The following is a 54,398-nucleotide window of genomic DNA, read 5'->3' as shown; positions in this document are numbered from 1 at the left end:
ATCTCCTTGGGCCATCCCTCATTGTCGAATTCGACGACCTGACCTCGCAACGCAGCAGAGATCCCCGATGCCATGGTTTCGGCGGAATAGAGATCCCCTACCTTCGCTGAAACTTTCTCCGCTGGAACGGGATTGGAGACAAGATGCAAGAAGTAGTCTCGCAGCGCCGCAGCCAGCGACTCCTCGGTCGTCGGTGAGTAACTCTGCATAGGACCGACAGCAGCAAGTTCGATCTCGGGGGCGTGCGGGGCGTCCTCGGGGTACAGCATCGGGACTCCGAATCCCAAACTCTGAGTGACACTCAACCCGACGTATCCGGGAGAGATCGACATGATTGAGCGTGCGTAGATTTCAGCAAGTTCGATCGGACTTTCAATGCGTCCGTGTACCACAACGGACTCTTCCAGACCTAAATCGAGAATTTGCCGTTCTATCGTTTCCACCGCATTGCCGAAACCCACGATTTCCAACACGGCACCCTCGTCGACGAGGCCTGATTGGTGGAAAGCCGGAACCAATTGATCGACGTTCTTCTCGGCAACCAATCGGCCGACATAGACAATTGATTTACGCGATTCACCGGTGTTACCAGCGTTGATGTCAGCGCGTTTGTACAAAGAATTGGGTGCAACCCAAACTGGTTGGCCTGGAACCTCGAGCTTGGCTGGGACCACACTGGCGTACCCGTAAAGAATGGTCCCCTGAGACAAGCGGCGCATCGTTCTCCGAAGGAAAGCCGTCTTCGACGAAGAACCTTGCCTGGGATGCAAATGGCCCCAAAGAAGAGTACGGCGACGCGCTATTCGTCGAAGGACCAAAATACTCCACGATGTGAGACTACGGGGGTTCAAATCCAGGATAGTCACGGACGCTGAAAGCGGATTTTTCCAAGAACCCACCTGAAGAAGAACCTTGTCACCGAAGATTCCGATCCGTCGAACGCGGTCGTAGAAATCCGTGTCGATGCCAGTTCGTACCGTGGAATCCAACCCGTAGTCCGAAGCCAGAATATCGAGATTTCCTTCCTCCATCTCACGCAACACCTCGATGCACGGATTCCGATACGTTGGAATCACCGCCAAATACATCGAGTATTTTTTTGATGACATCGAGCCTGCTCCCCCAAAGTTCTCATCGAGCACCACCGATTGGCCAGTGTGCATTGCGCAGTTCCCTTACTTCGGATCCCAGGCAGGGTTCGCCGGGAATGGCGAATCGGATTCGCGATACGAATACGAATACGAAAGACTGACTGACTGACTGACTGAACGGATCAGTATGCGCCGTCACTAGCCATTACGGCTTTGAGCGTCTTCACGACGATCATCACGTCCCCGACCATCGACCAGTTGTCGACATAGGACAGATCCAGCCGAACGGTTTCTTCCCACGAAAGATCCGAGCGCCCGCTCACCTGCCACAAACCGGTGATACCCGGTTTGACCAGCAGTCGCCTTTTCACGGCCCCGTCGTATGCCTCTACCTCACGCCTCAACGGCGGTCTCGGACCAACTACGCTCATCTCGCGCCGGAGCACATTGACGAACTGAGGCAACTCGTCAATCGAAAACTTTCGAATGACGCGCCCCACCTTGGTAACCCGAGGATCGTCACGCATCTTGAACAGGACACCGGCGCCCTCGTTATCCGACAGCAGGCTGTCGACCTGCGTATCTGCGTTCTGAACCATCGATCGGAACTTCAGCATCGGAAAGGGAACCCCGTCCAATCCCATTCGCTCCGACCGATAGAGCACAGGACCCCGACTGGTGAACTTGACTGCCAACGCCGTCACGATCAAAACGGGACTGATCAAAATGAGAATTACAGATGCGAAAACGACGTCGAAGGCTGTCTTGGCGAACCGTTGAGCACCGTGGTATCGCGGACGTTCGACGTGAATCAGTGGAAGGCCCGCCACCGGCCGCATCGACAGTCGCGGACCGGAAACATCCAGGATTCCCGGTGCCACAACAAGATCGACGTCCTTACACTCCAGATCCCAGGCCAGTTTCCGCATACCGTCGTAGCCGAGGTGTTCCGTCGCCGTAACCGCCACCGCATCGGCTCCGACCAAGTCGAGTGCGTCGGTCACATCGTGCTCGTCCCCGAGGACCGGTATTTCGTTGCCGTCGACCACGATGACTCTGTCGCGACGACCTAGTTGACTGGGTTGGCAGACGCCCACGACCCGGTACCCGTCACCGGGAGCTCGTTCGAAGGTTTGGGCCATTTTCTTGACTGCAACCGGGCTTCCCACGACTAAGACGGACGTCTGGAAATCGCCGCGCGAGCGCTTCCTCGCAATCACCTTTCGCCAGATCCAGCGGCTCGCCATCAGCGCGGTCAGACCGACAGGAAATGCGAAGGCCAGATAGAGCCGCGCGATGTCCAACTGCAACAGCAAGCTGACAATCGCAATGAGTCCGAAGAGGCGAACTGTCGCGACGAAGATTCGCCTGTACTCTTCGGGTCCGCTGCCGATCACACGAATCGAGCGAGTGCGAAAGATCCCCAACGACGATAACCACATCGCCGCCAATGCAATTGACACACCGGTGTAGCTGAGTTGCCCGAGGATTCCGGGGCTCACTGCGCGGCTGTCTCCACCGAATCGCAGCCATTGAGCCAGGAAAACCGTCGCCACGATGATCACCGAATCGCCCAGGAACAGCCTTCTGCGGTACGCCGTTTCCCATTCCCTCCGAGAAGTCGATCCGCGGCGGAGGTCGGGCACTGCGCGGGGAAGCGTGTGCTTGGTCTTGCCCAGTGTGGACACGTCGAGCGCCGTCACGTGATCAGTCCCTTCCTCATTCGTGGAATCCGTGTGTCGTTGAATCCGTGTGTCGTTGACAGGTGTTGAGCGTGATTCACCAGATTTGAGCAATCCACTGGAACAGCAAATTGCTCGCTTCGATCCGAAGAGTGCAATTGTTCGAGAATCGGAACGCTCTCACGCTCCGAGTGGATTACATTTCAGCACTGTCCGCGCGCAGGATCAAACGCAAAGTCGCCCCAGTTCAGGCCTGTAGTCGCCCGCACCCCTACCTATTCCAATGTGGCCGCAACGCAAGCGCTTTGCCTCTCACCGTTCGGAGGCGGAGCGCCTGGAACAACAGAACGAAAGATCGATTCAGAGGCAACTATCGCGTTACTTCGACGAAAGTGCGGCAAAGCGAAGGACCTTACTCGTCAGTAGGCGGTTGCCACAGGGCAACGCATTACCGATACGGCCTGAATAGAGGATCATTTCCATTGGTAACCAACGCAATGACTTTCGCCGACATAAGGTGCCTGCGCCGTTGGGGACCTACGTCCCCGGCAGGGATCTTGGTCCCTATTGCCGATTCGATGTGCAATTCGAAGGCGAATAGCCCTACAGCCCTTGCTGATACAGGCTTCAACATCGAAACAAGATCAGGTCACTCGTCCAGTTCGCAACAAGCAAGCTCCGAAAAGAAAATTTTCCTTCGTCTCAATATGTGGGATTTCTGCCCCGCTTCGGCCGTTCCGCAGCGGCCGGTGCTCGGATTCGCACCTTGTGATCGATCACGTAAGGTCGACCAAAGTCGGGTTCGCTGACACAACCTCGCTGCAGCCGACACAGCCGGAGTGGACGACCAGTTCGAATAGGACTACATATCTTGAAGATTCGCGACCTACGCACGCAGTCGGGAATTATCCCCCGCCTCACAGTACGTTGGCTGATGATTGCAGCCGCGACAATCTTTGCTTTCTGGCCCACCTGGACCAATTTGTGGAGGAGCACCGCGAGCGGTACCGCCATCGGATACGTTTTTGTCCTCCCTTTGCTCTGCCTGATAGCCGCCGTCGGAACAGATTTGCGACGCGGCCCGGACCTTCCGATCCACGACCGTGAGACGGACAAGATTGTCGGTGGTATCGGCTTACTTGTTTCTCTGGGTTTACAGGCACTCCTCATGCCACGTTTTGCCGAGAACTATGAATTGATGCATATCGATGTAATCGCGGCATGGGTATTTGTCTGGAGCGCAGCGGTTCTCATGTTCGGGCTGCGTCCGGTGAACCGCTACTGGGCAATCTGGGTTGTTCCGATCGTCCTGGCGCCGCTCATCTACCGCACGCTGGCGACCGAACTCGGCGGCACGCGATTCGACTACAGCATCATCATGGTGCTGGTCGCCTCGGCCGCAACGACGATCGCCGTCAGTAGGACCTGGAGACGGGGATTCGCCGGGTTCGTCGCTTCGTCCGTCCTGGGTGCTGCCTTGGTCTACTACCTCTCGCGGCAGTACCCGACTGCACCCTTGTTCAGCGTCCAGCTGCTACCAGCAATAGGTAGTGCGTTACTGGTAGGCGGGTTCTTCTACCTGTACGAGCGACGTGGAAGGTCATGGAAGCCGTTCGACCGTCCGCTCCGGAATCCCTCGACGTCAACCAGCAACTGGACGATCCTGGTGGTGTTCGCCGCGGCAATCGTGATGTTTTTTACGCCAGTGCCCACCACTCAGAGCGTTCCGGTCTCAGTAGGTCCGCCGGCGACTGCTGATCCACGCCTCATCGTCCCCGCCGGTTGGCGTGAGATCTCAACCGACGAATACGATTGGCCGAGAAAATACTTCGGTTCCACCTCGGCACTCACTCGCCAGACAATTCGTGCTGACACACCCAACCCTGCCTGGGACACCCAGATGCGACCACGCACCGTCCAAATGGACGTTGTTCAAGTGCGTCGCCCGTCTACTCTGTCTGTCTATCCGAGCAATACAACCTATGATCTCCAGAACGCACGTGTCAGCCCCACCGTACGAGTTGAGTTGACTCGTGGAGTTGTCGCGGAAATGTACACAGTTGTCGACGACTCCCTCCTACTCACCTGGAGCAACCTCAATTTCGTGTGGACACGCGGCGACGGTGCCGCACAACGCGTCACACTCTTGACAGTGGACAATCATGAACCGAATGCCTTGTTCCCCGAACCGAAACCATCGATGGCTTCGAATGGAAGCAACACCTTGGCAGTTCTACTCAGAGGCAGGATATCTACTGTCGACAGCGAATCTCAGTACAAGGATCTAGGTATGCTCCAGTCCCTCGGAAGGCTTGTCGTGGAGGCACAGAAGTGGTAGATCCCGATCTCTCGGTTGAGGACGAAAGCTCGGAAGAATTCAAACGAGTTGCACTTCACGATGCTGTGAACGGACTGCGTGAACGTAAACCGATTTCGTCGGCATCAGTTGCGTTCTATCCGTGGCAGCGCAACATCCTGTTCCTGATTCTCGTGATCACCGTTGTGTGTCTGGTCTTCTTCCTTACTCCCACGCTCATCGTTCTCACATTGGCATGCACGCTCGGGTACGTATGGGCGATGGTGGATCGCCTAGTGCTGTTCACACGAGGTCTGGATGCCTCCTCGATCGTGACGATCAGCGATCAGGAGGCAAGCTCGCTTTCCGATGAAGAACTACCGCACTACACAATCCTTGTGCCGGCGTACAACGAGCCGGAAGTAGTCGGAGACCTGATTTCCGCTATGCGTGCGATCGACTACCCCTCGAACAAATTGCAGGTGCTGTTGCTCCTCGAAGAGGATGACACCGTCACCATCGACGCGGCGACTGCCGCCGGAGTCGATGCCGTGGTGAGTATCTTGAAGGTCCCTGCTGCAGATCCGCGCACCAAACCCAAAGCCTGCAACTACGGATTGCACTTCTCTACGGGCGAGATAATCACCATCTACGACGCCGAGGACTCACCGGATCCGCTCCAGTTACGCCGTGTGGTGGCAACCTTCGCGAAGCTTCCATCGAATACCGCGTGCGTTCAGGCGAAACTCGCATTTCACAACGGGACTCAGAATTTGTTGACCGCGTGGTTCACGGCCGACTACGCCCTCTGGTTCAATTTCATCCTCCCAGGACTGATGCGCAGTCAGTCACCGATTCCCTTGGGAGGCACGTCCAATCACCTTCGACGAAGTGTGCTCGACGAGATCGGCGCCTGGGACCCCTTCAACGTCACGGAGGACGCAGATCTCGGAGTTCGCATCGCGGAGAGCGGCTACCGGACCGCTGTTCTGAACTCGACGACGCTGGAGGAGGCCAACAGCGACACGATCAACTGGATCCGACAACGCTCACGCTGGTACAAGGGTTACCTGCAGACTTGGTTGGTTCACATGCGTCAACCTGTGAAACTGTGGCGCGGACTCGGCACAGTCGGATTTCTACGCTTCACCATCTTGATGGCGGGGACACCCATTGTGGCGACACTGAACATGGCGTTCTGGCTGATCAGTCTGGGTTGGATTCTCGGCCAGCCCGAGGTCATCCACGACGTGTTTCCCAACTACGTCTATTTTCCCGCCCTCGTGTCACTCGTATTCGGTAACGCCGCAGTCCTTTACATGAACCTGGTGGCATGCCGAGAGACGCGAAATCCTATGCTGCTGATAGCTTGCCTGACCGCTCCGCTTTACTGGGTCTTGATGAGCATCGCAGCCATCAAAGGCACATATCAGTTGATACGCAACCCGTCTTACTGGGAGAAGACCTTCCATGGCTTGAACACGTAAGCTCAATTCCCGATCAACTCTTGTTGCGCGGGTGAGCTTTGAAGCTTGCGGTCCGATCACTGCCGGCCGAAAGACATGCAAACGCGAGTACGACCGGTAGCCAGTAGTACGCCTGCTCGAAAAATGCCGAGGTCAGTGCGAATGTCATCATCGCGACCAGCACGCCGGCCGCGGCGGCGTTCTTGCCGGACTTCATCGATCTGAACGCAACCAATGCCGTCGCGCAGATGATGAGTCCCACAGCCAGGGCAAGCACCACCCCGCCTTGGTACCAAGACCGTAGAAACACATTGTGGACGACTGTGACGTTGTCGAACGAGGCCGCATTGGCAGCGTTCAGACCCACCCCGGACAGCGGATGCGCGCGAATAGCATCCCAAGCGAATCCGTAAGTGTCGTTACGGATCTCGAGTGTGCTGACGGCTTTGGTCTGCCCTGTGACCTGAAGGTATCGATCGGCCGGCGTCTCCAGGTGCTTTCCGAACTCGGTGTAGGTGATTGCGACCCAGAAGAGAACAGAGGCGCCGACAAAACTCTTGACGATGGTGGTGATCTTCACTCGCGAAGAAATCGCCACGACGATCAATCCGATCGCGCATGCCGACAACGAACTCAAACTACCGGTTGCCAGCAGTCCCACCGCGTTCACAATCGATATCAGCACCAGAACGACCCGATTTCCTACCTTTCGCACTGCAGCCCCCAGGCACAGAATCAGCGCAAGCGAGGACATGATGCCCAGAACGTTCGGGTGACCTGCCAGACCTGGAGCACGACCGTTCACAACACCGAAACCGAAGACGGATGAACCGGCCAATTGGATAGCGGCGGCCAGAGCAGAAACCGATTGGCTTGCTATGAACGCAATGCATACACGCCTGACAAAACCCGGATCACGCCGGACATTGGCGACCATCACAAATATTCCGAGCCCGAGAACTATGAAAAGTTGGATTCCAACATAAAGATTTCCGCCGATATCATTGCCACGCGTCGCTGTTACCGTTGCGACGAGAGCGGCGTAGCCGGCGGTCAACCAGACGCCGACAAACTGCGGCCGAGCAACTCGTCCCAGCGCTACTGACGCCACGATGACCGCAAGCACTGCCATCGCCCACAACTGCGTGACGGCGCCGGGCAACGAGCGGTATATCGGAACTGCGATCGCGATCGCCATCCACACAGCGGTAGTCGGCGACAAAGGAATTCTGCCTGTTCGCCCTGCCGTCGAAGCGGCATCATTCCGAAGACCTTGAGGTCTGACTTGACTCGGCGTTGTCATTGAGTTCCTGCTTCCGACAATCGAATTTTTTGCATTTCACCCTCGATTTCACCCTTCGCCGACGCCGGGCTGAATAATCCCCGCTCAGCGCAGAAGTCATCCTCTGTCGGCAACGTCGCGTAACTGCAAATAAGCGAATCGTCGACGCAAAACTTTGCCACGACATGGCAGATATCCAATTGTCCTCGACTCGTGGCCGAAAGGAAGTGGCATATACGTCTCGGCTCAGGCAATATGACCGCTATGAGTGGTTTCTCCGCATGGGTCGAGAATCAACTGGAACTTCGCTCGTTCGGCGACATCCAGGAAGCTGCGCGTGCGCTGAAGATTCGACCTTCCGAGCTGAGTCGATGGCTGTCGGCTAAACGCCCTCCCACGCAGGACACGATGCGGACGGCATGTCAGGTCTTCGACGCTCCGATCATGGAGGTCCTCGTAGCCGCCGGTTATCTGACCTCTGAGGAAGCGGAGCCGGGGATGACTCCACCGTCGATCGTCGCGACGATTTCGACTCAGTCCCTGGTGGACGAACTCACCCGACGCGGTATCGACCGACAAAGTGAATGAATCCGGGCTACCGACATTCACATACGCGCTAGCCGAACATGGTGCAGATTCTCGTGCACCAAAACATATTTCGACCTCAGCTGTCATGGACGGCATTATTCAGTACGTCAACTGCGGATCCGGCTGATCCAATCGTTCCTTGAGCCAGACTCGCAACTCCGGTCCGTACTCGGTGCGACTGAGCGCATGGTCGAGAGATGCTCGCAGAAAGCCTCCCGGGTTACCAAGATCGTGGCGGGTTCCGTGATGGACGACGACGTGAACCGGATGCCCCTCCGCGATCAACAGCGCTATCGCATCCGTCAGTTGTAGTTCGCCACCCTGCCCGGGTGAGATTCGTCTGAGCGCGTCGAACACGGCGCGATCGAGAAGGTATCGTCCGGCCGCGGCGAGAGTGGACGGAGCATCCTCAGGAGCCGGCTTCTCGACCATGCCGACGACGGCAAGTACATCGGGATCGCTGCCCTCCACAGGTGTTTGGACGTCGAATACTCCGTAGGCCCCAACACGATCGGGCGCGACGTCGAACGCGCACAGCACAGAACCACCACGCTCGACACGTACCTTCGCCATCGCGTCGAGAATGCCGCAGGGGTGGACCAGATCGTCGGGAAGCAGCACCGCGAACGAGTCCTCGTCCGCATCCAGCACCGATTCGACCAGACCGACAGCGTGTCCCAATCCCAGCGGAGACTCTTGCACAACCGGCTCCACCGAGATCAGGCCCGGGGCCCGACGCACACGCTCGAGTAGATGGTGCTTCCCGCTGGCGGCGAGCTTGCCCTCGAGCACCAGGTCCTCGACGAAATGCCCGACGACCGATGCCTTGCCCGGCGCAGTGACAATTACCAGACGTTCCGCGCCTGCTTGCGCCGCTTCGCTTGCGACCAGCTCGATCCCGGGTGTATCGACCACTGGGAGCAACTCTTTCGGAACCGTCTTGGTGGCCGGGAGGAAACGAGTCCCCATCCCGGCAGCCGGCACCACAGCAGTCTTGAAAGGCCGTTCAGCGCACCCAGTCATCGTTCACCTCTCCGCTCACACGATGCTCCACACACTTACCGTTACGCGCATGCAGCGGTCGTCCCCTCATTTCGACGACCGAAAGCTCACATCGCATGTACAGCCTGCGCACAAGGTCTACCGGGCGGCCGATGCCGCCGCAAGTTGACTCGAACTCGGAATTCGTTGCGCGCGAGAGCTACACACCACCCCTCGATGTCACTTCCACGAGGGGCACGCCGCACTCCGCGCACTACCCGTTACCGCGGCGAACGGTTGTGATCGTATTTCGACGTTGACCACGGCGGGACGTAGCAACTGGCCAAAGAGACAGGTACGACACAACTTCCGAACTCAGCACCTCAACCGGACCGTCCCCAGCCGACCCGGACGAAGGTCCTGGAAGCGTCGCATCGATGGTCCCGTGCGACTTCACCCGTCTTCAAGTTCGGTTATCCACAGGTGAATGCCACTGAATACCATTGAATACGAACGAAATACGGTCATCACGCCACAACACCAGATTCAGGTTGTTATCAAATCGTGACCATACTCCCACTGGATGGAACTCCCAGTGGACTACTAGCAGTGTCCTAACTTGCCAGTGAAGCAATCACGTCGAAGAGTGGATCGTCAGGCCCGATATCCATTGTGCATTCGTTCGGCCGTGGATCCGGCACGAATGCCCACAGGAGAGCTCCGGCCGTACCGGCCACCTTCTGCCCCGTCAGCTTCGTCTCGATATTCGTGGCTCTGGTCGCCAGTGATTCACAACTGCCTGCCAATTCGCCTGTCTCGGCGACCAACAACGGCTTCCCGACGTTCGCGGCCTGTTCGATGCGACGCGCCAGTCCGTTCCACTGGTCGCCCGGAAGCGGAACCCCGTCTGCTCCGTAGTCGTGATACTGCAGAACGTCGACGAAGTCGGACTCGCTCACGTACTGGTAGTCGTCACCCGCAGTGCCGCACTGACCGCCCCCGACGTATCCGGCCGTGATCAGGGTGTTCGGATCGATCGCCCGAAGTTCGGCGCCTGCCGTGTCGAAGAACTCCCGCAACACCTGCGCGGAATCAGACGGGCACGTTCTTGTCCACCAATTGCAGGCGGCATCGGTACACAGGCTCGGTTCCGGCTCCCCCACCAATTCCCACGCCGCGACGGAAGGCTCGTTCTTCCAACGGTCGACGGCGGTGTGCATCCAGTCCTGGAAGCTCATGGTGGCTCGACCTGGGATCAGGTTCGCGACCTTCCACTCGTCGGTGTACCAGTCCCTGGATTTGAACAGCCCGTCATCACACCCGCTGTCCTGGGGTGAGAGCACCGGAATCGTGAACTGATTGTGTCGCGCCGCAGCGTCGAACACCGCGTCCATCGGGCCGAAATCCATCTCCCCGGACACCTTGTTCACCGCGAGCGCCTGGAACGCGTTGAAACGCGTGACGGAGTTCGGTGGCAGAGAACCGAAGTAGGCATCGAGATCGACCATGGCGCCACAGCCGAAGTTCACCGACCAATCAGTGGCCAGTTGATAAGCATTCAGCCCGGTAGGCCACCATGGCTGTCCGTCGAGCGTCAGTCCGCTCGACGACGCTCCCACCCGAACCGTCTTGGGCGAATCGGCAACCACCGGCGTCGTGAACATTCCTGTCACCACCGCGACGGTTGCAAAGCTGACTACAGCGGCAGCGATACGGCGACGCACTGTGCCAGGCACACGCGGACGCACTTCTTCAGAAGACATCTACAACCATCCACGTCATACGGACAATCCTCCCACACGAATTGCCTCATCGACCCGTTTGCCGTTCACCGGTGACGCGATACAAACGCCAGGCCGAAGGGTCCATGCCGCCGTCGTTGGGAACCTCGAGTACCAGCGCTCCCACACCGCCGGCCCCGGTGTCGTACATCGTCGGATAGCGCCGATTGACCGCGTCCGACACACCGCGACCGGTGTTCGGCACCGACAGGATGTATTCGACGTGATGTTCGGCGGGGTTGTTCAGTACGCGCACGAAGTCCGCATCGGAAGGCACGACGAATTGCCGAGGGTTGTTCGACGACGCCACGACGGCATAGCTCTGCACGGTGTCGAGCAGAACCGACCCCTCCGGCAGAGCCAAGTCGTCCAGGTATCTGGCGATGCGACGCTCGGCCGCAAACGTGCGCAGATTCGTCTGCTCCTCCAGGTTCTGCCGGCCCGGAATGATCGCACTGGCAATGGAATGCTCGAGCACTGCGATCCGCGCATTACCCATCGCGACAAACGTGACCAGCGTCGACCCGACCAGCAAGCACAGAGAGATCACAAGGGGCAGAGAGGGCCCCGACTGCTCGGGGTACGTCGATACCGAGCGTGACGCAGCAGCCCCCGGTCGACGCGTGACGACCGGCGCACCGCGAGGTGCGATCAGGACGACCAACACGAAACACAGCGGAATGATCGAAATGTAGAAGCGCAGAAGGGGAAACGTCGATCCCATCACGTAGAGCAAGGTTTGGGCACCGAGGATGGCGCCGAACAACACAAGAGGCACGACCACTTCGGTGTCGCGCCGCCGAAGTGCGTAGATGATTGCAAGGACCGCGAGCACCGGGAGCGCCGGGCCGAGTACGGCCATTTCGGTAATCGAGAACGCAAGACGGGCGATCGGTGAGTCGGTTCCGGCACCAGCCTGCTCCAGGATGGAACTGTTCCCGTAGACCGACGAGAACTGTTGGAACGCTTGACCTGTGATGAGCCAACTGGCAAACGACCACAAGGCGAAGGCAAGGAATCCCGGCATCAGCACTACGGCACCGTCGAGGGCTGCTGCCCAGAGCCGCAAGCCAGGCCCCGCGCCCTCGCCGCGCTCGTCAGCAGTCGGGCGGAAACGAAGCCAACTCACCACGGTCACCAGCACCACCGCGACGAACAGCGGGGCCAATGCGTCGTATCTGGTGAGGTACGCCAGAGCGAAAGCGAGGCCGGCACCGATGAGGTCGTGTACGTCGTCGCTTCGCATCCACCGAATCAACCGACGTGTCGCCCACAGAACGAAGAAGAGGAACGGAGCTTCGCTCATTCCGCTCGCCGCGTACATGACGATCATCGGGTTGACAGCGAACAGCACGGTCAGGACGACGGTGACCCATCGCGCACACCCACGGTCGCGGCTGATCCCACGTACCTGAATCACAGCACCAGCCATGAAGGCCGCGGACATCACGACCGCAGTGATGTTCCACCGCAGCAGATCCGGCCACCAATGACCCATCAGGCCCATCGGAATCTGGACTGCCGCCGTCAACGGGGTGAACACGAACCCGATCGCCGCGAAGTGCGGATCACGGCTGAGCAGCATCGCCGACACCGCGGCGACGCGGCTGAGCGAATCGGTGAAGATGAACCCGATACCCGCGTTCATCCACACGCCCAACGCGGTGTAGATCGCGAAGAGCGCGACGAACATCCGCCATGGCTTGCGGCCCGGTAGATCGTGGACCGCGACGGACAGGGCCGGGCGATCGGTGACGGTCACTGTCCGCGACGCCGAGCTACGAGCACACCACCGACGGCAACAGCGATCAGAACCACGGTCCCGAATCCGATCCAGCCGATCGTGACCGCGCTCAGTCCGGTCTCCTCTTCGGCCGAGGCCGCGGTGCCCAACGGGGCGACGTTGACTCCGACATCGAAGGGCTCACTTCCCCGAGGCGCGACCAGGAGATCGCCGGTCAGTTCTGCGAACCGGTCCTTCCCACTTTCCAACCAGTTGAGCAGACCGTCGGCATCGGCCGCATCACCCTCAGAGGTCAGCGCCACCACTTCGTTGTGCGAACCCGAAACCACCTGCAAGGCACCGTATTGTCCACCGAATTCAAGACCCTGCAAGCGCAGGAGCCCTTGATCTGCTGTGTCCATGGGTAGAGCCACCGGAGTGGGAAGCTTCCCGTCCGCCGCGATCAACAACGCCGGCAGCGAACTGGTCGCCGCGTCGCCGAAGGGGAGCACACGCGGTTGCAGCGGCAGATAGCTCAACCGCTGCATCGCGACAACGAGGCGCTGCGCGCGAACGAGATCTGCGAAATCACCGTGACTCAAACCGACATCGAGTGTGGGCAGCATCGACTGCGGTAATGCCTGGAATCCTCCAGGCGTCGGCGGGAATCCGGTAGTGGACGTGATGGTGCTTGCCGGATCGACAGTGAGCGAAGACGGGCTACTGGTGCCGCATTGGAAGTCGCCGGTCACATCCATCGAGACTTCGAAGGTCAGGTCGCGACGCAGGAGTTCGTTCGGAACATCGACGCCGATGTCGAAGCGCCCTGTCTCGTTCACCGTCTGCGAAGCAAGCCGTGAGTCCCCCAGCGAAATCGACAGTTCTCCGTTGCGTGAATTCGGCAGCGGTACATAGGAACCGATCATTCGGATCGACACGTCCTTCATCGGACGCCCCAGTTGCGACTGGCTGAACGGGACGTCGACCTCGATGTGATTGAGACCGGAAGCCGTCAACGTTCCGAGCTTCAGCTCACCGACGGTGATGGCGTCCTGGGAAATCTGGGCAACTGTGTTGTCCGGTGACGCGAGCGCCCTGCTCGCCGCCCAGTAGCCGTCGAAGTTCGCCGCCAACAGACTGACCTGAGGAACGAGGGTCTTGTCGTCCCCTGAAATTCGCAGCACTGGTGCACCATTCGGAGCAGCCGCGAGATCGATGCCGGCGTCCCCACTGTTGCCGAGTACTACAGCTCTCTCGAACAGTCCCGGCTCAGCGGACGGCAGACTCTGGCCGTTCGGCAGTTGTTCCACCACCACGGCGTCAGGCTGACTTCCGTACTTGTTGACAATCGCTGCACTCAGCTGCAGAGCCGCACTCTGCTGTGACCGTGACGAACCATCCGTGACGTAGATGGTTGCCTTCCTCAAAATCGGCGGAAAGAAGGTTGCAACAGTCGTGGGCTGCTGCTCGGCACCGTCGTAGGCGACAAAGGCATCCCGGAGCGCAAGGGGCTGGTATCTCGTTCGGTCGTAGCAGCGGTCGTCGACGGGAACGAGGTGAGCGATCATCGACACGGTCACGCTCCGGTCGACCACTTCGAGACCTTGCAACGGAACCGAAATCGGTAGGCCGGTTCCGGCCTGCCCGGCGTCGAAGTCGACGCGGCTCACCAATCTGCCGTCCGCAGTCACTTCGAGCCAACCCCTACTGAAGTCGGTCGGGGCGGTCAGGATTCCGGTCACGGCTGTTGCGGTGAGTCCGTCCGGCACCGGCACGGTCACCAAGACGGGTGCGTCATCGGAGGAGAACACGATGTCTGTTCCTCGTCCGAGTTCGGTGAAGGAGATCGGAGTTGTGGCTGCGGCGGCCACCGAAGTATCTGCGTCGTCCTCGAAATCCTGGGCGGAGGCGACACTGCCGAGCGGAAGCAACAAAGTGACCGCGACAGCCACCGGCATTGCCAGCGCGCGCGTCAGCCAGGTTCGAGAGTGGCCCATCAGCGTGTCTCCTCGACATTTCTTGTTTCCGCGCAATCACCAAACACAAATCACGAGTAGCAATCTCGCCAGTTCGCGACGGTCGCAGGTCCGATCGCACCGTTACGGACAAACAAACCATAACGACCAATTTATGCGTTTGGCTAATTATCCCGGCGGGCGAGACTTTTGTTACGGCATGTCACATGATTAGCAATCACCACCACTGGGAAGTCGAAAGACGCCACTGAAAAGCCCGTCAATACGCCTGAACGTCCGTCCAGTCCGGGCGCTTCACGGGCGGAGAATTCTCAGATAAAGGAAGCTGTGACGATCAATTCGATCATCCCCGCCGGCAGGAGTGCGATCGGGAAGCTGGTCGGTGCGCCGTTCCACTTCGCATCATCGCTGCGCATGGCCAGGGTTTTTCACCCTCACGGGATCGAACTGAAGGGAACATTGAAGCCGGCCACCCCATGGTGGCCGGTATCGGAGTCGTCGACGATTACCGTCACCGCTCGAATGTCGAAAGCCCTCGGAACACCCGGAGACCTACCCGACGTACTCGGCCTGGCGCTTCGGTTGCACGATGTCGGCGCAGATGAAAACCCGTGGGACATTCTTCTCGCAACATCAGGACTTTCTACCTTCTCGAAAATGTTTCCAGCTCCGGCTTTCTCGTGGAACGGCGCGAGATACAGCACACTGGTTCCTTACTCACGCGCGGGCGGTGCCGCGGCGTGGCTGATCGTGACACCGCGCGGTGTCCATCCGGCCGGCACTTCTTTGTCTGCATTGAAAGCTGCGGTCGATCATTCCCCGCTGCACTTCTCCGTGTACCTCGCGAGAATTCAACTTCAGTTGATACCGATCGGGCATCTCTGTCTCGACGAGGTCGAGGACCACCCGGATTGCCTCCAGCCGTCCTTCGATCCGATTCTGAACACACCGGCCCACATGCGCATGCTTCCGGAGTGGCTCGCAGAAACGCGCAAGTTCGCGTATCGCGGTAGCCGCAACGGCCGAGGAGGCACACAAAAGCGCGGTTGACCGGACGTGCCGATCAACCGCGCCGAAGCTCACTCAGCTTGTGAACTTGTCCTTGATATCCGAGACCTTGTCACTGACAGTGTCTCCGGCCTTCTTGACCTTCGCCTCGCCCTGATCGGCAACACCCTCGGCAGCCAGATCATCGTTGCCCGTGGCGTTTCCGAACTTTTCCTTCGCTTCGCCGATGAGATCCTCAGCGCGGTGCTTTGCCTTGTCGATGAAGTCAGACATGTATTTCTCCTTCTTGAATTCGGTGTGGATTCGGTCGTGCGTTCGGCCGTGGAATTCGGTCGTGGATTCAGTCGAACTCGAACTGCGTGGACAAATGCGTGTCAGCGTTTTCCGGTGACTGCCTTGACCAGGAACAGCAAGATGACAGCGCCGAGGAGGCAAGTGAGGAAGCTGAAGATCCAGCCCGCGCCCTCGACATCGACGCCGAAGACTCGAAGCAGGAAACCACCGATCAGACCGCCGATGACACCGACAACGATGTTGAGGAAGATCCCCTGCTGCGCATCGGTTTTCATGATCTTACTGCCGATCCAACCCGCCAGTCCACCGATGATGATCCAGGCGATGATACCGAGAGGAAGCATTTGGACTCCTTAGAGTAAAGAGGGGCGGCGCAATGAGAGACTGCCGGTAAAGGGAGAGTTCCGAGCGATCGGCCCGCGCAACTAGACCGTGATCGCGGGTAGTGTTTGTACACAACCGGACTCTCCGCCGCACGACGCGGGGGATCGCGCACTCAGTAGCAGCCACATTGTCTGCTTACCTTTCTATCAGGTGTTCACGACAGAACCAAAATGACTGGCGATTCACCACATACGAGAAACGACACTCACCGACGCGCACATGATCAGCGTCACTACGATCGCGATCGCCATCGAAGTGACGGTCGCCAGGAGCACCGTGACGCACAGTGCCACAGCAACATCCATGACTCTGTGCACGATCGGGAGGTCTACCAATACCCGGCCGTCGGGAGGCTCAAACCTCGATTGATCAGAGAGTTCTCGGCTCATCGTGTTTCGCGCTTTCCACGGCGATGTGAGTTCTGGTCGCGACGGATGGATCACCGACCACCGCAGCGACTTGATCCCCCGTGTCGGTGACGCGAGAAATCAGCTCGGACAACGTTTCCGATCCGGATACGACGCTACGTCTCAATGTCACTCGCAAATCGATCGTGCGAACTCCACGATCGAGCAACGCTTTTCCTCGGACACGCGACACTTCGTCGAAGCCCTCCAGTGATGCGCTCGCCCCTTCCGCCACCGCACCCAGATCCGCGGTGATGGAATTGTGTGAGTTCGACCCATGGACTGCGATCTCCTTCACCCGACGCAGCGGCACATGCGCGATCAACCACCGCAACGCGAGGAGGACTAGCAATACTCCCCCAGCTCCGACAGCCCATGGCCACCACGAGTGATCGACAAGATCTTCAGCCCACGGGATCTCGATACGCGCCGGGAAATCCTTGATCACGTCGCGATTCCACAGGATCGCTGCAACTCCCAGCGCTATCGCGAGCATCCCCACGACGCATGTCGCCACGCGATCCATCGCCGTCGCCGTCCGAGTCATGACAGCGATCCCGTCTGGATACGAACCTTGATTCGCGGCGATGGTGACAGCGACCCGGCCAAGTCCCCCAGCACCGCACGGATTTCAGATTCAGCGGTGGCGGCTCCATCGGGCGTGACCGAGGCCTTCACTTCCAGCTTGCGCCGGGTCGCGTGTGACGAAGCGGATCGAACCTGGGCCAGTGACTCGACGCGAACAGACGCTATCGCCGCTACATCGGCGGGATCGATCCACGTATTCGCGACTCCGACCAAGGCATTGGCAGTCTTTCGTCGCGGTTTGAGTCCGAGGATGACGAACCACAGGCCGAGAACGACGGCTGCGATCCCCGCCGGCAACATCCAACCCTCGTACGCGAGCCCGTCCACATATGCGGCAGCACTTGGTATCCACTGCGACCCGGTGATCACGCCGGTATCCACCAGCGCGTCGCGGACGCCGACCACGCCGAGCGCAAGTAGCGCCGCGGCGATGAGGAATCCCGTGACGGCCGATCCCGGCGCCGCAAGGGGAACAGGAGCAGCAGCCCTCGAGGCAGTGGGTGGTGCGACCTTGTCGGCGGTCATCGCACTTTCCTTCCCGCGTCACGCTTGGTCGATGCCGGGAGAACGCTCACGATCGCCACGTCCACGCCGTCTACGTCCAGGCCCGATACAGACTGCAACTGGGTTGTCACGTTCTCTCGCACCGCGGTACCGATGACCGACAAGGATCCGGGCCACTCGATCGCGATGTCCACCTTGGCCCGTACCCGCTTGCCGGATACCAGCACTCGCGCCCTCGGCAATTCGCGCCCGGTCAGTTTGTCCATGCCGCCGGCGTGATGACGCACCCCCGGGGTCCCGCGCGTCGCCTCGAGAACCAACTTCTGCGCGACTCTGTCTCGAATCGTCAGCGTTCCACGATCGCCCGGCTCGGCAAGCACAGACGACTCCGGTCGAGCTGTCTCAGCCACGTCCGCGACCCTTCAGCATCACACCGAGATCGAACTCGCCGTCACGCTGACCACCGACGAGGTATCCGATCACACCGAGAACCAGAGCGATGAGGAATCCGGTGAAACCGCCTGCAGCAGCTGCGACTCCGAGAAGTAGTCCTGCCAGTAGGCCGACAGTCGAGGTGGTCATGTGAATCCTCCGTTGTGGATGATGTTCGTTGGTGCGAGTCAGATCTCGGTGTAGGTCTTGGCACCCGGAAACCGAGCGCGCAAACGCGTGTACTGGGTCCGAGCGGGTTTCGCTATCTGCCGCATCGTGCCGCGCAGTGTCCTGCGCACACCCACACCGATCGGGGACGCGAAGTCCCGGTCGACGCGTTCGAGCGCTCGATTGAGCGCGTCAGCAGACCCGCCCACGTCGGGGTGGTAGCTCCTGATCGCCTCTCGGCGTGCGGATCGGCGATCAGGAACTGAACCCCGAGAGTGCTCAGGCATCGTGCGCACGACCGACTACGTCTTCCACTGTCACGTTCACGGGGCCTGTAACGAGTCCTGAAACCGCTTGGCGGATACGTAAAGCCGTATCTCGAACGGCGGCGTCGGAGAAGATGCACACATGGATGTCTGTCGACGACTCCGTCACCCGCACGCCGACGACGCGGCGACCGGGGAGGTACGTGCCAACCTCGCCGAACATTCCGGCATGAAGCGAGGCGACCCCAGGTATCCCCGTCACAGCCGCCGCGATGGTGTCGGCGATTTCGGAACTCACTGCACCCGTGCAGTCTTGGGCTCGCCGGTTTCGTCGTCACTGCCCTCGTCGAGGTGAACGTCGTGAACCGTGATGTTCACCTCGGTCACTTCGAGACCCGTCATCCGTTCGAGCGCCGCAATGACGTTGCGGCGAATGCCGGTGGCCAGATCGGCGAGCGATACGCCGTACTCGGCCACGATGTCGATGTCGACCGCTGCCTGCTTTTCGCCGACCTCGACCGATACTCCCTGGGAGTGGTTGACACTCGCGCCGGGGATCCGCTCGCGCAGTGCCCCGACAACCCGCGACGCTCCGCCGCCGACGTCGTACACGCCGCTCACCTCTCGCGTGGCGATGCCGGCAATCTTCGAGACAACGGTGTCGGCGATCGACGTCTTTCCTTGCGAACTCACGAGAGCCGAGTCGTTCGATGATGCAACATCCTTCGTAGATGCTGTCGCAACCTGCGTGCTGACCATTGTCATCTCCTCCTGTTGATCGATCTACCTGTGTAGTCGTCACTCGAAGGCAAAACCGAATGCCCCAGTCAGGTGACGTGCATCACTGACACTTGTTAGTTACTGTCCGTAACATTCAACGCCCCGGCCGGGCGAACAATCTTCGAACGCAGCCGAGTTTTCCGCATTTCCGCGAGAGGAGCGACTGTGGCGTTACCGCATACACAGGGGCTCACCGAAGCACCTGACGGTTTGGACACCGCGACAGTGAACGCTGCGATACTCGGCGACCGAGAAGCATTCGAGTCACTGGTGCACTACTACGGACCTGCACTTCACCGCTATGCGCGTCGCATGCTCGCAGACGAAGGTGACATTCTCGAGGTAGTCCAGGACACCTTCGTGGCCGCCTGGCGTCGACTCGATTCGTTTCGTGGCGAATCGTCGATGCGAACATGGCTTTTCGCGATCTGTTCCCGAAAGATCGTGGACAGCTATCGAATCAAGAGAGCTCAACCGATCGACGACAGATTGCTCGATCCTCTCGTGCCGTCTCCCGAGGCCGGCCCGTTCGACACGACCTCGAACTCCGCGTTCCTCGAGGCACTGGAAGAAGCGTTGGGTGAACTGCCTTATCGCCAGCGTGCGGCATGGACGCTGCGAGAGGTGGAGATGCTCACGTTCGTTCAAATCGGCAAGATTCTAAGACTCACCCCGGATGCGGTGCGCGGGCATCACCATCGTGCACGGGCTAACCTGAGTGAACGAATGACGAGGTGGCGATGACTGAATCACGAACCGACGCATTGATGGCGCACGCATCCGACGTCCTGCGGAACGCTCCCGAGCCGGGCTGGGATCGAATCAGCGACAAGGTGATCCGGGCGCTACGGTCGACCTCGGCGTCCGGTTGGCCGCTCGACGCACACGCGTCGGAAGGTCCACGTCTAGGCACTGTGTCGGTGAGCGATCACGTACTCCGCACCCATTTGGCCGCCGAGATACGTTCTCGGCACCACTGCTCGCCGAGCAGCATCGAGTTCTTCGTCGACGGCCACGAAATACGTTCACTACGTATCGAACTGGCAGCGCCATACGGAGTGGATCTGGCCGAACTGTCGGACCGGGTTCGGTTCACCGTCGTGGACGTCGTTCACCTGATCCTCGGCGACACGGACCCACCGGTCTCTGCAGAGAGCATCCACGTCGCCGTAGTCGACATCGTCGATGATCTACCTGCCGAAGGGAACACCAAAAGCCACTCCGAACACTAGGTGTTTGTTCGGCAAGTGTTTGGGAACCCGGCACTCATGACCACTCCCCCACCACCGGATCCGGGCCCCGCCCCCGACCCGGGGCCGCCGACACCACCGGCGCCGACACCACCCGATCCGATGAATCCGCCGCCCGTGCCACCGACTCCGACGCCACCGAACCCGTACCCTCCGGATCCGATCCCGCAGATCTGACGTCGGCTGCCCCGAACTTCGGAGTTCAACCGCCGAGTTCGGCGATCATCTCGCTCAACGATTCTGCGGCGATACGTAGTTCACCTTCGTCGGGGTTGTCGGGTGAGGACGGTAGACGTTCGGCCAACTGCTCGCGAGTGACAAGCGAGATACCCTCGAGACCGAACCCTTCTTCATCGGGGACGTAGATCTCGATCTCGCCCCCGACCGCTACCAGTTCCGAATGGGGGCCACTGCCCAGCAGTGCACGCAGGTGTTCGGTCGTCACGGTCATATGGTTCACGTGAAATCTCCTGCTTCGGTGACAGCTGACTTTGCCGGTATGGACTCGACGTGACGTACTGGCTCGACGTGACGCACTACCCCCTACTGAGTACCCCTCGCGGGTGAGCAGGAAACGACAAGTACATGAACAACGACTTCCCGAAGGAAACGCACACCATGAGTGAACAGAATTCCACCGACCGCACGGATCAGACGGACGAGCCGCAGACCACCGGCACCGACCACGGTCCGGGAACCGGCTCCGACACCGCACCCAAGGACGTTCAGACCGATCCGTCGGGCGAACGTACGTGGGCCGACGAGGGCGGAGCCTCGAGCACCGGCCCGGCGACTGACACCGACTGATCCCGGAAGGTCTGAACCATCGGGACCAAGGTCCCGTGGGCCGACGCTCACGGGACCTTGAAATCCGTACGGATCTAACGCTTTTCACCTGGGTTTTCGCGATGCGGTAAGGTAGGCACTCAGCACGGTTGAGTACCCAGCCGTTGAAGACGAGCACGGTTCGTGCGTTGCTTCCCGTGCCGTTTCCCGGTTTCGAACGAAACCGTTTCGAACCAGACCGTTCGAACGAACCGTTTCGAGCAATCCGTCAGGAGTTTCGATGAACGAGTTTTCGAGAACTACAGATGAGCGTACGGACAGTCCCCCCACCTTCACGACGACCTGTGCCGAAAACATTCAGTCGCTCGTGGTCAGCGGCGAGATCGACGTCCGGTCCCGAGCTGATTTCGCTGCCTGCGTCGACGACCTGATCGGTGAGCGACACCCGTTCGTACTCGACTGCTCGGACGTCCAGTTCATCTCCGTCGGAGGTCTTTCCATCATCGAGACTCTGTCGGCCAAGGCACGGAGGCTCGGCGTGCCGTGGACGCTCGTCGCAGCGCACCCTGTCAGGCGTCCGCTGTCTCTTCTGAAGATGGACACCGACATCGTGTACACCGACTCGACAGCCGATGCAGTCGCGTACCTGTCCTCGACCTCCGTCCTGGACGAGACCCTGGCGGAGCCGATGTCGGCGTGAGTACCGATCTCGAAAAGCTCTCCGAATTCGTCGTCGTCGCAAACCGACTGCCGGTCGATCTCGAAACCGACGAAGACGGAAGCAAGAACTGGAAGCGAAGTCCGGGTGGGCTCGTCACTGCGCTCGAACCCATCCTCCGACAGCGGGATGGCGCCTGGGTCGGCTGGCCGGGGGTCGCGGACGAGAAGGTCGATCCGATAGTGGTTGACGGCCTTCGTCTGTTTCCCGTCGAGCTGACCTCTCAGGACCTCGCCGAGTACTACGAGGGGTTCTCCAACGACACGTTGTGGCCGCTCTACCACGACGTTCTGGTGGCTCCGACGTTCGAGCGGTCGTGGTGGCACACCTACGTCGCAGTCAACCAGCGGTTCGCCGAGGAAACCGCGCGTTGCGCCGCGGACGGAGCGACTGTCTGGGTGCAGGACTATCAGTTGCAACTTGTGCCGGCGATGCTGCGCGAGCTGCGGCCAGATCTGACGATCGGGTTCTTTCTTCATATCCCGTTCCCTCCGGTCGAGCTCTTCATGCAGCTTCCGTGGCGCAAGGAGATCGTCAGGGGAATGCTGGGCGCCGATCTGATCGGCTTCCACTTACCTGGTGGCGCAAACAATTTCCTGTTCTTGGCCCGCAAACTTCTCGGCCTCAAGACGACGACCGCGGGCGTCGGTGTTCGAAGTGCGCTCGGGCATGTGGATTTCGATTCTCGCGTCGTCAAGGTGGGCGCCTTTCCCATCTCCGTCGATTCTGCCGAACTCGAGCGCCAGTCGAAAAGCGATTCGGTCCTGCGTCGCGCGCGCGAATTGAAGGAAGAGCTGGGAAATCCCGAGAAAATCTTGCTGGGAGTCGACCGGCTGGACTACACCAAGGGTATCGACCTGCGGCTTCAAGCCTTGAAGGAACTCCTCGACGAGGATCGTCTGGATCCGGAGAAGTACACGATGGTGCAGCTCGCGACGCCCAGTCGTGAACGCGTGCAGCACTACATCGACCTGCGTAGCGTCATCGAAGAGCAGGTGGGCCGCATCAACGGTGACCACAGTCAGATCGGCCGCCCCGTCGTTCACTACCTGTATCAGCCGGTCGACCGTGAAGAACTGATCGCACTGTTCGTCGCTGCCGACGTCATGCTCGTGACGCCGATGCGCGACGGGATGAATCTGGTGGCCAAGGAGTACGTGGCCTGTCGTGGCGACCTCGGAGGTGCTCTCGTTCTCAGCGAGTTCACCGGTGCCGCAATGGAATTACGACAGTCATACCTGGTCAACCCGCACGATTTGGACGGCGTGAAGAATACGATCCTGACCGCAGTTCATCAGGATCCGAAGGAAGGCCGTCGCCGTATGGCTGCGCTGCATCGACAGGTCATGACACACGATGTGCATCAGTGGGCCGAGTCGTTCCTGACTGCGCTTGCCCCACCCGGACCGCTTCCGGACGATCAGTTCGTCACGGAGCGTGAGTCGAACTTTGCGCGCAACAACTGACCCTCACGGGCTTGCGTCAGTGCGCTCGGAGACTCGAGCTAGGATTGGTTTCAGTTCATCGTCAAGCAGCGGCTGCGAACTGATCTCCTCGACATAGCCGTGCAATGCTGCATCGGCCCAGAAAGACAGGCCGACCATGCCCCTCACGATGAAGTACTCCGAAACCTACAACGACGCTCTCATTGCGCTCGCTGCCGCTACTCATCGGCCGGCCAACGTGGTGAACCTGTTCGGCGAGTACGCCATTCGTGTTGACCTCGAATACAACCGGTTCCTTCTGGCGACCAATACCGCGGCTGGACTCTCCGATCGACCCGACAACGGAGAATCATGGCTGGTGCGGTTCTTCCAATCCGAGAACACCGACACTCCGGATCGCCTCCTCGCGGAGGCGTCGCATCAATGGTTGGTCGATGCGTTGGACGCCGCGCTCGAACAGATCGCAGCGGCAGGGAACAAGATCTCCGCCGACGCGGACTTCGGCGACCCTACCCGCACCGAAACTCCATCCTGAACGGCATCGTCTCGAGCAGCACCACTAGTCCCCCTCGGCGGTCAACTGGCTGATTCGAGCCGCTAAGACTGCATTCTCGGCCTCGAGGGACAGAATCAGACGAATACCGACGAGATTGACTCCGTCGTCGATCAGCGCGGTGATTCGTCCGAGCGTCTCCAGGTCGGCCTCGCTGTACCGGCGCGTACCGCCATCGGTACGGGTTGGTGTGAGCAAGCCCCTTCGCTCGTAAAGGCGCAGCGTCTGAGGTCCTACCCCGGACAGTTCAGACATCACTGAGATCCCGTACACGCCGCGCAGCGCCCGGGTCTGGGATTCCGACGTCACTGGAACCTCCTAGTTCGGTGTCGGCTGTCTCAATCGGCGTCACCCGACCTTAGCACCATCACGCAGTGAATCTGACGCCCAGGACATAGATTCAAGCGTGTCCAGGACCACTGACAACAAGAATCGTCGAGCAGAAAGGGCGTGAAATGGCAGATCAAAGCCGATTTCGACAAGATTGCACAATGCGCTTTCCTTCGCCCGCGAATCGAAGTAGCCTTGCCAATTATCTACATCGGCTGATATAGATTTTGTAGCACCCGAAAGCGCCATAACTGGAGCTCGAAGGCGCAGAACACCCAGACGTCGGAGTCGGTGGTTCAGCCGACTCCCTCACGGCACACTCTTCACCGGGAGCAAGATGACGACGATCGACATCCCGCCCACACAGGGCGAGAGCACCACCGGCATCGGAATCACTGTCGCAAGTGCGACTTTGACAACCGAAGAGGTCAAGCGCCGAATCGCGATGATGTACGGCGACCCGGTGACAGAGGAGCCAGTAGCACTCGCGCACTGAACCTGACCGACACGCGATCCGATTGACGATGGCGCGAGACCGCCCCACTGGAGGGCGATCCCCATCAAGACGAGAGGAAAACATATGTCCGAGTTCACCGTACCGGGACTGAGCAGCGCAGACGGTTCGTCCGTCGCCGATATTCTGCAGGAACGCCTCAGCGCCTACAACGATCTTCACCTCACGCTCAAGCACGTTCACTGGAACGTCGTGGGCCCCAACTTCATCGGCGTGCACGAGATGATCGACCCCCAGGTGGAGTTGGTTCGCGGCTACGCCGACGATGTGGCCGAACGTATCGCGGCACTGGGTAACTCGCCCAAGGGCACCGCGGGAGCAATCGAGCGCGATCGAACGTGGGACGACTACTCCGTCGGCCGCGACGACGCTCGTGCGCACCTCGCTGCGCTCGACCTCGTCTACACCGGGATCATCACCGACAGTCGCACCGCAATCGACAGCGTCGGCAAGATCGATCCGATCACCGAGGACATGTTGATCGGCCAGACGGCGCAGTTGGAAAAGTTCCAGTGGTTCGTTCGTGCTCACCTCGAGAACTCGGGTGGCAGCCTCGTACACGAAGGCGCGTCCACCGAGCAGGATGCCGCAAATGAGGCGCGTCAGAACTGACGCACCGTCCGCGGTTTCGGCCGATCGGGGGTCGGCCGAAATCGCACTCCCCACAACAGGAAAGGGCAAGAGCATGTCTGCGGACTCGCGCGGCACGTCGACACAAACACGTCGCGAGTATCAGATGTTCGTGTTGCAGCAGCGTTTGTTGTTCGGATCGATCGTGGCAGGCACCGCCCTCGGAGTTCTCGCGATCACCTACTTCTGAAATATCAGGGGCCGCAACCGTCGAAGACAGGACAGAAACGACACAATCATGAGTTCGAGCACTCTCCGCTCGATCGTTCGTAGCGATCGATTTGCGGCAAGCAGTTCTTCTCTTCTGCTCGTGGACAGCGATTTTCGTATCCAGGGCGCAAACGACGAATACCTTGCCGTATCCGGTCGCAGCCTCGATCAATTGCACCGAGTGGAAGTGTTCGAAGCCTTCCCCGACAATCCCGACGACTCGTTTGCCGATGGAATCTTCTCGTTGACAGCGTCATTCGAGCGCACGATGCGGTCCCGAACTCGGGACGCACTGCCGACTCAGCGTTACGACGTGCGCGACGAGCGCGGGAGCGGGATGTTTGTCACCCGCTATTGGAATACGGTGAATTCCGCCGTCACCGATGATGACGGCAGGGTCATCGGTGTGCTTCATCGTGTATACGAGGTTCAACGACCGCTGGCTCAGCAGTCCAGTTCGGCGTCAGACGTCCTCACCCGCCTTCGCGCGGAAAATGACGAACTGAGAAGAGCTTTGGATTCTCGGCCCTTGATCGAGCAGGCCAAGGGATTACTGATGGCCGAGCGTGAGTGCTCGGCCGACCAAGCCTTCGACTTTCTGGTCCAGATGTCGCAGGAATGGAACGTCAAGGTGCGCGACATCGCCGGTGGTCTTGTCGCCGCAGCAGAACGACGTGCCGTGGATCGAAAGAATTCCTGACGACCGGGATTCAAAAGTTGTACGGCTGGGTAATGACCGACCAGAGGTACCCCCGAAATCTTCCCCCTCGAGGGAGGAGCCTCGAAGGTCCCGCCGGTTCAGGCCGGCGGGACCGAGCTTTGCCTTAACACCCGACCTGGATCCGCGATCCGAGTCGAGTTCGTCACGCAGCGAAGGGAACGTCCATGTTCATGCGCTCCTACACATCTCCCAGGCCCCTTGCCGACGAGTGGGATTGGCAACTGTCCGGCACCTGCCGCGACACCGACCCCGCTCTGTTCTACGACGACACGAACGAGCGCGGCTCCAGGCGAGCGAAGCGCGAGAGTTCGGCGAAGCTGGTGTGCGCCAGATGCCCTGTCGTGCAGAGATGCCTGGTGCACGCCATCCAGACCGGGGAACCCCACGGAATCTGGGGCGGCATGACGGCGACCGAGCGAGAATCGTTGCGCAAAGCTCGAACTGAACCACTGATCAGTGCCGCGACGAGCTCACGAGAGTAGATAGGAACCTCAGGGCCTGGCCTCGTGGTGCCGCAAACCGTGCGTGCGGCGTCGCTCCTTCATCTCGGCTTCGAAGAGGTGCGGCACTCCGCCTGCCAGCTTGTCGCGCACCACTTTCTCGCATTCACGAAAAAACGACCAGTAGTTCTCGTCGAACTCTTCGACCAACTGGAAAGTCCAGCGCCCCTCGACCACGTTCCGGCCCATCAACTCGCCCTCGACCTGATCGGCCAGGTCGTCGTTGCCGCTGGATCGCAGTAGCTCGACGACCTCGTCGAGCATCAGATCGGCATGCCCTATCAGCTGATGGAAGTCGTACAGAGCACCGCGTGCCCGTTCCACCGTTTCAAGGGCGTTCGACAGCACTCCTGCCGCCTTCACCTCGTCATCAGTGACACCTTCCGGTCGTATGTGTACGGGGATCTGTCTGTCCGAATGGGTGTCCATGAAGCGGCTGTACCCGAACGACGCGAAAATGAAAGATGAGGATTCGGTACGTCCGCACCACAGGTGATGTGTCTCACAATTCATCCTCTAGTTCGGGTAAAGAGGGTTAGTTCGCCGGGCGAAGGGTAATCCAAGGCCATGAATACTTCCGGGGTAGAGATGGCTGGCACGCACGGCCGGTACCGGTCCTTGCCTCGGTCCGCCGGAATTACGCCACATCTACCTACAGGAAGCCCCTTGATCCCTCTGTCGAGTCCGACCGAAACCGAACTAACTCACGACTCCATCGCCTCGCTCCGCGTCCGCGCGTCGTACTCTCAACTTCCCACTCTGCGCGGAATCACCCGAACGGTTGCCAACAACACCGGACTCGATGTCGACGGAACAGCCGACCTTGCTCTGGCGATGGACGAAGTCGCGAGCATCCTCATCGGCCACGCGATACCGTCCAGCGACTTGACTTGCCGATTCGACACCGTCGGCCGCACACTTCGGACTGTCGTGTCCGTGATCGCGCACTCCGAGATACCCGACAAGTCGCACAGCTTCGGATGGTTCGTTCTCGAAGCGCTGGTCGATTCCGTCCGCTTGGAACAGTCGGAAATCGACGCGGACGGTCACATCACCCTGACGATGACGCTTGAAAAGGGCTTGCCCCAGGAGCGTGCGTGACCGCTGTCCCACCGGACAAGAAGGACCAGTACGAAACAGCTGTCGAACTGTTCGTCTCGATGGCCTCGCTTCCGCCGAATGATCCCAGCCGAGAAAAAATAACCACCTCGATCATCGAACTGTGCCTACCCCTGGCCACACACGTCGCTCGCCGGTACCAGGGGCGTGGCCAGCCTTTCGAGGACTTGGAGCAAGTTGCTCGCGTCGGGCTCATACAGGCCGTGCAGCGATTCGACGTCGACAAAGGATCGGATTTCCTGTCGTTCGCCGTCCCGACCGTCATGGGTGAGGTACGCAAGCATTTTCGCGATCACGGCTGGTCCGTGCGAGTGCCTCGTAGCCTTCAGGAACGGCACCTTGCCCTCAACCGGGCGCTCACGACTTTGTCCCAGACGCTCGGCCGTGCACCGACAGTCGCGGAACTCGCCAAGGAACTCGACATCGAACCGGACGAGGTCGAACAAGGTTTGACCGCCGGTAATTCGTACCGAACCACACCGCTCGACACCGCTTCCGCCGGCGACGGGAGTGGTCTGACTCTGATAGACACTTTGGGACAGTACGACGAAGCGATCAGTCGGATCGACAATCACGAAACCCTGCGGCCCGCGCTCCTGGCACTACCGGAGCGCGAGCGCACGATCGTCGTTCTCAGATTCTTCGGCCATCTCACCCAATCCCAGATTGCCGAAAAGGTCGGCATCTCTCAGATGCATGTATCCAGAATCCTCACTCAGTCACTGAAGCAGCTACGCACCGAGATGGGTGAAATCTTCTGAAGGTACGTCTCGAGGATCAGATGTATTCCTGCGCAAGACGTTCCAGCTCGTCTCGATCGATGAGACCGGGCTGGCCGATGTCGAGGGCCTCGAGATACTTGTTGGCGAGGCGGTAATCGTGCCCCCACCGGCCGTGCTCGCCGTCCTGCTCGGTGCGCTGCACACTGGAACCGGGCGGAACCTCGTCCCGCAAACCGTTGGTCTCCGCGCCGATCAGTGTGTCGAGCTTGGTCGAGATGGCCGTGAGTGCATCGCGGTCGTTCATCTGATTCCCTTCGTCCGGTGACGCTGATCTTCCACCATACCGAAGCGTCGAGCCAAAAACATTGCACCGCTTAATATTCGACCTCTCACCTGGACCGATTCACGCCCTCGAGCTACACTGAACGGTACCGAGGTTGAGAATACAGCCGGGGTTGAAGCCACTGGCGCTCGGTTCGCATCAAGGCTCTGGATCAGGTGAGTATTTCCTGCGCACATCTGTACTGTTCATTTCCATTGAGCTCTAAAGCTTTCCACGCCTGGACGCATTCACTTTCCGCGCCGCCAGATCGGTCGTCAGCCTTTCGATGAAAGCACACAGACCGGATCTGCCATGAATCTGAATGAACTCGACCACACACCGATCGATTCCATCGATCCCTCAACACAATTGGGGCCGATCGTGGAAACGCATGGTTTCGCGGCCTGGCGGATAGCGCCCTCGACAGTCCTGATCCGGGTCGACGTCGACCTCGACAAACTCTCCGCCCCAGAACTACGAGAACTTCTCAACTCGTACGCTGCGGAGTGGTCTCGCGTCATTCTGGACTTGTCCAACTCACTGTTCGTCGGTGCGGTCTGCCTCGAACTGTTCGCCGAGCTGAACTCCCGTTCGCGAGCCAACGACTTCCAGTGGGCCGCGATCGGGTCACACCCGCTTCGACGCTTGCTTCGCGCGGCGCGGGCGGAAGAGGAATTCCCGGTCACCAACTCTGTCGAGGGCGCAATGCGCGCGCTCGACGAAGCAGAGAAGTCACTCGAAGCCTCCTGACGCCACGGCTGCCCCGGCGTCGAGCGCCAGGCGCTCGCAGCGACTAAGGTTCGTCGGGCTGTCCGACGAGCTGAGAGAGACCGAGAATGACAATCGCCAAGCGCCTCGATGCCTTGCAACAGAAGCATCCGGCCCTGGGGTTCCCGATAGCGGTCCTCTACAAGTTCCTCGACGATCAAGGTGTTTATCTAGCCGCGCTGATCGCTTACTACGGCTTCGTCTCGCTCTTTCCTCTTCTTCTGTTGCTCTCGACCATTCTCGGCTTCGTGCTGTCGGGCAACCCTGAGCTTCAGCAACAGATCTTGGACTCCGCGCTGCATCAGTTTCCGGTGATCGGTGACGACCTGGGCAATGCGCAACAGATCGGCGGCGGTGTCACGGGTCTGGTGATCGGAATCGTCGGTGGTCTCTACGGTGGCCTCGGTGTCGCTCTGGCTTGCCAGAACGCGATGAACACGGTGTGGTCGGTGCCCCGAAACATGCGACCGGATCCCATCCGCGGGCGTCTCCAAGGGCTACTACTCCTCGGCACGATCGGTCTCGCGATCTTGGGGACCACCGCTGTCTCCAACATCGGCGGTGCGCTTCATCTGGGCGGTTCGTTCAGCTTCCTGCTGACCCTTGCGGTAGTCGTCTTGAATGCGGGCATCTTCATCGTCGCTTTCCGGCTCACCTGCGCCCGCCCGCTCTCGGTAGCCGATGTGGCACCTGGAGCGATCGCCGCTGCTGTTCTCTGGCAAGCACTTCAGTCCTTCGGTGCCCTCTATGTGACCTCTGTGGTGCGGGGTGCCTCCACCACCAATGGCGTCTTTGCCATCGTTCTGGGTTTGTTGGCCTTCTTGTTCCTCGCTGCAGCCTCGATCGTCATGTGCGCGGAAATCAACGTCGTGCGAGTCGACAAACTCCATCCGCGGGCGTTGTTGGCTCCGTTCACCGACAACACCGAACTCATCGAAGGCGATCGGCGCACCTTCGCCGATCAAGCAAAAGCACAACGCGCGGTTCCCCACGAGAACATCCATGTGACGTTCGACGGGCACACCAAACCCGACGATTCGGACTGATCTCGACCCCGATCGAGTTGGGTATTTGGTCCCCTCCTCGGTATCGGGGTGGCATTCTGCGCCGCGAATCCAGATTTAACACAGGTGTTGTCATTTCACGCTGCATCGAAGGGACGAATACATCACAGCAGGTGAACGCGCATAGTTGAACAATCACCTGCTTCCGACGTGGTCCCGGAACGGGACAAAGCCGTCAAATACTGCAACTCGCCATGCATGTAATTGGAGACAGAAAAAGAAGAGCATGGCAGGATCAGGTGTGAGACCGGACTCTCGATGGGAGGGCTCGGCTCGATGGATCCAGGAGAATTTGGTTATGGCTCAGGGCAGTGTCAAGTGGTTCAACGGTGAAAAGGGCTTCGGATTCATCGAGCAGGAAGGTGGCGGACCGGATGTGTTCGTTCACTACTCGGAGATCCAGGGCAGCGGCTACAAGTCCCTCGACGAGGGCCAGAAGGTCGAGTTCGAGATCGGACAGGGCCAGAAGGGCCCCCAGGCTCAGAACGTTCGCGCCATCTGAGTTCGATCCCAGTCTGACTTCAGACTGAAAAGGCTGGACGCTGCACCGCATGGTGCCGGCATCCAGCCTTTTCTTGGTTTCCGGATCGTCTTGGTTCACGGGTCGGGCTTGTTCCGAATTGGCACCGGTTACGTCGCTCTCGCCCGCTTCTTCTTGTGGGAGCTGTCGCAGAACGGCGCGATGCCGGTCCGCCCACATCGACACAATGCAACCGTAGAGCGCTTGTTCTCTATCGGAGTGCCGTCGTCACGGAGCAACTCGAAGTCACCACGCACCAGCAGCGGGCCGTCCGTGCAGGCGGTTATGGTGGAGTTGTTACCGGGAACACTCGGTGTTTCGGCAGATGACGATTCGGGAAACGCGGTCATATGTCCTCTTCAGTTCTCGATTCGGCCACTGGTGTGCCCACTTCCATGCCTGTTCCACAGGCCCGCGGCCCACTGAGCGCCACTCTCGTTTCCATTCTGCGCTCCTCGGCCGATCCGAGGGAGATTACGGCTGCCGCTGACGCGTACGAGGATGCACAGTCCACCGACCTCACCTACGACATTCTTCGTGACGACGACGCTCAGCTGACCCTGACGCTCCTCTACGAGCTTCATTTGCAGGGAATCGAGAACGTCTCGGACAAATGGGAGTGGAATCCCGACCTGCTCGCGGTGCGGTCTCGGCTCGAAGAGCGCTTCGAGTCCGCCATCGCGCAGCTCGTGGGGACAGTGGAGTCGTCTGGCGACGTCGTGGCCGACCTCTGGTCGATGACCGCCCCCAGTGCAGGCCCCGGTCTTGCGTCCTTCATGGCGAAGGATGCAACGATCGATCAGTTCTCGGAGGTGCTGATTCACCGTTCGCTCAATCAGCTCCGCGAGGCGGATGTGCACACCCTCGGAATTTCGCGCCTCTCCGGTGCCGTCAAGGCCGCCCTCGTCGAAGTGCAGAGCGACGAGTACGGAGGCGGCCGCGCAGAGCGAATGCATTCGCGTCTTTTTGCCGACACCATGCGGGCTGTAGGTCTTTCGGACCGCTACGGCCACTACATCGATTCTGTTCCCGCGGTAACGTTGGCGTCGTTGAATGCTCTCTCGCTCTTCGGTTTTCATCGCCGCCATCTCGGAACGCTGGTCGGGCACCTGTGCGCTGTCGAGACCACGTCTGCGCTGCCGAGCAAACGATACAGCGCAGGACTGCGCCGACTCGGATTCGGTTCGGACGCGACACTGTTCTACGACGAGCACGTGGAAGCGGATTCCGTTCACGAACAGATCGCCGTTCGGGAACTTGCCGGCGGTCTCGCCTCTTCGCAGCCGCACCGCACTGATGACATCTTGTTCGGCGCCGCAGCGTGCCTGGCGTTCGACGATCTTCTCGGCGATCACCTCACATCGAGTTGGGAGAAGGGCAAGACTTCGTTGCGCGAATGATCACGAGTTGTTCGATTTCCTGACCGGTGGTGATCAACCCTCGTGCCTCGAGCATGGTGCGCCTCTCGCGCATCACGGGCCCGAAGGGAACGTACTTCCGGGCTGAAATCTCTACGGCCATACCGTGTTCTTCGAGTATCGCCTCGGTCTTGTCGACCCCACACAGTACCGATTGCAAGAGAAGCAGTGTGCCGCCCGGGACGAGCACCTCGTGAACGGTGGCTGCGATCCTGTCGATGAGGGCGCGTCCGTCCTTGCCTGCGTCCCAAGCACGTTCGATTCCAGCGGTAGGGAGATCATCTGCAAGAGCAGGGACGTACGGCGGGTTGGAGATCACCAGATCGAAGAGTTCGCCGTGCACCGCCTCGGTGAGGTCGCCACGACGGGAGTCGATCGAGGTTCCGTTGAGGATCCCGTTGAGACGAGCATTGGCACACGCTCGGCGAGATATGTCGACCGCGACGACGTGGCCTGCGCCTGCCGCGGATGCCGCGACAGCGAGGGCGCCGGTCCCCGTGCACAGATCCAGCACCCGACTGCGAGCGGTGAGGCGCTCGAACAGCAGCGCATCCGCCAGTAACGACGTGTCGTGTTGCGGTGGATACACACCAGGTAAACGCAGGATCATCATCGGCTCCTCTTTTTCAGGCGACATCGCACATCGCTGCGTGCGGCTACCCAGGAACCTCGGATTTCATGCAACATCGAAACAAAGACCGCCTGGAACGGTTACATCGCCGCATTTTGCGGAGTAGACCTGAATCATGACAGGCAATGCGGACACCCCACAGGGAGCCGCGGCGTTTGCTTCCGCAGCAGATTCGCTCGACACCCTCGCCGAAGCGATTGCCGGACTCCGGTCCACTCTGAACACGGACGCGCATCTCGACTCCATGCTCCAACGTCTGGCCGAGACGGCGGTCAAAGCGCTGCCGGATGCCGATGCTGTCAGCGTGACGGTGCTGTCCGCCGATGGCCCACGAACTGCTGCATCTACCGCGGACTACCTTTCCGCGATAGACGATGCCCAGCATTCCGCCGATCGTGGTCCGTGCGTTGACGCCGCGCGCACCATGTCGTCGGTTCGGTCGAAGGTGGGTGATCACGACGACAAATGGCCGGAATTCACCGCCGAGGCCCGGAAACAAGGTGTCCGGTCCTACTTGTCCGTGCCGCTCACCATGGGCGAAGGAAGCACCGAACTTCTCGGCGCGTTCAACGTCTACGGATTCGCCTCGACAGAGTTCAAGCCCTTCGACGAAGAGTTGATGAAATTGTTCACCGCCGGTGCGGGCGCGGCGATCGCAGATTCACGACGCTGGCGTCAGGCACACGAGCACATCAAACAGTTGCACTGCGCCATGGAATCTCGTGCCGAGATCGAACAAGCCAAGGGCGTGCTGATCGCCATCCACGGCATCGACGCCGACGAAGCATTCAGCCGGCTCGTTCAGCAATCGCAGCACACCAACGTGAAACTGCACGAGGTGGCCCGGATGCTCGTCGATTCGGTGCGCCACCGCCGGTTCTGAAGATTCTTCGGTGCAAAACCCCGTTTTGCACCCGAAAGCACAGTCGCAAAACCCCGTCTTGTACCCCGCCGGCACATCTCTCAAACGTATCCAGAGATGTTTCACCGAAACAGTTTTCGACCTGCACGGCTGCTGGCGGTCGCGCGGCGGCACCCGTCCGAAATGTGGTTATCTGTTGAGAACCGGGACGAAAGAAGACCCGACCGTACCAGGGTGAGGAAAGGATCGTCACTGTGCCAATCGACCAGGTTCTTGTCGTAGTTCCCGCCCACAACGAAGCCGAAGACCTCCCCAATTGCCTTCGTGCACTCGCAACAGCGGCGTCGGCTTGCGTTGTCCCCGTCCGAGTGGTTGCCGTCCTCGACAACTGTTCGGACGGAACCGCGGGGGTCATCCCCGACGGGGTGGAAGTACTCCGCGTCGAGCATCAGAACGTCGGCCGTTCGCGAGCGACGGGTTTCTCTGCGTTCGGCTCGGATTTGGGGGCCTCAGCGTGGTTCGCCACGACCGATGCCGATTCGGTGGTCGGCCCCACCTGGATTGCGCGCCAATTGGAGTATGCGCGTACTGCGGACGTCGTCGCGGGCACCGTTCGCATCGCGGACTGGGAAGGCCATCCGCACTCCGTTCGCGAACGGTACGAACGTATGTACCACGCACATCCCTATGGTCGACACGGTCACGTCCACGGTGCCAACCTCGGTGTCCGCGCCGATATGTACTGGGACGTCGGAGGATTCTGCGATCTCGAAGAAGACGAGGATGTCGATCTCGTCCGGCGGTTGAGCGAGGCCGGTGCCTGTATCGCGTGGGCAGAGGACATTGCGGTCACCACGTCTGCGCGTCTCGACGGCCGAACTCCGGGCGGCTTTGCCGGACATATCCGTAACCTGGGTGGTACGACCGCCGATAACGAAGAAGCGGAGCTGGCACGATGAAACGACTACACACACTCCTGGACGCAGGTGGACTGTACTTGCCGCTGCCCGGCGGCGGCGCGACGGCCGCACGGTGGACCTCCCTGGCAGAGCTCACACGGGAGAATGTGGTTCTCGGCCGGATGGCTGAGGCTCACACCGATGCCGTCGCGATACTCACCGAACTCGACGGACCGGATCCCGAACCCGGGCAGCTGTGGGGAGTGTGGGCGGCCGAGCCACCCCAACCTGTGGTGAATGCGTCTGAGCACGTGGGGATCTGGACGCTCACCGGTCGCAAGTTGTGGTGTTCCGGCGCCAACACCTGCACGCATGCACTGATCACCGCCTTGGTCGACGGTGTCCCCTCCCTCTTCGCGGTCGAGCTCGGACTACCTGGGGTGCATCCCGTTCCCGATTCGTGGAAGGCCGTCGGTATGGCCGAAAGCGACTCCAGCGCGGTCGACTTCGACATGGTTCCGGCCATACCGGTCGGGACGGCAGGCGACTACCTGAGCCGCCCGGGGTTCTGGCACGGCGCGATCGGCGTGGCTGCATGCTGGTACGGCGGCGCCTGCGGCGTCGCTGATCCGTTGTACGACAAGGCTGCAAGCAGCGAAGACCCCTACGTACTCGCACACCTCGGTGCGGTCGATGCATCGCTCGCCGCAGCGCGCAACGCGCTCGCAGTCGCGGCGGCCGAGGTCGATGCGGATCCCTTCGACGAAAATGCCGAGGCCATGCAGCGGGCACTCCGTGTGCGCGCAATTGTCGAGCGCGCCGCTACCGAGACCCTGGATCGGGTGGGACGCGCTCTCGGCGCCGCACCGCTCTGCATGGACGCCGCGCACGCCGCACGGGTAGCCGATCTCACCGTCTACTTGCGGCAGAGTCACGCCGAGAAGGATCTCGCCGAGCTGGGCCGGATTGCAGCCAAGGGGAAACGGCCGTGGTGAACTCGAAACTGTTCGCGCAGAAGCCTGTCGACGACGGCGGTACTCCCGAATCGACATGGCGAGAGTGGGGAAGAAGTTTTCCGGAACTGGATCTCACCGGATGCTCACGATTGATCATCGTCGCTCCCCATCCCGACGACGAAATACTCGGTCTGGGCGGAACCGCTCTTCTGGCAATACTTTCCGGCATCAGTGTTCAGGTCGTATCTGTCACCGACGGCGGAGCTTCGCATCCCGATTCACCGACCGTGACTCAGCCCGAGATGGAACGCCGTCGACGGTCCGAGTCGGATCGGGCAGCGCGTGTCCTCGGAATTCCCACACCGGTTCGATTGAGCATCCCGGACGGAAAGATCGGCGAGAACCGACAGGAGTTGACCGACCGCCTCAGCTCGATTCTCGGTGATTCCTCGGCGGATACCTGGTGCGCCTCCACGTGGCGCGGGGACGGCCACCCGGACCACGAAGCCACCGGAGACGCGGCGGCGAGGGCGTGCGCGGACACTGGATCGCGCTTGATCGAGTATCCCATCTGGGCGTGGCATTGGGCCGCGCCGGATCATGCGGCAGTCCCGTGGGAAAGAGCACGAAAGGTGACCTTGCCCTCCGACGTTCAGGCTGCGAAATCTGCTGCCACCAATGAGTTCACTTCACAGATCGCTCCGCTTTCCGATCATCCCGCGGATGCACCCATCCTCCCCCGCCACGCGATGGAACGATTACTGAGGCCGTACGAGACGGTGTTCGTATGAGCGATCGTGAACTCCCCGCGGATTACTTCGCCAAGATGTATGCCGCACAGTCCGACCCATGGGATTTCGAATCCCGCTGGTACGAGCAGCGGAAGTACGCACTCAGTGTCGCTATGCTCCCGAAACCTCGATACCGTCGCGCATTCGAACCGGGGTGCTCGATCGGGATTCTCACCGAGAAGTTGTCCGAGCGCTGCGACAGCGTTCTCGCCACCGACATCGTCCCGACCGCACTCGAGAGCGCTCGAGCGAGGCTTACCGGACATGACTCCGAATTTCGGCTCTGGGCGTTGGGTGACGACTGGTCCGACGAAACCTTCGACCTCGTCGTCATCAGCGAAGTCGGCTACTACCTGACCTTCGAAAAGCTCATCGAGGCAATGCTGCAGGTCGTCGAGCATCTCGAGCCTGGCGGAACGCTGCTGTGCGCCCATTGGCGTCACGTCGTACCGGAGTACCCGCAAAACGGTGACGCCGTTCATTCGGCTGTGCGCCAGACGCCGGGGTTGGCGCAGTTCGCGTCGTACCAGGACGAGGACGTGCTGATCGATGTCTTCGTGAAGGGTCCGCCGTCACCACCGTCGGTAGCTCGTTCCGAAGGTCTGATCTAGTAGACCTGTGCGCGGTTGAGGAGTGTGGGGGCTCCTCAACCGCGCACGGGGGTCAGTCTCGCTGCTCCAACGCGAGGTCCGTATCCGACTGCAGTTCACCGACTTCGGACTTCAGGATCCGCATCGACCTGCCGAGGCCCCGGGCCGCGTCGGGCAGCTTCTTCGAACCGAACAGCACCACGAGCACTACTGCGACGATCGCCCAGTGAGTCGGGCTGAGCGCGCCCATCAGGCGGGTTCCTTGCCGTCGGGGTACACCGCATCGACCTCTACCTCGACGAGCCAACCGGCAACGGGCAGTCCGGCAACCTCGAGGGCGAAGCGGGTGGGCCGGGCGCTGTTTCGCTCGATCGGAGCGATCGGCTCGGCCGTGCCCATCGGCACCAACTCGGTGTCACCCGTGTCGAGATTGGTGTTGGCGAAGAACTGCCGGTACGCGCGATTCCATCCGGTGTAGTCGGCCTTGTCCGATCCCGGCGCGTTGTCGAGGAAGACGCGCATCGTCACGACGTCTTCGAGACTCAATCCCTGAGCTTCGAGGTTGTCGCGGATCTTCTTGAGTACATTGATGCCCTGCGCCTCGGTGACGGTGACACCGGTCGGCAGAACACCGCCGGAGAACTGACCGTCGATGTACGACTCCGGCGAACCTTCCGGCGCCGCCTTGTTTCCTGCCGACGGACCGATGCCGCTGGTCTTGTAGATTGCGGTGTCGCCGCCGATCGCGACGCCCTGAGCGATCATCGGGTTTGCCTGCCCCGCTTCGAGAATCGATTTCGAGACGAACGAACTCGATGTGGTCTCGGCGTCCGCCTCGTCAGACGAGCAGGCAGTGGCGAAGCCCAGTAGCGTAGTGGCGGCGAATGCCGCTGCAAGGACCTTGGTTCTGCGAGATTTCATGATGTGACCTCCAGAGAAAGTGATGGAAAACGAAGCACGTCAGGCAGTTTGCGCAACACGCTGATGCAGGTGGGTCACGACGTCCTGCGCGGACGTGAAGGCCCCGTGCTGCCAGGCGATGGCATTGGAGAGGTGATCGCCGGCGAAGTAGATCCGGTCGACGGGTTCGAGCAGCTTGGTGTACTCGGGAGTTGCCATGCCGCCGTGGGAATCTCCCGCGCCGGCCCATGATGCCCAGGCGGATTCCGAATACTTGGTGCGACGCCAGCTTCCGGAGAAGGACGACGAGATGTCGCGAGTGTATTTGTCGCCGTGGATTTCTGCGCCTTCGGCGATGGCCTTGGCCAGCCGCTGACGGTGGGTGAGCGATTCGAAAGCCTGTTGACGCTTACCCGAGCTGTAGTACGCGACGACGACGCCGCGGTCGGAGTTGTAGTGATCGTAGGGGAACATGATCTGGGAGATGTCGCGGTCGGTGTTGGACGCGCCACCGTAGATGCGGTCCTCGGTCTCCCACCACCGACGCGAGTATTCGATACCGAGCTTGCCCGACGACGACGGCTTGGCTGCATCCAACGCGAGCAGGATGTCGGAGGGCAGATTGTTGTTCAGCCGCTTGATCAAGTGCGGCGGGATCGTGCAGATTGCGTAGTCGGCGGTGATCGACTTGGATTTGCCGTCGACGACGTAGTCGACGGTGACGCCTTCCGGCACGTTCTTCATGCCGCTGACCTCGGCGCCGAACTCGATGTTGTCCATCCCGATCGCGTCCTGGAACTTGTAGTAGATCCGGTCCATGCCGCCGACGGGGGTCATCATCGTCATGGCCTGGTCGTAACCGAACTCGAAGGAGAATGCACGCCCGATGCCGCCCTGGATGACATCGCTCATCCCGAATGGTTCGATCTCGGTTCCGAAGTTGAGGCCGGCGCCCGGCTCCGCGGAGTGCCCTCGACGCGCGGATCCGACGTAGCGGCCGTCGCTGGAGAGATCGCCGAAATCGGTGAGGAAGGACGAGAGTGCTTCTTTGTCTTCCTTGCTCAAGACCTGGTCGAGAGCGCCCTGATTGGTGGCCTTCTGCAGCAGCTCGGACATGTATCCGTAGGTGTCGGCTTTGGCTGCTCGGTAGGTGATCGACTGATTCGCCAGCGGCTTGTTGCCGGTGTAGTTGACGAAGGTGTTCGCGTTCTGGTTTCCGAACATCTGCAGTTCGACGCCCAGTTCGCGGCAGTAGTCGATGGTGTTGTGATTTTGCGGAATACGCGTCGCACCGAGGTTGTAGAAGTGCCCCTCGGAGAACGAACAGGTCTGTGTCTCACCGTTCAGGTCGGTTTCTTCGGTGCCGTTGCGGATCGACCACACCCGACCACCCGGGCGGTTGCGTGCTTCGAGGACGGTGACCTTGTATCCGGCCTTCTGCAGTTCGTAGGCAGAGCACAGCCCGGACGGTCCGCCGCCGAGGATCACGACGGAGTGATTTCCCTTGACCTTTCCGATCAGGTCACCCGCAGCAGGTGCCTGAAATCGCCTCGGCGTCGACGCCACTGCCGGCGCCAGGCCGATGGACGACATAGCACCGAGTGCCAGGCCGGCGCCGCCGGTGATTCCCAGGCTGCGCATGAAAGATCTACGTGTGTATGGCATTCGAGCTCCCCAGTGTGCTCCCGGTGACCCGGGTGGTTGGTGTTGAACACAGACTTCAGGAGCGTTGGGTCCGGAACTTGACGCGCAGGAAACAGTCGGTGGGGACCGAGTGAGAAACGTGCGAGCGTTCGCATCTTGCTCTCTCACCCGAGTGCGATCAGCGGAAGCATGCCCGCAATATCGGCGTTACAGAACCGGACTAGCGTGACGCGACATGTCCGCTCTCACCGAAGCCATCGCGCGGTCCTTCACCACGCGCGAGAAGCAGCCCCCGGCGCGATCACCGCTGCGGGCGTTGGGCCGTCGGCAACTCTCGGGCGCCGAAGTGCTGGCCCAGTCGGTGGCAACCACTGCCCCTGCTGTGTCGATGGTCGTTCTGCCCGTCACCATGCTGACACACGGTCGATTGTTGAGCGGGATGATCACCATCATCGCGGCCACCGTGCTGGTGACGCTCATAGCCTTCTGCGTTTCGCAGTTCACTCGCCGAATGGCTGCGTCGGGCGGATTGCACAGCTTCGTCTTTCGTGGCCTGGGCACCCGGGCAGCATTGACCACCGGCATCGCCATGCTGGTCAAGTACGTCGGCAGCGCGGTGATGACGCTCTATCACGGCGGACAGGCCGCAATCGCATTGCTCGGCTTCGCGGGTGTGCACGTGGACAAGACTTTTCACGTCATCGCGCTCTATCTGGGGATAGCCTTGCTGATTCTCGGCGCTCTCGTGCGAAGTGTCAGATTTGCCGCGCTCGCGATCCTCGTCGTCGAAAGCTGTTCACTTCTGTTCATCGTCGGGCTCATGATCCTGGGCGGTTCCGGAAGTCAACAAGCACAGATCGTTCCACCCACCTCCGGCCACGGGTTGTTACTCACCGCCCTGGCTGCCGTGTTCGCTCTCGCCGGATTCGAGAGCGCGGCCTTCTTCGGCCCCGAGGCCCGTCGTCCGCTGGTAACCGTCACCCGCACAGTCCTTCTCACTCCGATCATATGTGGATCGCTCTTCATCTTCGCGGGCTGGGCCGCTTGGTCCGGGCGCAGTGACACCCTCGTCAACGCCTATCTCCACGGAACGGCGACGGGCGTGAGCCCCGGTGTCGTGATCGCGCTCAACGTCGGTCTGGGGTGCTCGTGGCTGGCGTCCTCGATGGCGTCGTCCAATGCTGCGTCACGCCTGGTCTATTCGTTCGGTGTCGAGCGCCTACTCCCCCGCCGGTTCGCCTCGGTTCACAGTGCCTTCCGTACGCCCTACTTCGCATTGACTACCGTGGTCTGCACCGTCCTGCTGGGCGGCGGAACCTTTGCCGTTCTCGGGCGCGGAGAAATCTTCGACGACGTTCGACTGACTGTTCGCGGCGCCGTCATCGTGGCCTATGCACTGACGGCTATCGCATCCGTTGTCTTCCTGACACGGATCGGCGAGCACACTCCCGGCGTTCTCGCGGCCGCGTCGTGTGGCAGTGGTGCCGGAGCGATAGTCCTCGGTTACCTGGTTTATGCCAACACGATCGACCACGCGTACGTTGCACCGATCGCCGTGCTCGTGATCCTGACTTCGGGCACACTCTGGCAGTTCTACCTGCGACGCCGAAGCCCCAAAAGTCTGCTGCACGTCGGAGCTTTCGACAGTCCCGAAACCGAGGACGTACTACCAGGAGCTGGGGTGTTCGCCACCGACGCAGCCGGAAACATCGTGCTGGTGGGCGAGCCGACTGCCGGCGCCCGCTGATGGTGGGCCGACCACGCGACCTCGGTGGGCACGAACCCCGAGCGGTTCAGCGCGCCCTTGCCCTCCTCGAGTCGGCGGCCAGGCTCGGATCGGGAGCCACCGCCAAGGACATTGCCGCCCTGGCCGACATCCCACCTGCCACTGCGTATCGGTTACTCAACATCCTTGTCGCCGACGGTTACCTGGTTCGGATCGCCGACCTCTCCGGCTTCGCACTGGGCCGACGCACCCGTGAATTAGCCGGGGCTGCCGCCGAACCCACACCCATCGACAATTCGGTGCTCCTCGAAGAACTCCGCGAGCAGGTACGGTTCGGCGTCTACCTCGCGTCGTTTGCAGAAAACAGAATTCGGCTCGTCGATCGCGATCCCGACCACGAACTCAGTGGTGAACGGACACTGGCCACAGCCGTTCACGCGTCGGCTATCGGGAAGCTGCTCCTCGCCAACCGACCCGAATTGGCCGAGGCCCCACTGCGAAAGGTCACCGCACACACCATCACCGACGGCGACGCGTTGGAACTCGAGCTCTCTCGGATCCGGCGCGGTGAGGCCGCCCGTGAGGTCGACGAGATTCGTGTCGGACGCTCCGCCGTCGCCGTCCCGATCCACGACGCGGAAAGGTGTGTCGTCGGTGCCTTGGCTGCGATAGGTCCGACCGGCAGACTTTCCGTCGACGACGCAGACCTGGTGGCACTGCTGCGGGAGTACGCGGAACGCATCGTTGCACCGACGATGTCGAAGGCAAGCTGAATTCAGAGGCCGAACACACGTTTGGCAAAGCCGAGATGCTCGTCGGCCCAGCCGATGACGCCGAGCGTGGAATCGAGATTCTGCGGCGGAGTGCGCACCAAGGTGTCGCGTCGGACGAGTCGGTCGAAATCGACCTGTGCACGGTCGAACTGGACCCCGGCCGTGACCATGATGTTCGCCAGTTCTTGCGCCATCACCCCGTACGCGACTGTCGTGGGATGAACGCCGTCGAGCGAGAAGAGACCGCCCGAAGTGCGGCCGCCGCGACCGTCGGCGGAGAGGAACAGCGAGTCCGGCACGGGTTGCAAGTCGGTCAGCGCCTTGGGAAGGGGGTACGGCGTCCACCATGACGGCCGCGCATTGACGTCGGTGACGTAGCGCCGTGAGGCCACGCGCTCGAGCAACCCGGCAATATCGCAGAGGTACCAGTCCTTCCCCACCCGACGGGCATTCGCGACGGCTTGCTCGATTCCGTCGTTGTACATGTCGATTGCGCTGTCGACGGCCCATGCCTGCGCGCCGGTGATGTGCTGATCGCGTTGTGGGTCGAAGTCGGTGTCGCGCACCCACGGTCGTGCGTAGTACGGGAAGTAGCGGGATCCGATTTCGATCTTCCCCCCGAGCCCGTGGGCGATCGGTGCGATGGTCACGTGTGGGACAGTGCAGAGGATGACGTGCTGCGCGTTGATCTTCCGGATCGCGGCGAGCACCTCGGCATACTCCGACGCGAAGTGCTCAGGCCGCCACACCGTGTAGTCGCGCTTGCCGACCGGATCACGGAAGTTGTTGCCGCTCCACTCGACTCGAAGTTCGGTGACGGTGCGGAGCGCGTTGTTGGCACCGAGGAAGACGATCAGAGTTTCGATGCCTTCCTTGCCCAACTCCGCTGCTGCGTCGAACGCGGTCATACGCTTCTCGGCGTCGGAGCCTCGCGGCAGAACTCGCAGTGCGGCGCGCTCGCCGTTGTTCTCGACGATCTGGCTGATCAAATCGTCGTGCGGTTGGTGAAGAGCATCCTCGCAGCCCTGCGCCGTCTTGGTCAGAGCGTCACGAAGATCCCACCCGTACACCGAGAGGTTGTGGTTGATTGCCGAGAACGTCGGCGCTTCGCTGCCCGGTCCGCGTTCCCAGTAGTCCTCTACCTGATCCATGAACGCGCGCGCAGCAAAGAGTGCGAGCGGCACCTCCCAGAGGTCGAGCCGTGGGCCGAAGCGCTCCTCGAGGGTGCGGAGCAACAGTTCGATGTTGAGCGGAAGCCCGCCCGGGCCGCCGTAACGGGGAAAGCGGAACTGGTCGAGCCGGCCCAGCTGGTGAGCAATGATCGCCGGATACGACAGATCGGTATTGAAGATCGCCCCGCTCTGGAATCCCTGCGACAGCGAATCGCCGATGACCACCAACCGGTGGGGAGCATCTCCCCCTGGCGGAACTACCGGAATCCCCACTGTGGGATCGAACTGCGGAACCCTTGGTCCGCCGGCGGCCGCGGCCACGACGTCGTCGGGAGTATCGGATGGAAGTTCCATGCCCACTCACCTCCGGAAAAGTCCAGCTGGTCAGCTGATCAGTGGTGGCTTACGCCGATCGGCATTGTCCTGCTCCGATTGCTTCTCGATCGACCTGACAACCTCGTCGGCCCACTGTTGATTTCGCCCGTCGAATTCCGCGCGGTCCCGACGCGCGATACCCCGCCCCACCAGGATGGCAATCGGAATGGAACACACGACCCATACGAGTAGTACGCCTCCGACAATCCACCACATAACCAGTAATTGTGCCCGATTCGACGACTGTTGTGCTCCAGGTCGAAACATCTGTCCGAATCGTGGCGGTCAATCCAGTTGAGCGCGCAGGTCAGAAACGATCTGCGTCGACGGTTTCACGGGCTTTGCGAACCTGATTCCAACCACGAGCGGCGATGCCGAAGGCAACAAGCGACATCAGATCCGAGACCGTCAGACCGTGTTCTCTGTTCAACGACCACAAGACCTGACCTTCCAGCGGTCCATTGAAGAACAGCCACGCCACCCCTGCACAGACGGTCAAAACAACACTGGCTTTGGACGGCTTCATCAAACACACGGTGCTGGTCACGAACAACAAGTTCATGAAAACCAGACCGTAGAAAATTCCGATCATGCGACTCCCCCCGAAGTTCGTTCGTTCAGCCGCGGTTGAAGTTCAGGTACGCCTTCGACGGTGTCGGGCCGCGCTGGCCCTGGTATTTGGATCCGGCCTCGGAGCTTCCGTAGGGGAACTCTGCAGCGCTCGAGAGCTTGAGCAGGCAGAGCTGTCCGATCTTCATTCCCGGCCAGAGCGTGATCGGCAGGTTTGCGACATTGGACAGCTCCAGTGTGATGTGGCCGCTGAAACCCGGGTCGATGAAGCCGGCGGTGGAGTGCGTCAAAAGGCCCAGGCGCCCGAGGCTCGACTTACCTTCGAGGCGGCCGGCGAGGTCGTTCGGCAGTGAGCACACTTCGAGAGTCGAACCGAGAACGAACTCGCCGGGGTGAAGTACAAACGGCTCGCCCTCTGCCGGCTCGACCAGGCTGGTCAACTCGTCCTGGCGAAGTGCCGGGTCGATGTGCGTGTACCGCGTGTTGTTGAAAACCCGAAACAGACCGTCCAGTCGGACGTCGACGCTCGACGGTTGCACCATGGAGTCGTCGAAAGGGTCGATACCCAGACGTCCAACGGAGATTTCGGCACGGATGTCACGATCGGAGAGCAGCACAGGTAGAGGTTACCGGTTCTGCGGGCAGTGCCGGCCCATCGCCGGGGCGATCACACTGTGGTTACCGAACACGATGCGCGGGTTCTGGACTCCCACGGGAGAGCCCAGCCCCACCTATCTCAAGTTCTCCATCCCGAAAGGTGTTCCTGCGCACAAATTTTGGTCAAATCATTTACCGAAGGCGCTGACTTCCACACGCCTGTGTTGATCAATGACGGCCGGGGACACCGCTGCTTGAAAGCTCGTCTGATAATGTTCGGAAAGCATGTTGGTCGGCGGTGAAAACACGTCCGGTCGGCTGCGACGCCGATGTAGTTCAATGGTAGAACATCAGCTTCCCAAGCTGAATACGCGGGTTCGATTCCCGTCATCGGCTCCACAGATTCTCCGCAGTTCAGAGCCCTTTTGGGGCAGTCGAACTTCGCTTGTTTGGGACCCAATCCTGTGACAGGTACACGGCAGGTACACAACCCCCTCCATTCAGTGATCAGTCAATGTGAATCCAACGAAAATGGGGGTGCTAGAGGACCGCGTCTCGGAATTCTGCAGTTCATCGATGCAGTCCGACTGGTCGTCCCCCGGCCTGAATCGGTGTCCATTGCGCGCACTGTCAGGAGAGTGCTGTCGACCTCGAAGCCGATGGTCGCCGGTACCTCGGTTCGTTTGCCGTCCATCAGTGATTCGAGCGCGACTACCAACCGATGGGGTTGGAAACTGTCTCCGCTCGGACTCCGCGCGCTTATCAGTTGAAGTTTTTGAAACCGATCTGCCGTAGCGCACCCGGACACCGGGGACCACAACTCACGCAAGAATGCAGATCTTCTCACAATCACAACTGTGAAAATACCCAAGTCCGTCAAAAATCACCTTCGAAAAGAATCAAGTACGTATTCTTCCTCAGTATCGGACGCCCTAACCGTAAGTGCCAATGTAAGACCATCGCTCTGCACGGATCCGGAGAGCCGGATAAAGCTCGAAGAAATACCCCAGTTTCGAGGAATGTCACATTAGCGTCGTGCTACCTTCCCGACGATCTTTAGAAACCGGCAGATTGGCCCCAATTCGATAGAAGGCCGTAGGTGTCCAGAGTCGAAACCTTATTCCCCGCAAGCATCGCAGCGCCTTCCCTGGTTATGACGTTCGGAGCTACGGCTTCTCACGCAACTCCCAAACCGGGCAACTTTGGCGCAGGTGCTTCTGGTGGACCTTGGTTGGTGGACTACAACTCCTCGAATCGCCTCGGATATCTCAGGACAGTCACCTCATTCGGTCCAGGCTCGCCCGCTTACATTGCAGGTCCCAATTTCGATAGCAGGACATCTGCCCTGTATGCAGTAGCGAATCTTGCCGGGCCCTAGACGGAGCGAGGAGGTGAATTCAAATGGATAACGTCCTCTTTGCTATCGTCAACATGATCGTGGCGATGGCGAACGGTTCCACGATCCCCTTCTCATTAGAAGGCGCAGGGCCACTAACCGCTCCCGACTTGTAGAGAAGATCGGCCGACCGCATGTGGATGACATTTTCAGCTCTGCCTGAAACCTGCATATCAGAAGATGCGTGGATCGTGCGGTGGTCACAAACATAAGCTCCCCTACCTGGCCAGGAAGGGGAGCTTATGTTTGACAGGTCTCAAATAGTCGGTCGAGGCCGCCCCGAATAGGATCAGCAACCGAATGTCACAGCGCCGACTGGTTTGATCACGCGAGTGTGCACCGTGAGCAGAATTCACACAGAGGTCGATTAATGTGCATCTGCTGAATCAGCCTTCTCAGCTCCGTTTGATCGAATACGTCTGCTGGCTCGAGTGCCCTTGCCACGGTGAGGCAAGCTACCGATCTCGGACGCGGGCGGGCGCTGTCTCTTGATGTTGATGTTGACCACGATGGACCTGTACCTAGTTGGCACTGACCAATTTAGGTCGTCGAACAGGTAGCCGGTGGAAGCGCTTCGCTCTTCGGCGTGATCATGAGCGGCCGCTATGTGGTGAGGATCGGTCGGTCTCCTCTTGAAATGTAGTCGGCAAATCGTTCAATTCCTGCTTGTGAGAAGCTTCCTCGGCCTGCGCGTTTAAGTGCGGCTTCGACGAATGGGAGCGGTTTCCTGCGGTATGTGCGGTAGATGCTGTCGAGTACTGGTTGCAGTGCCCGGCGTGCGAGGTCTGCTGTTTCCGGGTCTGAACCCCCGAATTTCACTGTCACATTCGGCATAGATACCCCTGCTGGTCGAGTGTCCGATTCCCTGGCCGGAAGCGTACGTATCGGGATTGCGAATCAGTACAGAAACACCAAAACAGGGCGCTAAGTCCCTACTTGCGGTGGATACGACTCCGTCTTTGGGTTGACGAAAAACAGCCCGACCGCGGTGTGCGGTCCGGCTTCTGTTCTACGACTGCGGGTTACGACCGGAAGCCGAGGCTTCTGGTTTCGCAGGCTTCACGTTGGGTGGCGAGTTGCAGATGACGACGGTGTTTGCGTCAACGCGTGGTGAACTCCCCTGCTACAACGTCCATGCAGAATGACCCCGCGACATAGTTGCCGCCTTCGACGAGGTGGCCGAATTCATTGAGGCGATATCTACCGGCCACCCGAAGGTGCCCCGTCCCGTGGTCGACCACTACTGGCGTTCCACGGTTCCGCAGAAGTTCATGCCTGTGCGCAGCGCCCCGGGGATCTGGAAGTTGTAACTGGTCTGAATCCAAGCTGTTCCATCAGCCACTGCGATGAATGTCCCGATGGGTAGCGCTCGGAGACCCAAGTCATCGGTGCCAGATTCCGCGATCTCATTGCCAACATGCCCCACGACGTTCTATGGTTCATTACATGAGTAATGAACCAGTGAACATCGGGCATCGATCATCGTGATCGACGACGGACGACCACTGTTCCAGCAGATCGCCGAGCAGATCGAAGGCTCGATCATCGACGGCTCCCTGCCGGAAGACGGGCAGGTGCCCTCAACCAACGAACTGGCGGCGTTCCACCGAATCAATCCGGCGACGGCAGCCAAGGGCCTCAATCAGCTCGTAGGCGAGGGGATCCTCTACAAGAAACGGGGAATCGGAATGTTCGTCACGGTCGGTGCCCGCGACGCACTCAGGTTCAGACGCCGAGAAGCGTTCGCGCGCCAGTACATCGAGCCGCTGGTCGCGGAGGCCGACCGGCTCCAGATTTCCCTCGGCGAACTCAAATCCATGCTGGACGACAGGAAGGCGGACCGATGAACGCAAGCACGACAACGACCGAGCCCCGAGTCAGGCGTTTCGACGAAACTGAACTTGTCGCCTCGATGCGCTCCGTGGACAGAAAGTACGGGGATGTCGACGCGCTCGCGGACGTCTCGTTCGAGATCAGCCGCAACAAGATCTACGGTCTGCTCGGCCGTAACGGCGCAGGCAAGACGACGATCATGCAGATACTGACCGGGCAGGACCTGCACACCCGCGGCGACGTCGAGGTATTCGGCGCTGCCCCTTTCGAAAATGCCGACGTCCTGGCAAACGTGTGCTTCGTCAAGGAAAGCCAGACGTACCCCGAAGACCTCAAGGTCAAGCACGTACTCGTCGCCGCCGGCCATCTACTCCCGAATTGGGACCACGCGTTCGCCGAGACACTGCTCGACGACTTCCAACTTCCCCTCTGTCGCAAGGTGAAGAAGCTTTCACGCGGCATGCGGTCGGCATTGGGGGTGATCATCGGACTCGCCTCCCGCGCGCCCCTGACGCTTTTCGACGAGCCGTATCTCGGTCTCGATGCCGTTGCACGCCAACTGTTCTACGATCGCCTGCTTGCGGACTACGCCGAACATCCTCGCACTGTGGTGCTTTCGACTCACCTGATCGACGAGGTAGCCAATCTACTCGAGCACGTGATTGTCGTCGACGGCGGCCGGATTGTCGTCGACGCAGACGCGGATGCACTGCGTAGCCGCGCCGTGGTGGTATCCGGTCCCATTGATGCGGTGGATGCCGTTGCTGCGTCCGGCAGGGTCCTGCGCCGGGAGACACTGGGCGCCCACAGCCGAATCATGTTGCAGGCCGATGTGACAGAGACCGAGCGAAACCGACTGCGGGAGGCTGGAGTCCAAGTGGAACCGGCATCTTTGCAGGAACTTGTCATCGCGACTTCGACGCAGCGCAAGGAGATCACCGTATGAGTATCGCAACGACAGAGCCACGGACGGTCCCGAAGACGCCCGCTCGGTCCAGGATCGGTGCCGTCCTACAACTGCACACGGTCGCGTGGCCGTTGCTGATCGCCTGGCCGGTGGGCATCCTGTTGATCTCGTTCCTGATCAGCTTCACTATCTACGCGATCGTCGGGAACGAGGAGGGTGAAGGATTCACCGGCAGTGTGTTCTCGGTCTACGGTTTCGTGCTGGCGTTCTACCTCCAGTCGATGACGCAGACGTTCCCATTCGCGCTCGGACTGAGCGTGACCCGCCGCGAGTTCTTCACTGCCACCACGGTTATGGCGCTGGCACAGTCCGCAGTCTTCGCAATCGCGCTGCAACTGCTGTCCGTGCTGGAGTCCGCCACCAACGGCTGGGGTGTGCACATGCGCATGTTCGGCATCGCACGCTATTTCACCGACAACACCGCCGTACAGTTGCTCGCACTGTTCGCGACGCTGCTGCTGACCAGTTCGATCGCAATGCTGGCAGGTGCTATCTACCAGCGGTGGAGGATCACCGGTCTACTCGCCTCCCTCACCGGGCTTTTCGGCTTGCTCGGCTTGTCAGCGATCGCGATCACCTGGGCTGGGTGGTGGCCGGCGATCGGTTCGTGGTTTGTCGATACTCCCCGAGTGGTACCGATGGCGCTACTCCCTCTGGCCCTTGCCATCGCGTGCATCGCCGGAGCCTGGGCGACGTTGCGTCGAGCAACGCCGTGACCGCGCAATCATGTGCGACGCCACATGTCGCGTCGTTTCGAAGTGCTCGTCGGATCAAACCCGTCTAGACAGCTCGTCCCCCTCCCTGAGTCAGGAAGGGGGACGAACGTCGCAACAGGGTGCTACCTCGTCCCCGATTTGGTCCGCTCTACTGCCGAGCCACCCGCTCGACAAAACTCGAAGCCCGCAGCACCAGTTCATCTTTCCGGTTCTGGCGCGCAGCGGCGGCATCGTAGCCGGCATACGGGAGCGGGGGGTCGTTACGAACATTGGACGAGCACTGGAAGTCTCGGCAGATCAGTGTTCCGACCGTGCTGCCACGTCGACCGGCGGGCCCGGCCAACTTGGCGCCGTAGAAGACGACCTCGTTGGGGAGTCGCGTGTCGCGGCACCAGGAGCACTGGGCGCGCGATCGCGGAGTGGCCTCGGCTTGAACGAGCAAGACTCCGATGGTCTCCCCGTCGAGTGTCGGGACGATCGCGTAGGCGCGTCGGCCCATTTTCGGATCTCGCCAGCCCAGGTAGTCGAGAGCGTCGAAGTCGATGGTGCCGAAGCCGTCCGGCAGGGTGAGATCGGACTTCTCCTTACGACTCGCGTTGACGAGGCTGGAACGAATAGATGTATCGGTCAAAATGATCATGGGTGTATACCAATCGTGGCTCGGTGAAGGTGGGTACAGCTCATGGCCCGATCAGCACCAAGTGCTGTCGGGTCCGAAATGCGCTATCTGTCGCCGGCGAAGACGACGCCGACAACCCCCTCACGCCCATGGGGCGTCACCGTGTACGTATCCACACCGCGATGGTAGCTACAGGCCTGCGTTACAGGCCACTCGATTTATCAGTCACGCCATACCGCCGTGAACTCGTACCAAGGTCCGCCGAGGTGAGTTGCGGAGAAATCATCGAACCCCGATGGTGGGCCGCTGGGCGAGTACACCCACCCACTCGAGGTGATGAACATGCTGTCGTTGTCGATGAAGTGGACCTCATCCGGCCGCACGACATGGGCACTACTGATATCGAACTGGCCGATCTCGAGCTCTTCCACGGTCGATTCAGGCTGCTCCAAAAGACCAATCGCGATGGTCTCGAACTCTCCGCTCTTGTCGAGGAAAGTTGCCGGCGGCATCAACAACACCAGAGCTACTGCAGCGATGACGGCGATCGGGGAGGACAGAATCCACCACGACCACCGCCGGTCCTGGCCAAGGACATAGAGGGTGCGGATCGCCCACACCAGACCGACCACGATCAAGATGAGCAGAGCCGCGGCGCTGACGAGGAAGGGATCCAACCATCTGTACTCCCCGAACGGCGAAGGCCACCAACCGTAATGCCGGCAGACCAACGCAATGAGCGGAACAACGGTGAATGCCAAAAGAATCGGCCCCGGTGGCTTGGACGACTCCGGAGGGTCAGCTACCAACCATTCACCCAGCGACTTCGGCCTTCTCATCACCCCACCGTATCTGCAGGTCATGGCAAACTCAGCTAAACGGCGAATACCTTTGCAGTACAAGCACTCTCGTTCCACTCACAACAACCAACGCAGCGATCGGCACTCTCGCCGCAACCGACACAGATGGACAAACCTCACAATTCGCAGATTCAACGTGCCGATCATGCGACAATCGGACGGTGAACGAGACCGCGAGTGGAGTTTCGCACCCGCACCGACCGCGACTGCTGAGCGTCGGCGTCCTACTCTCCGCCGCCCTCCTGTGGTCCACTCCCCTCGCCGCTGCCGCGCCCACCGAACCTGGGCCGGCCAGTTGCATATCATTCGGAACCGCCCAACTGCCACCAGGTGCGCCCTCCGGTGGAGGTCGAGTCGGGTTGGCAAACCTACCGACATTCACCGGTTCAACCGCCCCCAGCTCGGTCCAGATCCGCACGCCAACTACGCAATTCAATCGTTTCTGGGACTTCGCGCTAGTCGACCACGACTTACTCGCTCGGCCGCGAGAGACAGGCGCATCAACGGCTCAACCGTGGCGTTTCGTGCCGATGCCCGAGTGCCTGCGTGGACGACTGGTCGGGATATCACTGGACGACGACGAACTCGTCGCGGTCGACGACAACGGCTGGATCTACACGATGGACAACGCATCCCAGGATCCGCTGGTGTGGAATTGGACCTCGGCATGGGGCGCACCGCTGTGGAGCGGTCCCGGCCGACAACTCCCCGGAGACCACCCGAACGGGTGGGCACTGAGCGTCTCGTCGCCTTGGGACAACCAAACTTTCACCGACGTCGCAGGGCGGATTCACTTCGTCGGACTCGCCAAGATGACGATGATCCCCACGTTGACCGGGGACGGCAGCCGGATAACCTACGCGGACCCGTGGCTGCCCAACGACGACAGCTACGAGATCGGCGGCCCGCTCGGCGGGCGATTCCAGGCGGACTCGCTGTCGGCGGCCGGATCAACCACTTTCGTGATGAACAAGTACGGCGACATGTACACCCGCACATTTGATTTCGATTCTTCGGGATCGGACTCGATCTTCTTCCGCTACAGCTGGGAAGATCAGTCGGACAAGCCGTCGGCACCCAACCTCGTGGCCGAAACACTGGACCGCAGCACCGCCGCGATCCAACTTCCGGCCCCCGACTGGGTGCACCAGCCCAAAATTCCCGGTGAAGTTACATCCGCGATCAGTGTGCACTCACTCGGTCCCGGCCCGAACCGGCGGGAGTTGCGTGTCGAGGGTCTCCGCGGCGCCGAATCCGGCTTCTGGCACAAGGATCTCGTCGGCGGCGACTGGGAGTTCACACCGACCGGCGCGTCCCTCCTCGGCACACTGATCGAAAACGCGCCGACAGACCGGTCGACGGATACCCTGTCCCCCGCTGCCCCCTGGCACTTGTCCACGACCTTGCCCGCCCGCGACGGTGCCATCGACGGTCAGACTCTGATCGACATCGGGTTTCCGTACTCTGTGGTGGATCCGCGCATGCTCGACGCGATCGGCCAGCACGCACAACCGTCCGGATACCGACTGGACGTGGACCATTTCGACCCGGTCGCCACCACGCGGACCGCGACCGTGACTGCACCGGATGGCACGGTTCTTCCGGTCGTCCTGCACACCGCCGACGGACTACGGATGACTCCCCGCGCATCCGGCCTCGATGCCGATCCGCGCCACCTCGTCGGGGCAATCGAGATCCCGTCGGACGCGTACGCGGATCGGGCATCGAACCCCGCTCTGGACGCGTTCGTGCAGGACTGGATGCACGGAAACCCCATTGCCGCGATCACGCTCAGCGCCACCGACCACGACTTGGTGATCCGCTAGCCGAAAACAGCGCCGTCCACCATGTCGCCTCGATTAGGCTCAGCAGATGGTCGACACCACACCCGACGTGCCGATATCACCCGTCGACGCTGCGAGCTTCCAGCTCGGTGTGCACGTCCAGCCCTACCTGGTCACTATTGCCGGACTGCTCGCTCCTGGTGGCTTCGTCGATCGAGACGGTCGACCTGATCTAGTGCGACTTCACCGCACTCTCGCCGCTCACATCGCGCAGGAGCCGTTACTGCGGCAGCGACCGATCATGCGGAACGGGTCATGGTGGTGGACGGAAAACGACATCGACTTCGACCTCCATCTCTCGCTTGACGAACGCGGGCCTACAGAACCCGACTTCGAATCCGTCTGTGGTCGACTCGTGATGCAACCCCTCGACACCACCCGACCGTTGTG

The 54,398-nt window shown here is 60.5% G+C and carries 65 protein-coding genes and 1 tRNA gene (2 of these 66 cut by a window edge); 34 read left to right on the top strand and 32 right to left on the bottom strand.

The genetic code is table 11. The features are described 5' to 3' along the window. Nucleotides 1-1,163 carry the 5' portion of a glycosyltransferase gene (locus tag ACN50D_RS20330; RefSeq protein WP_082661466.1) on the bottom strand. Its footprint begins 13 nt before the window's first position, so the window shows 1,163 of its 1,176 coding nt (coding positions 1-1,163); it begins with the start codon at nt 1,161-1,163; its stop codon lies off the left edge, out of view. A gap of 110 nt (nt 1,164-1,273) precedes the next feature. Beyond that, nucleotides 1,274-2,794: a sugar transferase gene (locus ACN50D_RS20325; RefSeq protein ID WP_064443494.1), complete on the bottom strand. Its 1,521-nt coding sequence runs from the start codon at nt 2,792-2,794 to the stop codon at nt 1,274-1,276. 850 nt (nt 2,795-3,644) lie between these two features. On the opposite strand from ACN50D_RS20325, the gene ACN50D_RS20320 reads away from it, so the two are divergent. Then, nucleotides 3,645-5,111 carry a hypothetical protein gene (locus tag ACN50D_RS20320; protein WP_231917221.1) on the top strand — a complete coding sequence of 489 codons (1,467 nt, stop codon included), beginning with the start codon at nt 3,645-3,647 and terminating at the stop codon, nt 5,109-5,111. Beyond that, the gene (locus ACN50D_RS20315; RefSeq protein ID WP_058038950.1) at nt 5,105-6,556 is read left to right on the top strand and encodes a glycosyltransferase; all 1,452 of its coding nucleotides are present in this window, start codon (nt 5,105-5,107) and stop codon (nt 6,554-6,556) included. The genes ACN50D_RS20320 and ACN50D_RS20315 overlap by 7 nt, the downstream gene beginning before the upstream one ends. 13 nt (nt 6,557-6,569) lie before the next feature. Here the strand turns inward: ACN50D_RS20315 and ACN50D_RS20310 are convergent, their stop codons facing one another. Continuing rightward, nucleotides 6,570-7,733, bottom strand: a complete 1,164-nt coding sequence (locus tag ACN50D_RS20310) for an O-antigen ligase family protein (protein WP_064443233.1) — start codon at nt 7,731-7,733, stop codon at nt 6,570-6,572. A 348-nt stretch (nt 7,734-8,081) separates the two neighbouring features. Between ACN50D_RS20310 and ACN50D_RS20305 the strand changes: the two genes are divergently transcribed. Further along, the gene (locus tag ACN50D_RS20305; RefSeq protein WP_223304618.1) at nt 8,082-8,405 is read left to right on the top strand and encodes a helix-turn-helix domain-containing protein; all 324 of its coding nucleotides are present in this window, start codon (nt 8,082-8,084) and stop codon (nt 8,403-8,405) included. A gap of 99 nt (nt 8,406-8,504) precedes the next feature. Here the strand turns inward: ACN50D_RS20305 and ACN50D_RS20300 are convergent, their stop codons facing one another. The 4 genes from ACN50D_RS20300 to ACN50D_RS20285 form a co-directional block, all read right to left on the bottom strand. After that, a complete protein-coding gene (locus tag ACN50D_RS20300) occupies nt 8,505-9,428 on the bottom strand; it encodes a UTP--glucose-1-phosphate uridylyltransferase (RefSeq protein WP_058038947.1) in 924 nt (307 codons plus the stop codon). A 572-nt stretch (nt 9,429-10,000) separates the two neighbouring features. After that, nucleotides 10,001-11,149: a cellulase family glycosylhydrolase gene (locus ACN50D_RS20295; protein ID WP_054187559.1), complete on the bottom strand. Its 1,149-nt coding sequence runs from the start codon at nt 11,147-11,149 to the stop codon at nt 10,001-10,003. 46 nt (nt 11,150-11,195) lie between these two features. Then, nucleotides 11,196-12,929, bottom strand: a complete 1,734-nt coding sequence (locus tag ACN50D_RS20290) for an ArnT family glycosyltransferase (protein WP_212633946.1) — start codon at nt 12,927-12,929, stop codon at nt 11,196-11,198. Beyond that, on the bottom strand, nt 12,926-14,887 hold the full coding sequence (locus ACN50D_RS20285; protein WP_065352047.1) for a hypothetical protein: 1,962 nt from the start codon (nt 14,885-14,887) through the stop codon (nt 12,926-12,928). The genes ACN50D_RS20290 and ACN50D_RS20285 overlap by 4 nt, the downstream gene beginning before the upstream one ends. A gap of 306 nt (nt 14,888-15,193) precedes the next feature. Between ACN50D_RS20285 and ACN50D_RS20280 the strand changes: the two genes are divergently transcribed. Then, nucleotides 15,194-15,916: a hypothetical protein gene (locus ACN50D_RS20280; protein ID WP_065352046.1), complete on the top strand. Its 723-nt coding sequence runs from the start codon at nt 15,194-15,196 to the stop codon at nt 15,914-15,916. A gap of 33 nt (nt 15,917-15,949) precedes the next feature. Here ACN50D_RS20280 and ACN50D_RS20275 read toward each other — a convergent pair whose 3' ends face one another. The 10 genes from ACN50D_RS20275 to ACN50D_RS20230 all read right to left on the bottom strand — a co-directional run bounded on the left by ACN50D_RS20275 (nt 15,950) and on the right by ACN50D_RS20230 (nt 19,676). Continuing rightward, nucleotides 15,950-16,147: a CsbD family protein gene (locus tag ACN50D_RS20275; protein ID WP_007726588.1), complete on the bottom strand. Its 198-nt coding sequence runs from the start codon at nt 16,145-16,147 to the stop codon at nt 15,950-15,952. A 101-nt stretch (nt 16,148-16,248) separates the two neighbouring features. Next, nucleotides 16,249-16,512, bottom strand: a complete 264-nt coding sequence (locus ACN50D_RS20270; RefSeq protein ID WP_003943661.1) for a GlsB/YeaQ/YmgE family stress response membrane protein — start codon at nt 16,510-16,512, stop codon at nt 16,249-16,251. A 222-nt stretch (nt 16,513-16,734) separates the two neighbouring features. Continuing rightward, nucleotides 16,735-16,857, bottom strand: coding sequence for a hypothetical protein (locus ACN50D_RS20265; protein WP_003943707.1), 123 nt, complete (start codon nt 16,855-16,857; stop codon nt 16,735-16,737). A 64-nt stretch (nt 16,858-16,921) separates the two neighbouring features. Next, nucleotides 16,922-17,506 carry a hypothetical protein gene (locus ACN50D_RS20260; protein ID WP_065352045.1) on the bottom strand — a complete coding sequence of 195 codons (585 nt, stop codon included), beginning with the start codon at nt 17,504-17,506 and terminating at the stop codon, nt 16,922-16,924. Continuing rightward, nucleotides 17,503-18,072, bottom strand: a complete 570-nt coding sequence (locus tag ACN50D_RS20255) for a DUF6286 domain-containing protein (RefSeq protein ID WP_007726582.1) — start codon at nt 18,070-18,072, stop codon at nt 17,503-17,505. Before ACN50D_RS20255 ends, ACN50D_RS20260 begins: the two co-directional genes overlap by 4 nt. Beyond that, a complete protein-coding gene (locus tag ACN50D_RS20250) occupies nt 18,069-18,461 on the bottom strand; it encodes an Asp23/Gls24 family envelope stress response protein (protein WP_051649755.1) in 393 nt (130 codons plus the stop codon). The genes ACN50D_RS20255 and ACN50D_RS20250 overlap by 4 nt, the downstream gene beginning before the upstream one ends. Next, nucleotides 18,454-18,633 (bottom strand): hypothetical protein, encoded by a 180-nt coding sequence (locus ACN50D_RS20245; RefSeq protein ID WP_003943629.1) that lies wholly within the window; start codon nt 18,631-18,633, stop codon nt 18,454-18,456. Before ACN50D_RS20245 ends, ACN50D_RS20250 begins: the two co-directional genes overlap by 8 nt. Nucleotides 18,634-18,671: 38 nt before the next feature. Continuing rightward, complete coding sequence (locus ACN50D_RS20240; RefSeq protein WP_007726577.1) at nt 18,672-18,860, bottom strand: hypothetical protein; 189 nt, start codon at nt 18,858-18,860, stop codon at nt 18,672-18,674. Nucleotides 18,861-18,930: 70 nt separating this feature from the next. Then, nucleotides 18,931-19,215, bottom strand: a complete 285-nt coding sequence (locus tag ACN50D_RS20235; protein ID WP_042925714.1) for a hypothetical protein — start codon at nt 19,213-19,215, stop codon at nt 18,931-18,933. Next, nucleotides 19,212-19,676 carry an Asp23/Gls24 family envelope stress response protein gene (locus ACN50D_RS20230; RefSeq protein WP_003943699.1) on the bottom strand — a complete coding sequence of 155 codons (465 nt, stop codon included), beginning with the start codon at nt 19,674-19,676 and terminating at the stop codon, nt 19,212-19,214. Before ACN50D_RS20230 ends, ACN50D_RS20235 begins: the two co-directional genes overlap by 4 nt. A 186-nt stretch (nt 19,677-19,862) precedes the next feature. Between ACN50D_RS20230 and ACN50D_RS20225 the strand changes: the two genes are divergently transcribed. Next, entirely contained in the window at nt 19,863-20,441 is a 579-nt protein-coding gene (locus ACN50D_RS20225) for an RNA polymerase sigma factor (RefSeq protein ID WP_007726571.1), read from the top strand. Next, nucleotides 20,438-20,929, top strand: coding sequence for a hypothetical protein (locus ACN50D_RS20220; protein ID WP_218960345.1), 492 nt, complete (start codon nt 20,438-20,440; stop codon nt 20,927-20,929). The genes ACN50D_RS20225 and ACN50D_RS20220 overlap by 4 nt, the downstream gene beginning before the upstream one ends. Nucleotides 20,930-21,149: 220 nt before the next feature. On the opposite strand, the gene ACN50D_RS20215 is transcribed toward ACN50D_RS20220, so the two are convergent. Continuing rightward, complete coding sequence (locus ACN50D_RS20215; protein WP_007726566.1) at nt 21,150-21,398, bottom strand: hypothetical protein; 249 nt, start codon at nt 21,396-21,398, stop codon at nt 21,150-21,152. Nucleotides 21,399-21,565: 167 nt separating this feature from the next. Here ACN50D_RS20215 and ACN50D_RS20210 point away from each other — a divergent pair, with 167 nt between their 5' ends. From ACN50D_RS20210 to ACN50D_RS20195, 4 genes are all read left to right on the top strand, one after another. Further along, a complete protein-coding gene (locus ACN50D_RS20210) occupies nt 21,566-21,754 on the top strand; it encodes a PI-type proteinase (protein WP_136472457.1) in 189 nt (62 codons plus the stop codon). A gap of 259 nt (nt 21,755-22,013) precedes the next feature. Beyond that, on the top strand, nt 22,014-22,433 hold the full coding sequence (locus tag ACN50D_RS20205; RefSeq protein WP_007726563.1) for an STAS domain-containing protein: 420 nt from the start codon (nt 22,014-22,016) through the stop codon (nt 22,431-22,433). Then, nucleotides 22,430-23,917, top strand: coding sequence for an alpha,alpha-trehalose-phosphate synthase (UDP-forming) (locus ACN50D_RS20200; protein WP_064075809.1), 1,488 nt, complete (start codon nt 22,430-22,432; stop codon nt 23,915-23,917). The genes ACN50D_RS20205 and ACN50D_RS20200 overlap by 4 nt, the downstream gene beginning before the upstream one ends. 136 nt (nt 23,918-24,053) lie before the next feature. Next, a complete protein-coding gene (locus ACN50D_RS20195; RefSeq protein WP_007726560.1) occupies nt 24,054-24,431 on the top strand; it encodes a hypothetical protein in 378 nt (125 codons plus the stop codon). Between the two features lie 24 nt (nt 24,432-24,455). Here the strand turns inward: ACN50D_RS20195 and ACN50D_RS20190 are convergent, their stop codons facing one another. Further along, nucleotides 24,456-24,758, bottom strand: coding sequence for a MerR family transcriptional regulator (locus ACN50D_RS20190; RefSeq protein ID WP_058227578.1), 303 nt, complete (start codon nt 24,756-24,758; stop codon nt 24,456-24,458). 358 nt (nt 24,759-25,116) lie between these two features. On the opposite strand from ACN50D_RS20190, the gene ACN50D_RS20185 reads away from it, so the two are divergent. The 5 genes from ACN50D_RS20185 to ACN50D_RS20165 all read left to right on the top strand — a co-directional run bounded on the left by ACN50D_RS20185 (nt 25,117) and on the right by ACN50D_RS20165 (nt 27,336). Then, on the top strand, nt 25,117-25,275 hold the full coding sequence (locus ACN50D_RS20185) for a hypothetical protein (protein WP_003943664.1): 159 nt from the start codon (nt 25,117-25,119) through the stop codon (nt 25,273-25,275). Nucleotides 25,276-25,359: 84 nt separating this feature from the next. Beyond that, nucleotides 25,360-25,905 (top strand): Dps family protein, encoded by a 546-nt coding sequence (locus tag ACN50D_RS20180; RefSeq protein WP_003943731.1) that lies wholly within the window; start codon nt 25,360-25,362, stop codon nt 25,903-25,905. Between the two features lie 73 nt (nt 25,906-25,978). After that, on the top strand, nt 25,979-26,113 hold the full coding sequence (locus tag ACN50D_RS20175) for a hypothetical protein (RefSeq protein WP_256082897.1): 135 nt from the start codon (nt 25,979-25,981) through the stop codon (nt 26,111-26,113). Nucleotides 26,114-26,161: 48 nt separating this feature from the next. Beyond that, nucleotides 26,162-26,833, top strand: a complete 672-nt coding sequence (locus ACN50D_RS20170; protein ID WP_042925720.1) for an ANTAR domain-containing response regulator — start codon at nt 26,162-26,164, stop codon at nt 26,831-26,833. Nucleotides 26,834-27,018: 185 nt separating this feature from the next. Beyond that, entirely contained in the window at nt 27,019-27,336 is a 318-nt protein-coding gene (locus ACN50D_RS20165) for a WhiB family transcriptional regulator (protein WP_003943622.1), read from the top strand. Nucleotides 27,337-27,345: 9 nt separating this feature from the next. On the opposite strand, the gene ACN50D_RS20160 is transcribed toward ACN50D_RS20165, so the two are convergent. Continuing rightward, nucleotides 27,346-27,783, bottom strand: a complete 438-nt coding sequence (locus ACN50D_RS20160; RefSeq protein WP_039972685.1) for a hypothetical protein — start codon at nt 27,781-27,783, stop codon at nt 27,346-27,348. Nucleotides 27,784-28,020: 237 nt separating this feature from the next. Here ACN50D_RS20160 and ACN50D_RS20155 point away from each other — a divergent pair, with 237 nt between their 5' ends. Next, nucleotides 28,021-28,455, top strand: coding sequence for an ATP-binding protein (locus ACN50D_RS20155; RefSeq protein WP_003943620.1), 435 nt, complete (start codon nt 28,021-28,023; stop codon nt 28,453-28,455). Continuing rightward, nucleotides 28,452-29,234, top strand: coding sequence for a SigB/SigF/SigG family RNA polymerase sigma factor (locus tag ACN50D_RS20150; RefSeq protein ID WP_003943639.1), 783 nt, complete (start codon nt 28,452-28,454; stop codon nt 29,232-29,234). The genes ACN50D_RS20155 and ACN50D_RS20150 overlap by 4 nt, the downstream gene beginning before the upstream one ends. Nucleotides 29,235-29,250: 16 nt before the next feature. On the opposite strand, the gene ACN50D_RS20145 is transcribed toward ACN50D_RS20150, so the two are convergent. Beyond that, nucleotides 29,251-29,499, bottom strand: coding sequence for a hypothetical protein (locus ACN50D_RS20145; RefSeq protein ID WP_003943680.1), 249 nt, complete (start codon nt 29,497-29,499; stop codon nt 29,251-29,253). Nucleotides 29,500-29,829: 330 nt separating this feature from the next. Here ACN50D_RS20145 and ACN50D_RS20140 point away from each other — a divergent pair, with 330 nt between their 5' ends. The 3 genes from ACN50D_RS20140 (at nt 29,830) to ACN50D_RS20130 (ending at nt 31,851) form a co-directional block, all read left to right on the top strand. Next, nucleotides 29,830-30,267, top strand: coding sequence for an STAS domain-containing protein (locus ACN50D_RS20140; RefSeq protein WP_116057117.1), 438 nt, complete (start codon nt 29,830-29,832; stop codon nt 30,265-30,267). An 86-nt stretch (nt 30,268-30,353) separates the two neighbouring features. Then, nucleotides 30,354-31,331 carry a YihY/virulence factor BrkB family protein gene (locus ACN50D_RS20135; RefSeq protein ID WP_003943713.1) on the top strand — a complete coding sequence of 326 codons (978 nt, stop codon included), beginning with the start codon at nt 30,354-30,356 and terminating at the stop codon, nt 31,329-31,331. 316 nt (nt 31,332-31,647) lie between these two features. After that, entirely contained in the window at nt 31,648-31,851 is a 204-nt protein-coding gene (locus ACN50D_RS20130) for a cold-shock protein (RefSeq protein ID WP_003943666.1), read from the top strand. 128 nt (nt 31,852-31,979) lie between these two features. Here the strand turns inward: ACN50D_RS20130 and ACN50D_RS20125 are convergent, their stop codons facing one another. Then, nucleotides 31,980-32,219, bottom strand: a complete 240-nt coding sequence (locus tag ACN50D_RS20125; RefSeq protein WP_212633945.1) for a CDGSH iron-sulfur domain-containing protein — start codon at nt 32,217-32,219, stop codon at nt 31,980-31,982. On the opposite strand from ACN50D_RS20125, the gene ACN50D_RS20120 reads away from it, so the two are divergent. Continuing rightward, the gene (locus tag ACN50D_RS20120; protein ID WP_042452317.1) at nt 32,220-33,269 is read left to right on the top strand and encodes an iron-containing redox enzyme family protein; all 1,050 of its coding nucleotides are present in this window, start codon (nt 32,220-32,222) and stop codon (nt 33,267-33,269) included. Here the strand turns inward: ACN50D_RS20120 and ACN50D_RS20115 are convergent. Next, complete coding sequence (locus tag ACN50D_RS20115; protein ID WP_037131016.1) at nt 33,226-33,924, bottom strand: HemK2/MTQ2 family protein methyltransferase; 699 nt, start codon at nt 33,922-33,924, stop codon at nt 33,226-33,228. The two genes, ACN50D_RS20120 and ACN50D_RS20115, sit on opposite strands and share 44 nt — an antisense overlap. A gap of 109 nt (nt 33,925-34,033) precedes the next feature. Between ACN50D_RS20115 and ACN50D_RS20110 the strand changes: the two genes are divergently transcribed. The 5 genes from ACN50D_RS20110 to ACN50D_RS20090 all read left to right on the top strand — a co-directional run bounded on the left by ACN50D_RS20110 (nt 34,034) and on the right by ACN50D_RS20090 (nt 38,037). Beyond that, a complete protein-coding gene (locus ACN50D_RS20110; protein WP_212633944.1) occupies nt 34,034-34,801 on the top strand; it encodes a GAF and ANTAR domain-containing protein in 768 nt (255 codons plus the stop codon). Between the two features lie 233 nt (nt 34,802-35,034). Further along, nucleotides 35,035-35,739: a glycosyltransferase gene (locus ACN50D_RS20105; protein ID WP_042452319.1), complete on the top strand. Its 705-nt coding sequence runs from the start codon at nt 35,035-35,037 to the stop codon at nt 35,737-35,739. Continuing rightward, nucleotides 35,736-36,674, top strand: a complete 939-nt coding sequence (locus ACN50D_RS20100; protein ID WP_212633943.1) for an acyl-CoA dehydrogenase — start codon at nt 35,736-35,738, stop codon at nt 36,672-36,674. The genes ACN50D_RS20105 and ACN50D_RS20100 overlap by 4 nt, the downstream gene beginning before the upstream one ends. Further along, nucleotides 36,668-37,426 (top strand): PIG-L deacetylase family protein, encoded by a 759-nt coding sequence (locus ACN50D_RS20095; protein WP_003943643.1) that lies wholly within the window; start codon nt 36,668-36,670, stop codon nt 37,424-37,426. The genes ACN50D_RS20100 and ACN50D_RS20095 overlap by 7 nt, the downstream gene beginning before the upstream one ends. After that, entirely contained in the window at nt 37,423-38,037 is a 615-nt protein-coding gene (locus ACN50D_RS20090; protein ID WP_058227582.1) for a class I SAM-dependent DNA methyltransferase, read from the top strand. The genes ACN50D_RS20095 and ACN50D_RS20090 overlap by 4 nt, the downstream gene beginning before the upstream one ends. A gap of 52 nt (nt 38,038-38,089) precedes the next feature. On the opposite strand, the gene tatA is transcribed toward ACN50D_RS20090, so the two are convergent. Genes tatA through ACN50D_RS20075 form a run of 3 tightly spaced genes read right to left on the bottom strand, consistent with a single transcriptional unit; the run spans nt 38,090 to nt 40,557 of the window. Further along, nucleotides 38,090-38,266: a Sec-independent protein translocase subunit TatA gene (gene tatA, locus ACN50D_RS20085; protein WP_003943732.1), complete on the bottom strand. Its 177-nt coding sequence runs from the start codon at nt 38,264-38,266 to the stop codon at nt 38,090-38,092. After that, on the bottom strand, nt 38,266-38,937 hold the full coding sequence (locus ACN50D_RS20080) for a Rid family hydrolase (RefSeq protein ID WP_047269035.1): 672 nt from the start codon (nt 38,935-38,937) through the stop codon (nt 38,266-38,268). The genes tatA and ACN50D_RS20080 overlap by 1 nt, the downstream gene beginning before the upstream one ends. A 39-nt stretch (nt 38,938-38,976) precedes the next feature. After that, nucleotides 38,977-40,557: a flavin monoamine oxidase family protein gene (locus tag ACN50D_RS20075; protein WP_063314892.1), complete on the bottom strand. Its 1,581-nt coding sequence runs from the start codon at nt 40,555-40,557 to the stop codon at nt 38,977-38,979. 238 nt (nt 40,558-40,795) lie between these two features. Between ACN50D_RS20075 and ACN50D_RS20070 the strand changes: the two genes are divergently transcribed. Together ACN50D_RS20070 and ACN50D_RS20065 are read left to right on the top strand one after the other, a co-directional pair. Continuing rightward, the gene (locus ACN50D_RS20070; RefSeq protein WP_042452324.1) at nt 40,796-42,307 is read left to right on the top strand and encodes an APC family permease; all 1,512 of its coding nucleotides are present in this window, start codon (nt 40,796-40,798) and stop codon (nt 42,305-42,307) included. Next, nucleotides 42,307-43,059 (top strand): IclR family transcriptional regulator, encoded by a 753-nt coding sequence (locus tag ACN50D_RS20065; RefSeq protein ID WP_212633942.1) that lies wholly within the window; start codon nt 42,307-42,309, stop codon nt 43,057-43,059. Before ACN50D_RS20070 ends, ACN50D_RS20065 begins: the two co-directional genes overlap by 1 nt. A gap of 2 nt (nt 43,060-43,061) precedes the next feature. On the opposite strand, the gene ACN50D_RS20060 is transcribed toward ACN50D_RS20065, so the two are convergent. From ACN50D_RS20060 to dcd, 4 genes are all read right to left on the bottom strand, one after another. Continuing rightward, nucleotides 43,062-44,585 (bottom strand): hypothetical protein, encoded by a 1,524-nt coding sequence (locus ACN50D_RS20060; protein WP_212633941.1) that lies wholly within the window; start codon nt 44,583-44,585, stop codon nt 43,062-43,064. 30 nt (nt 44,586-44,615) lie between these two features. Next, entirely contained in the window at nt 44,616-44,822 is a 207-nt protein-coding gene (locus ACN50D_RS20055) for a hypothetical protein (protein ID WP_007726530.1), read from the bottom strand. Between the two features lie 91 nt (nt 44,823-44,913). Next, nucleotides 44,914-45,198, bottom strand: a complete 285-nt coding sequence (locus ACN50D_RS20050) for a hypothetical protein (RefSeq protein WP_212633940.1) — start codon at nt 45,196-45,198, stop codon at nt 44,914-44,916. 25 nt (nt 45,199-45,223) lie between these two features. After that, nucleotides 45,224-45,793 (bottom strand): dCTP deaminase, encoded by a 570-nt coding sequence (dcd, locus tag ACN50D_RS20045; protein ID WP_003943702.1) that lies wholly within the window; start codon nt 45,791-45,793, stop codon nt 45,224-45,226. A gap of 305 nt (nt 45,794-46,098) precedes the next feature. On the opposite strand from dcd, the gene ACN50D_RS20040 reads away from it, so the two are divergent. From ACN50D_RS20040 to ACN50D_RS20025, 4 genes are all read left to right on the top strand, one after another. Further along, a tRNA-Gly gene (locus ACN50D_RS20040) sits at nt 46,099-46,172 on the top strand. Between the two features lie 2,481 nt (nt 46,173-48,653). Beyond that, nucleotides 48,654-49,016 carry a GntR family transcriptional regulator gene (locus ACN50D_RS20035; protein WP_007726518.1) on the top strand — a complete coding sequence of 121 codons (363 nt, stop codon included), beginning with the start codon at nt 48,654-48,656 and terminating at the stop codon, nt 49,014-49,016. Further along, entirely contained in the window at nt 49,013-49,948 is a 936-nt protein-coding gene (locus ACN50D_RS20030) for an ABC transporter ATP-binding protein (RefSeq protein WP_042452339.1), read from the top strand. The genes ACN50D_RS20035 and ACN50D_RS20030 overlap by 4 nt, the downstream gene beginning before the upstream one ends. After that, complete coding sequence (locus ACN50D_RS20025; RefSeq protein ID WP_007726514.1) at nt 49,945-50,685, top strand: hypothetical protein; 741 nt, start codon at nt 49,945-49,947, stop codon at nt 50,683-50,685. Before ACN50D_RS20030 ends, ACN50D_RS20025 begins: the two co-directional genes overlap by 4 nt. 148 nt (nt 50,686-50,833) lie before the next feature. Here ACN50D_RS20025 and ACN50D_RS20020 read toward each other — a convergent pair whose 3' ends face one another. Both ACN50D_RS20020 and ACN50D_RS20015 read right to left on the bottom strand, forming a co-directional pair. Further along, complete coding sequence (locus ACN50D_RS20020) at nt 50,834-51,325, bottom strand: FBP domain-containing protein (protein ID WP_007726512.1); 492 nt, start codon at nt 51,323-51,325, stop codon at nt 50,834-50,836. A gap of 200 nt (nt 51,326-51,525) precedes the next feature. Beyond that, on the bottom strand, nt 51,526-52,143 hold the full coding sequence (locus ACN50D_RS20015) for a DUF1109 domain-containing protein (protein ID WP_212633939.1): 618 nt from the start codon (nt 52,141-52,143) through the stop codon (nt 51,526-51,528). 182 nt (nt 52,144-52,325) lie between these two features. On the opposite strand from ACN50D_RS20015, the gene ACN50D_RS20010 reads away from it, so the two are divergent. Together ACN50D_RS20010 and ACN50D_RS20005 are read left to right on the top strand one after the other, a co-directional pair. Next, the gene (locus tag ACN50D_RS20010; protein ID WP_232329998.1) at nt 52,326-53,990 is read left to right on the top strand and encodes a hypothetical protein; all 1,665 of its coding nucleotides are present in this window, start codon (nt 52,326-52,328) and stop codon (nt 53,988-53,990) included. 46 nt (nt 53,991-54,036) lie between these two features. After that, nucleotides 54,037-54,398, top strand: the 5' portion of a protein-coding gene (locus tag ACN50D_RS20005; protein WP_054780856.1) for a wax ester/triacylglycerol synthase domain-containing protein. The gene runs 892 nt beyond the window's last position; only the first 362 of its 1,254 coding nucleotides appear in the window; it begins with the start codon at nt 54,037-54,039; its stop codon lies beyond the right edge, outside the window.

It is taken from the genome of Rhodococcus sp. SB1D (assembly GCF_048573875.1).
In the GTDB taxonomy this organism is placed as follows: Bacteria; Actinomycetota; Actinomycetes; order Mycobacteriales; family Mycobacteriaceae; genus Rhodococcus_F; species Rhodococcus_F qingshengii.
The sequence above is the reverse complement of the archived record's forward strand: the minus strand, read 5'-3'. Positions and strand labels throughout refer to the sequence as shown.

Bases quoted from the DNA above. Each gene is read 5' to 3' on its own strand.
- ACN50D_RS20310 (WP_064443233.1), bottom strand. From the start codon at position 7,733: ATGGCGATCGCGATCGCAGTTCCGATATACCGCTCGTTGCCCGGCGCC.
- ACN50D_RS20305 (WP_223304618.1), top strand. From the start codon at position 8,082: ATGAGTGGTTTCTCCGCATGGGTCGAGAATCAACTGGAACTTCGCTCG.
- ACN50D_RS20300 (WP_058038947.1), bottom strand. From the start codon at position 9,428: ATGACTGGGTGCGCTGAACGGCCTTTCAAGACTGCTGTGGTGCCGGCT.
- ACN50D_RS20295 (WP_054187559.1), bottom strand. From the start codon at position 11,149: ATGTCTTCTGAAGAAGTGCGTCCGCGTGTGCCTGGCACAGTGCGTCGC.
- ACN50D_RS20285 (WP_065352047.1), bottom strand. From the start codon at position 14,887: ATGGGCCACTCTCGAACCTGGCTGACGCGCGCGCTGGCAATGCCGGTG.
- ACN50D_RS20275 (WP_007726588.1), bottom strand. From the start codon at position 16,147: ATGTCTGACTTCATCGACAAGGCAAAGCACCGCGCTGAGGATCTCATC.
- ACN50D_RS20270 (WP_003943661.1), bottom strand. From the start codon at position 16,512: ATGCTTCCTCTCGGTATCATCGCCTGGATCATCATCGGTGGACTGGCG.
- ACN50D_RS20265 (WP_003943707.1), bottom strand. From the start codon at position 16,857: ATGGATGTTGCTGTGGCACTGTGCGTCACGGTGCTCCTGGCGACCGTC.
- ACN50D_RS20260 (WP_065352045.1), bottom strand. From the start codon at position 17,506: ATGACTCGGACGGCGACGGCGATGGATCGCGTGGCGACATGCGTCGTG.
- ACN50D_RS20255 (WP_007726582.1), bottom strand. From the start codon at position 18,072: ATGACCGCCGACAAGGTCGCACCACCCACTGCCTCGAGGGCTGCTGCT.
- ACN50D_RS20245 (WP_003943629.1), bottom strand. From the start codon at position 18,633: ATGACCACCTCGACTGTCGGCCTACTGGCAGGACTACTTCTCGGAGTC.
- ACN50D_RS20230 (WP_003943699.1), bottom strand. From the start codon at position 19,676: ATGGTCAGCACGCAGGTTGCGACAGCATCTACGAAGGATGTTGCATCA.
- ACN50D_RS20220 (WP_218960345.1), top strand. From the start codon at position 20,438: ATGACTGAATCACGAACCGACGCATTGATGGCGCACGCATCCGACGTC.
- ACN50D_RS20215 (WP_007726566.1), bottom strand. From the start codon at position 21,398: ATGACCGTGACGACCGAACACCTGCGTGCACTGCTGGGCAGTGGCCCC.
- ACN50D_RS20210 (WP_136472457.1), top strand. From the start codon at position 21,566: ATGAGTGAACAGAATTCCACCGACCGCACGGATCAGACGGACGAGCCG.
- ACN50D_RS20205 (WP_007726563.1), top strand. From the start codon at position 22,014: ATGAACGAGTTTTCGAGAACTACAGATGAGCGTACGGACAGTCCCCCC.
- ACN50D_RS20195 (WP_007726560.1), top strand. From the start codon at position 24,054: ATGCCCCTCACGATGAAGTACTCCGAAACCTACAACGACGCTCTCATT.
- ACN50D_RS20185 (WP_003943664.1), top strand. From the start codon at position 25,117: ATGACGACGATCGACATCCCGCCCACACAGGGCGAGAGCACCACCGGC.
- ACN50D_RS20180 (WP_003943731.1), top strand. From the start codon at position 25,360: ATGTCCGAGTTCACCGTACCGGGACTGAGCAGCGCAGACGGTTCGTCC.
- ACN50D_RS20175 (WP_256082897.1), top strand. From the start codon at position 25,979: ATGTCTGCGGACTCGCGCGGCACGTCGACACAAACACGTCGCGAGTAT.
- ACN50D_RS20170 (WP_042925720.1), top strand. From the start codon at position 26,162: ATGAGTTCGAGCACTCTCCGCTCGATCGTTCGTAGCGATCGATTTGCG.
- ACN50D_RS20165 (WP_003943622.1), top strand. From the start codon at position 27,019: ATGTTCATGCGCTCCTACACATCTCCCAGGCCCCTTGCCGACGAGTGG.
- ACN50D_RS20160 (WP_039972685.1), bottom strand. From the start codon at position 27,783: ATGGACACCCATTCGGACAGACAGATCCCCGTACACATACGACCGGAA.
- ACN50D_RS20145 (WP_003943680.1), bottom strand. From the start codon at position 29,499: ATGAACGACCGCGATGCACTCACGGCCATCTCGACCAAGCTCGACACA.
- ACN50D_RS20140 (WP_116057117.1), top strand. From the start codon at position 29,830: ATGAATCTGAATGAACTCGACCACACACCGATCGATTCCATCGATCCC.
- ACN50D_RS20135 (WP_003943713.1), top strand. From the start codon at position 30,354: ATGACAATCGCCAAGCGCCTCGATGCCTTGCAACAGAAGCATCCGGCC.
- ACN50D_RS20130 (WP_003943666.1), top strand. From the start codon at position 31,648: ATGGCTCAGGGCAGTGTCAAGTGGTTCAACGGTGAAAAGGGCTTCGGA.
- ACN50D_RS20125 (WP_212633945.1), bottom strand. From the start codon at position 32,219: ATGACCGCGTTTCCCGAATCGTCATCTGCCGAAACACCGAGTGTTCCC.
- ACN50D_RS20120 (WP_042452317.1), top strand. From the start codon at position 32,220: ATGTCCTCTTCAGTTCTCGATTCGGCCACTGGTGTGCCCACTTCCATG.
- ACN50D_RS20115 (WP_037131016.1), bottom strand. From the start codon at position 33,924: ATGTCGCCTGAAAAAGAGGAGCCGATGATGATCCTGCGTTTACCTGGT.
- ACN50D_RS20110 (WP_212633944.1), top strand. From the start codon at position 34,034: ATGACAGGCAATGCGGACACCCCACAGGGAGCCGCGGCGTTTGCTTCC.
- ACN50D_RS20100 (WP_212633943.1), top strand. From the start codon at position 35,736: ATGAAACGACTACACACACTCCTGGACGCAGGTGGACTGTACTTGCCG.
- ACN50D_RS20090 (WP_058227582.1), top strand. From the start codon at position 37,423: ATGAGCGATCGTGAACTCCCCGCGGATTACTTCGCCAAGATGTATGCC.
- tatA (WP_003943732.1), bottom strand. From the start codon at position 38,266: ATGGGCGCGCTCAGCCCGACTCACTGGGCGATCGTCGCAGTAGTGCTC.
- ACN50D_RS20080 (WP_047269035.1), bottom strand. From the start codon at position 38,937: ATGAAATCTCGCAGAACCAAGGTCCTTGCAGCGGCATTCGCCGCCACT.
- ACN50D_RS20075 (WP_063314892.1), bottom strand. From the start codon at position 40,557: ATGCGCAGCCTGGGAATCACCGGCGGCGCCGGCCTGGCACTCGGTGCT.
- ACN50D_RS20070 (WP_042452324.1), top strand. From the start codon at position 40,796: ATGTCCGCTCTCACCGAAGCCATCGCGCGGTCCTTCACCACGCGCGAG.
- ACN50D_RS20065 (WP_212633942.1), top strand. From the start codon at position 42,307: ATGGTGGGCCGACCACGCGACCTCGGTGGGCACGAACCCCGAGCGGTT.
- ACN50D_RS20060 (WP_212633941.1), bottom strand. From the start codon at position 44,585: ATGGAACTTCCATCCGATACTCCCGACGACGTCGTGGCCGCGGCCGCC.
- ACN50D_RS20055 (WP_007726530.1), bottom strand. From the start codon at position 44,822: ATGTGGTGGATTGTCGGAGGCGTACTACTCGTATGGGTCGTGTGTTCC.
- ACN50D_RS20050 (WP_212633940.1), bottom strand. From the start codon at position 45,198: ATGATCGGAATTTTCTACGGTCTGGTTTTCATGAACTTGTTGTTCGTG.
- ACN50D_RS20030 (WP_042452339.1), top strand. From the start codon at position 49,013: ATGAACGCAAGCACGACAACGACCGAGCCCCGAGTCAGGCGTTTCGAC.
- ACN50D_RS20025 (WP_007726514.1), top strand. From the start codon at position 49,945: ATGAGTATCGCAACGACAGAGCCACGGACGGTCCCGAAGACGCCCGCT.
- ACN50D_RS20020 (WP_007726512.1), bottom strand. From the start codon at position 51,325: ATGATCATTTTGACCGATACATCTATTCGTTCCAGCCTCGTCAACGCG.
- ACN50D_RS20015 (WP_212633939.1), bottom strand. From the start codon at position 52,143: ATGAGAAGGCCGAAGTCGCTGGGTGAATGGTTGGTAGCTGACCCTCCG.